This window comes from Sporolactobacillus sp. KGMB 08714 (assembly GCF_036598985.1).
Taxonomy (GTDB): domain Bacteria; phylum Bacillota; class Bacilli; order Bacillales; family Sporolactobacillaceae; genus Sporolactobacillus.
The window spans coordinates 1-56,586 of sequence record NZ_JAUUBW010000016.1 but is presented as its reverse complement, the minus strand read 5'-3'; the positions used below and the strand labels follow the sequence as shown (position 1 = coordinate 56,586).

The following is a 56,586-nucleotide window of genomic DNA, read 5'->3' as shown; positions in this document are numbered from 1 at the left end:
GGCGACTTTCTCCTGTTTCGTGGCGAGTTCCGATCAATTTGGTGCGACTTCCTCCTGTTTCGGGGCGACTGTAAACGGATTCGGAGCGACTTTCCCCTGTTTTGGTGCGACTGTAGCTGGATTGGGGGCGACTTTTCTCTATTTCGGTGCGAATTCTGACCAATTCGGGGCGACCTCGAAATTTCGGTGCGACTGTAGCCGGATTCGGGGCGAGTTCCGATCGATTCGGGGCGACCTCGAATTTTTGGTGCGACTGTAGCTGGATTGGGGGCGGCTTTCTCCTGTTTTGGGGCGAGTTCCGATCAATTTGGTGCGACCTCGAATTTTCGGTGCGACTGTAGCCGGATTCGGGGCGACTTTCCCCTGTTTTGGTGCGAGTTCCGATCAATTCGGTGCGACCTCGAATTTTTGGGGCGACTGTAAACGGATTGGGGGCGAGTTCCGATCAATTTGGTGCGACCTCGAATTTTCGGTGCGCGTTTCCAGCGTTTCGGCACGTCTGTAGCCGATTCAGGGCGACCCGCTCACTGAGTTCGGTTTTCTAAACCCGATCGGACGTTGTGCAGGTTCCGTTTATACCGCGCAGTCGTTCATTTCTTTGGTATAGAGTCTTTTTTCATTAAATCCGTGCGTCAATCACGGAACAGCTGTCTGAGTCAGCAATTCTTTTTTTGAATGACTGCTGGCCGCTCCAAGTGAACATCTTATCAAGAGTTTATTTTCAAAGCTGAGCAATAAAAACCGGCGACACATCTGCAAAATCAAAATGTATCGCCGGACTGTTTTTAAAAAGCTGTATCTTTCTGCACAAACGTATTCCCGGAGACGATTGCTCAACCATGAGACCCGGATCAGCATAGATCGATCGCGGAATGGCTTCGCGGATTATCAACTTTAGTTAACTGCCAAAGAAGGGGGATCAATCGGTCCGTCTTCCCTGTTGAGCGAAACCTGAAACCGGTATCGGCTCAGTTTTTATATTTATTCCCCGGGCTTTTCTGTTTTCCGAAGTATTGATGCGGTTCCAGCGCCCGCGGTTTTCCGATGCACACCGCGAAAATAAAAGCTCGGCGAATCCTGCGCCGGTCTCCGGCCCATTGCATTTTTGACTTTCCGGAAGAAACGCCGGCCGGGCTTCTCTCGATCGTACGCCGCCCGGATGGAGCCATTCTTTTTGCTTGGGAGCGGGCCAGCCGATCGCTTGTCTCCTGAAAAAGCGGTCTCTGCTCCGCGGGTTCCGCACCCTGGCTATTTAGCGGCTCCGGATCAGATCCGCTGTTACCGGCCTCTTTTTCCGGGGAGGAACCGGAGCTGCCTTCTTCATGAGACCGATCTTCAGGAACAGCCGTGCGTCGTCCGCTTCTTGCTGCACGCCGCGCGCGCTCCTGTGCATTCTGTTTTTCCACCGATCGGGCAACATAAAACAGCAAAATGATCACGGCAAAGATAATCGAGGCAAACCCCATCCCTTGAACATCTCCTTCCCGCCCGGAATGCGATTACTTATATTCATCCCCCGAAGAATTGTCATCGCTTTCCCCGTTGTTGCCGAATGAATGGCGCATCTCCGTATCGGCCTTGATGTTGTTGTAGTTCATGTAATCCATGACGCCGAGCTTCCCTTCTTTTAGTGCGGTGGCCATCGCAAGCGGTACCTCCGATTCTGCCTCAACGACCTTGGCACGCATTTCCTCTACACGGGCACGCATTTCCTGCTCGCTGGCCACAGCCATCGCTCTGCGCTCTTCCGCTTTTGCCTGAGCAATATTTTTGTCCGCCTCGGCCTGTTCGGTTTGCAGGAAGGCTCCGATGTTCTTGCCGACGTCGACATCGGCAATATCAATGGAAAGGATTTCGAACGCCGTACCGGCATCAAGGCCCTTCTGAAGAACGGTCTTAGAAATGGCGTCCGGATTTTTCAAAACATCCTTGTGCGTATGCGACGCTCCGATGGTACTGACAACGCCTTCGCCGACACGGGCCAGAACGGTTTCTTCTCCGGCACCGCCGACCAGCCGGTCGATGTTTGCGCGAACGGTAATCCTCGCCTTGACCTTGACTTCAATCCCGTTAATCGCGACACCGGCAATGTACGGTGTCTCAATAACTTTGGGATTGACGCTCATCTGGACAGCCTCAAGTACATTCCGCCCGGCCAGATCAATGGCCGCCGCCCGCTCAAAGGTCAGCTCGATATTCGCGCGGTGCGCCGCTATCAGCGCGTTAACGACGCGGTCCACATTGCCTCCGGCCAGATAGTGGCTTTCGAGCTGATTGGTGTGCAGATCGAGGCCGGCTTTGGTTGCTTTGATCAGCGGATCAATGACGCGGCGCGGAATAACTCGTCTCAGACGCATACCAATCAATGTAAAAATGCTGATACGGACTCCGGATGAAAGGGCCGATACCCAAAGCATAATCGGAACAAAGGTGAAAAGAACGACAATTGCGATAATAATCAGTGCGGCAATGATTAAAACGCTTACCGTTGATGTCGACACAGCTTTCAACCCCTATTTATCAATTATTGGTTTTCTCTTTCTTTCCCGAAAAAATTTATTAAGCTCCAATCAGAAATTAAGCTCTGTTTGTCTTTCACTGCAAACAGAGCTTTTGTCTTTAACTTAACTTCTTGCGCACCAGACGATTAATCTGGCTTCCGTCGGCGCGGCCTTTCACTTTCGGCATGACAGCCTTCATGACTTTGCCGATGTCGGCGCTTGACTGGGCGCCGACTTCAGAAATTGCTTTTTCTATAATGAACAGGATCTCATCATCAGACAGCTGTTCAGGCATATAGGATTGAACGATTGCAATTTCATTGCTGACTTCGTCAACAAGATCCTGCCGTCCCGCATTCTCAAACTCTCGGAGGGAGTCTTTCCTCTGTTTAAGTTCTCGGGTCAGAACCGTCAATGCCTCGTCTTCCGATAAAGGTTTACCGTTCTTGATCGACTCATTCTGCAGCGATGTCTTGATCATGCGAATGACGGAAAGCCTGGCTTTATCTTTCGCTTTCATCGCCTGCTTCATGTCTGTTGTCAGACGATCAACAAGGCTCATTTATAAAACCCCTTCTCAGAATCTGCGACGCTTTTTACGCGCAGCCTCAGATTTTTTCTTCCGTTTTACACTTGGTTTCTCATAGTTCCTCCGTTTCTTCACTTCCGCTAAAGTCCCGGATTTAGAAACCGACCGTTTAAAACGTCTCAGAGCATCTTCAATTGATTCATTTTTCCGAACCCTTGTTTCGACCATCTATGTTTCCCTCCCTCCAAAAGCACAACAACTTAAAATGACATCTCTGCATGTCACTAGACATTATATACGATAGACCATAAATGATCAAATTAAAAACGATGAGTTTTGCCCAGTGGAGGACGGGCTTTTTTTTCAGGACGGCTGAAAAAAACACGAAAGGCGCCGGTGCGCCCGCCCTGTCGGGCAGTTTTGGAAACATGTCCTCTTTTTTAAGTCATCGAAAATCCGTCTCTTTAATAGAATAGGACGAGGTGATCAAGGTGAACCATCAGGTCCTCGTCTTTATTTTCTATATTCTTCTTTTTATGCTCGGCATGGGTGTCATGACCGGTGGTATGCATCGACTCGTCGGCGATCGCATGCGCCGCATTCTGGAGCATGCGGCCGACACGCCTATGAAAGGGCTGGCAATCGGCACATTGGCATCCATTTTACTGCAAAGCAGTTCGGCCGTGGCGATCATTACGGTCGGACTGATCGGCGCGAATGCGCTCCGTTTCTCGCAGACCGTGGGCATCATACTCGGGGCCAACATTGGGACAACGCTCACCGGTGAAATTGCCGCACTGCCGATCGGATCGTTCCACTACATATTGCTTGCTGCCGGTCTGGCGATCATGTGCCTCCCCTTCCGTCACAGCCTGTCTATCGGTGCGCTGTTCTTCGGAATCGGCTGTCTTTTCGCATCGATGGCCGGCTTCAGTTCGCTTGCCGAACCGCTTGTTCAATCGCCGTTCATATCCGACCTGCTCGCAGACGCTAACGGCAATTTGTTTTTTTCCGTTGTCGTCGGTACGCTGTTTTCAGCAATTATCCAGTCAAGTTCCGCAGCCACGCTCGTCTGCATGGGATTCCTCGACCACGGCATTCTGTCGCTTCCCCCGGCGATTGCGATCATGCTCGGCGCAAATATCGGAACGTGCGTGACAACCTATATTGCCAGCCTCGGTACGGGCAGAGCCGGCAGATGGACAGCCTATACACATATTCTGTTCAATGTGCTGAGCGTTCTGCTTTTCTTTCCGTTCATTCATCCGATGGCCGATTTGTCGCTGTTTATCGCCGGCAGCGACCGGACAGCACTTGCGCATACATCGGTTCTTTTCAATCTGATTACAGCCCTTCTCGCCGTTCCTCTTGTCGGTCCGTACGGGCGCTGGGTGGAAAAGAACCCGCTCAAATAAGGCAGATTCTCTGTTGCCTCCGCCCGCTGTTTCAGTACGTCGTTGCCGGCTGTTCGCGATCATCGAGAATGCGGACAAAACGGCCCTCGTTGATCGGATAGCCCGTTTCGGTGATCTTGACACGAACCAGTTTTCCGATAATATCGCGGGACGGATAATGGAATTTGACTTTCAGATAATTGTCTGTAAAGCCGACAAAGTACCCGTCTTGTTCATGATGATTAAGCGGTTCTTCAGGAATGACTTCCAGCACGCTGCCTTTGTACTTCGCCGCATATTCTTCCGAAAGCCTGTTAGACAGGCCGATCAAACGCTCCACACGTCGATGCTTCACATCGACGGGCACCTGATCCGCCATTCGGGCGGCAGGCGTGCCGGTTCTCTGAGAATACGGGAACACATGAAGCTCCGAAAATTTCAGTCGGCGAATAAAATCACAGGTTTCTTCAAACTCCTCATCCGTTTCTCCCGGAAAGCCGACGATGACGTCTGAAGTCAGGGCGAAATCCGGAAGAGCCCGGCGCAGGCCGGCAATCTTATCGGCAAAGAAGGCTGTCGTATATTTCCGGTGCATTCTTTTTAAGACGCCGTCCGAGCCGGATTGAAGAGGAATGTGCAGGTGTCTGGCCACGATATGGGAGCGATGAATCACATCGACTACTTCATCGGTAATCTGGCTCGCTTCAATGGAAGAGATACGCAGCCTTTTCAGACCGTCAACATTCCTTTCCAGATCGCGCAGCAACTGTGCGAAACTGTAATTTTCCATATCCTCGCCGTAGCCCGCTGTATGAATCCCGGTCAGGACAATTTCCCGATAGCCCGCGTTCACAAGCTGCTGCGCCTGTTTCAGCACATTCTCCGGCGTCCGGGAACGAAGCAGGCCGCGTGCCCAGGGAATGATGCAGAACGTACAGAAATTATTACAGCCTTCCTGAATCTTCAGGGACGCCCGTGTCCGGTCTGTGAAAACGGGGACATCAAGTTCTTCATAGACTTTCGCTTTCATGATGTCTGAGACACCGTTGATCGGTTCGCGCTCTTTTCGGTACTGATCGACAAAATCGAGCAACCTGCTTCTGTCCTGTGTACCGACGACGATATCCACACCCGGTATCGAAAGCACCTCCGCCGGGGACGTCTGAGCGTAGCAGCCGGTTACACAGATCACAGCGTCCGGATTGCTGCGGATCGCGCGGCGGATCACCTGGCGGCTTTTCTGATCACCGGTATTCGTAACCGTACACGTATTAATGACGTAGACATCGGCGGTTTTTTCAAAATCTCTGCGGTCATATCCCTGTTTCTGAAACAGCTGCCAGATGGCTTCCGTTTCATAATGATTGACTTTACAACCTAATGTATGAAAAGCGACAGAAGGCATTTTTATCGATCCACCTCGCGTTCTAATAATTCAAAAATGATCGGATCCCGGGACAGAAAGTACAGAGCAGCGAGTCATACCCCTCCATGATTCGTGAGACGAAACCGCAGGAAGAGAAGCAGAGCGTTTCGCTGTTCGGTTTCATCGCGAAAGCCCTTTTCCAAATCATCATTGGGCATTCCGGTTCTCACATTGCCCGATAAAAGAAGCAGGGCGGAACAGCCGCTTTTGCCGACCCGGCCGCTCTCCGGAAATGATCACCCGGCAACATTCAAGGCCTCTTCTTAGTGACCAAGGCCACCCAGTCCCCGCTTTCCAGGCTGTCGCAGACATGAAAGCCGGACGCAGCAAGTGCCGCGACAACCTGATCCTTCTTTGTCTTAATGATGCCCGAAGCAATCAGCAATCCATCCGGCCTGATGATGCGGGCTGCGCCGTCTTTGACAAGCCTTATAACAAGTTCTGCCAGCAGATTGCCGACGATCACGTCAAAGCCGGGCTCAATATTATCGGCCAGATTATTCTGCCTGACTTCCACAATATCCTGAACCTTGTTCAATTTCACGTTCAGTCTTGCCGACTGGACGGCTACCCGGTCAAGATCGACGGCCAGGACTTTGCCGGCACCCAGTTTCGCCGCCGCAATCGACAGCACCCCCGTGCCCGTGCCGACATCGAGTACTCTCGCGTCTTCGGGCATGTACCGTTCCAGAGCTTCAATACACAGTACAGTCGTCGGATGCGTCCCCGTACCGAAAGCCATTCCCGGATCCAGTTCAATCAGCTGCCGTTCCGCCGGCTTCTGACGGTAATCAACCCATGTCGGAGTAATCACAAAATGTCTGCCGACCGTGACGGGCTTATAATACTTCTTCCAGCCCGATGCCCATTCTTCTTCATTGCGTTCACTGAACGTCAATCGATTTTCTCCCAGATCGATATCATAGAGAAGCAGGTCGTTCACCGACTGTTTGATTTCCGCGACGGTTTCGCCGAGAAAGCTGTTTACGGGAAAATAGGCTTTCACATTGACCCCCTCTTGCGGATAATCGTCGGGGTCCAGAGAATAAACCTCACCGTTATCCCGTTTCCATTCTTTCTGCAGGTCATTGGAGTCCTCAATGACGACACCGCCCGCACCTGCTTCATAAAGAATGTTTGTAATCGGTTCAATGGCTTCTTCGGTTGTATGAATACAGATTTCCGACCATTTCATCAGTCATAAGCTCCGTTTCCGTCTTAGAGATAGCTCAAATGCCGGAGAAGGCCGAACCCTCCGCTTGTTTCAAAAAAAGCGGAAGCCTGCCGCTTGAAAAGACATTTGCACTGTCTCCGGGTGTCCCTGTTCAGTCGGCCTTAAATACTTTTTTTTTCATTCGGTCAAAGATACTTTCGTTTTCCGGATTCGCTGAACCGCCCGAAAGGCTTGAAAGCTTTCTGAAAAGCATTTTTTCTTCTTCCGACAGATGTTTCGGTGTGATCACTTTAACCGTTACATGTTCATCGCCCTGCCCGTATCCTCTGACATTTTTGATGCCCTTGCCTTTCAGCCGGAATTTCGTCCCGGTCTGTGTTCCCGCCGGGATCCGCAGCTTGACTTTTCCGTAGAGGGTCGGTACTTCGATTTCATCGCCTAAGGCCACCTGAGCAAAGCTGAGCGGGACTTCCAAGAAGACGTTGTCGCCGGAACGGCGATAAAATTTATGCGGTTTAACTGTGAACACGATATAGAGATCTCCCGAAGGACCGCCGTTCACGCCTGCCTCGCCCTGTCCGGACAGGCGGATTTGCTGGCCGTCATCGATTCCCGCCGGTATTTTGACCTCGATTTTCTTGTTGATTTTCACTCTGCCGTTGCCGCCGCACGTATGGCACGGGCTCTTGACAACCTTACCTGTACCGTGGCAATAAGGGCAGACGCGCCGGTTAACAATCCGTCCGAAAGGCGTATTTTGTTCGGTGTTCAGCTGGCCGGTCCCGTGACAGTGCGGGCAGCTCTCCGGTTTTGTGCCCGGCTGGGCTCCGGTCCCGTGACACGTTGTGCATGTTTCTTCCTTCGGAATCCTGATCTCCGTCGTTTTGCCGAAAGCAGCTTCTTCGAAGGTGATCGACATTTCATATTGAAGGTCGGATCCCTGCCTCGGCGCATTCGGGTCGCGCCTTCTCGATCCGCCATTGAAAATCTGATCAAAGATATCGCCGAAGCCGCCGAAATCGGAACCGCCGAAGCCTTGGCCGCCAAAACCCTGACCGCCAAAGCCCTGATTCGGGTCGGCTTCACCGTACTGATCGTAATTTGCCTTTTTTTCCGGATTGCTCAGAACTTCGTAGGCATCTTTAACTTCCTTGAATTTTTCCGCTGCACCCGGACTCTTGTTTACATCGGGATGATACTTTCTCGCCAATTGCCGAAAGGCCTTTTTAATCTCGTCTTTCGAGGCATCCTTGCTCACCCCGAGGATCTCGTAATAATCCCGTTTACTCATCAAATCACTCCCGAAATGACTTTGCATATAGAAAACCTGGCAAGCCGGGCCTCAGGCTGCAGCCCGGCTTAAGTGTCTCTTATTTACTTTCAACCGGTCGTTTTTGCTTTGTAATCGTATAAAATAAATCATACCATTCGGACTGGCGATTAAGCAAGAAAAAGCCAAAGCCAAGACCCGTGCCTGACTTCGACTTTATCCTTCGATCATTCAGCGACCTTGCGTGCCGGTGTTCGTTTACGCTGCATCAGTTTTTCTTGTTCTTGTCGTCATCATTGACTTCTTTATAATCCGCATCGACGACATCGTCATCTTTCTTCTTTCCTTTTGAATCTCCGTTTGCATCTCCGCCGTTTGAAGTCCCGGTGTTCTTGGCGCCCTGGGCATTCTGAGCCGCCTGCTGATAAAGTTTAACGGAAAGCTGCTGAACGATTTCATTCAATTCATCCTTGGCTTTCTTAATCGCTTCGATATCCTTGCCTTCAAGTGCCTTCTTCAGTTTATCCTTGGCATCGTTTGCCTTGGCTTTCTCCGATCCGTCCACCTTATCGCCAAGATCCTTCAGCGTTTTTTCTGTTGAAAAAATCAGCTGATCCGATTCGTTGCGCAGATCGACTTCTTCCCGCCGTTTTTTATCGGCATCGGCATTCGCTTCAGCGTCTTTAACCATTTTGTCGATTTCATTCTCGCTCAGGCCCGACGAAGATTTAATGGTGATCGACTGCTCTTTGTTGGTGCCCTTGTCCTTCGCTTTGACATTGACAATTCCGTTGGCGTCGATCTCGAATGTGACTTCGATCTGAGGAATGCCGCGCGGAGCCGGCGGAATGTCATTAAGCTGGAAACGGCCGAGTGTCTTGTTGTCCGCAGCCATCTGACGTTCACCCTGGAGCACATGAATATCGACAGCCGTCTGATTGTCGGCAGCCGTTGAGAAGACCTGGGATTTGCTTGTCGGAATCGTTGTATTACGGTCGATCAGTTTGGTGAATACTCCGCCCATCGTTTCAATTCCAAGGGACAGCGGAGTCACATCAAGCAGTACGACATCCTTTACATCCCCGGTCAGCACACCCCCCTGAATCGCTGCACCGACGGCAACGACTTCATCGGGATTGACACCCTTGCTCGGTTCTTTGCCGGTCAGATTCTTGATTGCGTTCTGAACCGCGGGAACACGGGTCGATCCGCCGACCAGAATAATTTTGTCGATGTCGTCCATCGTCATATCGGCGTCGGACAGTGCCTGGCGAACCGGACCCATCGTCGATTCAACGAGATCGGCAGTCAATTCGTCGAACTTGGCGCGCGTCAGGTTGACTTCGAGGTGTTTCGGACCGGTTGCGTCCGCTGAAATAAACGGAAGAGAAATCTGAGTCTGAGAAACACCCGACAGCTCCTTTTTGGCTTTTTCAGAGGCATCTTTCAGCCGCTGAAGCGCCATTTTATCACCGGACAAATCAATGCCGTTATCTTTTTTAAACTGAGCGATCAGATAGTCAATGATTCGCTGGTCAAAGTCGTCTCCGCCGAGGCGGTTGTTGCCCGCCGTCGCTTTGACTTCGAAAATGCCGTCCCCAAGTTCGAGAATCGACACATCAAAAGTACCGCCGCCAAGGTCAAAGACAAGAATCGTCTGATCTTCACCCTTATCCAGTCCATAAGCGAGTGATGCCGCCGTCGGTTCATTAATGATACGCAGAACGTCCAGTCCGGCAATCTTGCCGGCGTCCTTTGTTGCCTGGCGCTGCGCGTCATTAAAGTAAGCCGGGACGGTAATGACTGCTTTTTCCACGGATTCCCCGAGATAGGCTTCAGCGTCCGATTTCAGCTTCTGCAGAATGATCGCTGAAATTTCCTGCGGTGTATATTTTTTCCCTTCGATTTCTACTTTGTAATCGGAACCCATGTGGCGTTTGATGGAAAGCACCGTGTTCGGGTTGGTGACGGCCTGCCGTTTGGCTACTTCGCCGACCTGGCGTTCGCCGTTTTTGAAGGCGACGGCAGACGGAGTTGTGCGGCCGCCTTCGGGATTCGGGATGACAACGGGTTCCCCGCCTTCCATAATCGCCACACACGAGTTTGTCGTACCTAAATCGATACCGATGATTTTACTCATTCTCATTTCCCCCTAAATGTATTAGAAACAAAATGTTGAGTCAGTGCCGTAAAATCAGGCACTGACTTTGACCATTGCCGGACGGAGGATCCGTCCGTTCAATGTATAACCTGCCTGAAGCACCTGGATCACTGTACCGCTCTCGTGTTCCTGGCTTTCTTCCTGCATCACGGCCTGATGAAAGTTCGGATCGAATGGTTTTCCGAGGGAGTCAATTTCTTCGACACCTTCCTTTTTAAGCGCCGCTTCGAATCTGTTCAGCACCATTTCCATACCCTTTTTCAGAGCCGCCCCGTCCTCAGACGCGGTCTCGACATCCAGTGCCCGCTTAAAATTATCCAGAATTTCAAGCAAATCCGATGTCAGATCCTGAGCGCGGTATTTTCTTGCATCCGCTTTTTCTTTGTTCGTGCGCTTTCTGTAATTTTCAAAATCAGCCTGCGCACGAAGCAGGCGATTTTTCAGATCCTCTTTCTCCTTTTTCAGAGAGCCGATCTCAGCCGTCAATTCTTCAACCTGTTCGGCAAGCAATTGCGCATCCGGCTGATCGGCAGCCTTTTCATCCGATGCTTCCTCGTGCCGGTCCTGTACCTCACCTTCGGCTTCCGGCACGGCAGCTTCCTTCTTTTTTTCTTCCGTTTTCCTCTCTTCTTCAGGTTTCTTTTCTACCTTCGGCTGATCTGTTTGATCATCAGTATTTCCTGCCACATCTTTTCTTATCTCTTCATTCGTCTGTTTAGCCATAGGCTCACCTCCCGAAAAAATGCAACGGCGCTATGCCATGCTTTTCCTTTCACTTAAACTTTTTGTCAATATTTTGGATAAAACATCAATCAGCGTGACAACACGAGGATAGGCCATACGTGTCGGACCGATCACAGCAACGGTTCCCAGATGCTCGCCGCCGGCCGAATAAGTCGTCGTTATCAGGCTGCAGTCTTTAATCCCGACCAGCTTGTTCTCCCCGCCAATGCGGATTTGCAGGCCTTCGGACGGCATACTCATCAGTTCACGAACAATTTCTTTTCCTTCAAATACATTAAAAAGCGAGATGATTCTATCAACATTCTGAAACTCGGGCTGAGCCAGCATCTTGCTTCTGCCGCTGTAAAAGATCTTTTCCGGATCGCTGATCGTCAGACCTTCGCTCAGAAGATCCATCACACGCTCGTAGCTGCTGACATTCTGCTTCAGCACGTCTCTGATCTCTGTATCGAGACGGCTTTGCAGCTGATACAACGGAACCATATTCAGCTTTTCGTTCAAAATGTTAACGATTTTCTCAATATCCTCCGTGTTGACTCCTTCCGGAAAAGACACAAGTTTGTTTTCAACATGTCCGGTGTCGGTCACGATGATAATCACACCCTGCTCTTCCGACAGTTTGATCAGCTCAATGTGCCTCAGCTTCGTCTCAAGCAATTCAGGCCCCAGCATAATCGCCGTATAATTCGTGAATTCGGAAAGCAGCCTGGCAGTCACCCGGATCAATTGTTCAGTCTCGGTAAACTGCTGATGGTACACCCTGCGAATATCGGACATTTCCTTATCGGTCAGCATAATGGGTGAAAGCAAATGATCCACATAGAAGCGGTAGCCCTTCTCCGAAGGCACCCGCCCGGAAGACATATGTGTCTTTTCGAGATAACCCATCTCCTCCAAATCCGCCAGCTCATTCCGGATCGTCGCCGGACTGTAATGAACGTCGTCACGCTTTGCTATCGAACGGGACCCCACGGGTTCGGCAGAGAGAATATAGTCATTAACAAGAAGCTGCAGCAAAAACAACTGGCGTTCTGTTAACATCCTTATCACCTCTGTTAGCACTCTCTTTATCCGAGTGCTAATTCTACATTAAAATTTAACAACTTCCCGCTCATTTGTCAATGTTTTAAGAGATTTCATCTGATAAAAAACATGAATAATTAACGTTGATCATTATACATTAATTCATTGATTTTATAAAAAGTATTACCAACAATAATCGCAGCGGCCGATTGTAATCTTACGGTCGGAATGAAGCAAAAAGATTGGAAAAGAACATACATAATCCGGAATTCACATAAAAAGGGGCCCATCTTGCTCGGCCCTTTAAGCGTTCGTCCCGTGAATACTGTTTTTCACAACAAAAAAGGAGCCCGTCTTTCCGGCCCCTTTTTATTTTCTTAACCGATCGGCCCGCTTTTGATTTTCTTTCATGCGCCTTTGTTCGATGATCAGATCTATTCTTTCCAGCGTTTCTTTGTCTCCCAATATTTCGGATCTATTTGTTCTCACCAGTTGAATATACGACGGCCTTCTTTTCATCCCGATCATCCTTTCTGTTTTTCTAACGTTGTTTATTATAAACGTACAGCATTAATAAAGAATTAAAATTTTGTAAAAATAGAGTCTTATTATCGAATGAAAACGTCCCGTTCTAATCCGAAAGTCCATGAATATAGATTACCGTTTCATCAATCTTTCTTTTAAAAGGAAGTCTGTTAAATGAAAATGCCGATTTACGGATTCATGTATTCTTCAGACGATTCAGATCCGCTTCATGCGCATCAGCTTTTTATAACAAGCTGGGACAGCGGGCCGGTTCATGTCCATCCGTTTCGCGGTGTCACTTCCTTTGATGCCGGGCACGCCCACGGATATGCCGGAACGACCGAACCTGCTCCAAGCGGAGTCCCGCATACGCACCGTTATTTCACGTTTACATCGTTTGACGACGGGCATCATCATGAGATATCAAGCATTACAGGCCCTGCCATTTCTCTTCCGGACGGCAGGCACTATCATGAGTTCAAAGGCACGACTACTGTAAACGGAGCAACCCCGCATTCTCATCGTTACGCCGGCAAAACAGGCTCATAATTTATCAAAATGCCGTGCCGCCCGGGGCTCCCTTTACTATTTCTTCGTTCAGTCCGACCGGCCGCTGCGGCCCGCGCGTAAAATCATTATTTCTTAACCCGGCATTAAACTGTTTTTAATGTACGTGATTTAAAATAAAGTTAGAGTGGATGGTACATGTGGCCGTCACAAGTATTGGCGATGGAGGAGCCAATGCTATTTTTTTAACTGGATGACTCCGTTTGTTCATGCGCCGATCATCCAGTTGCTGTCCGCGCAGCCGGTAAACGGTCAATGGGAAAGTTCCTCATCGGTAAAGTTCCTCATTGCCCGGGCCCAGAGACGGCTGCGCCAGGATACGGAAGCATCATTTTCCGAATTTGCGCCGTTTAATGTCTAAACGCGGTGCCATAGTAAAAATGACCTCTTACCCTTCAGGAAGGTCACTGCCGTCAGCCGTTTCATGAGCATTTGTTCGATTCCCGCACCATTTTTTATTTGCAAAAAATTGATTGCCGGACAGGAAATATTTACCAGGACGAATGACGCTGCACATAAGCATCGGACGGTGCATAAAATCGACAAACAGGGCCGTTAACGTTTCGGTGCGAGTTCTGCCTGATTCGGTGCGGCATTCCAGCGATTCGGTGCAAGTTCTGCCCGATTCGGTGCGACTTTCTCCTATTTCGGTGCGAGTTCTGACCAATTCGGTGCGTCTGCCCTTATTCGGTGCGACATTCCGACGTTTCGGTGCAGCTTTTTTGCATTTCGGTGCGAGTTCTGCCTGATTCGGTGCGACATTCCAGCGATTCGGTGTGGCTTCAAATTTCGGTGCGTCCTTTCTGCATTTCGGTGCGGCTCTTTCCTATTTCGGTGCGAGTTCTGCCTGATTCGGTGCGGCTGCTCAGATTCGGTGCAAGTTCTGCCCGATTCGGTGCGGCTTATTCAGGATTCGGTGCAACTTTCTCCTATTTCGGTGCGAGTTCTGACCAATTCGGTGCGTCTGCCCTTATTTGGTGCGACATTCCGGTGTTTCGGTGCAGCTTTTCCACGTTTCGGTGCGACATTCCAGCGATTCGGTGTGGCTTCAAATTTCGGTGCAAGTTCTAACCGATTCGGTGCAGCTTATTCGGGATTCGGTGCAACTTTCTCCTATTTCGGTGCGAGTTCTGCCTGATTCGGTGCGGCTGCTCAGATTCGGTGCAAGTTCTGCCCGATTCGGTGCAGCTTATTCGGGATTCGGTGCAGCTTTCCCACGTTTCGGTGCGACTCCCCCAGCATTTCGGTGCGACCTGTCCATTGAGAAATCCGATCGGACTGTTGCGCAGTCAGTATCCGTCTGCCGCGCAGTCGTTCTTACGAAGCAGTAAAGGGCTTCATCAAATCAATGATCAATCGTGGAATGGCTGCCTGGCAAACAGCCTTTTTTGAATGACCGCTGATTTTATTTAATGGGAGACTGCTGATTCGTGTCCTTCCGCATAAACAATTTCATTTGTATTTATCGGCGTGGCGCTTAAGACAGCAAAAAGGCCTCAAAGACGTTGTTCCCCAGAAAAACGCCCCTTCTTGTCAGAGCTACCCGTTCTCCGTTTTCCTTCAACAATCCCTGTGCTTTCAGGCGCTCGATCGGTTCACTGTAGATACTTTCGATCGGTCGGCCTGTTTTTTCCCGGAATTGTTTTTTACTGACGCCTTTCAGAAGGCGAAGGCCGAGGAACATTTCTTCCTCCATTTTTTCACGGCTTGTGACCTCATGAGACAAGGCTTCCGAATAACCGCGTTCAGCAACCGAAGCGATATATTTTTTAATCGGTCCGGCGTTGGCGTACCTTCTGCCGTCAATGTAACCATGGGCGCCCGCCCCGATTCCGTAATACTCTTCGTTATGCCAGTAGAGCGAATTATGCACGCCTTCAAACCCGGGCTTTGCAAAATTACTGATCTCATATTGATGCAGGCCGTGCTTTTCGAGCTCAAAAATAATCCGGCCGTACATGTCTGCTTCGATGTCTTCGCCGGGAAGTCTTAATTTGCCGCTTCTCATCCGATTGAAAAAGATTGTTTTCGGCTCGATCTGCAGTGAATAAATCGAAACGTGCGGCGTTCCGAGCGCGACTGCGGCCTCAAGCGATTCTTGCAGCGAGGTTTCTGTCTGCCCGGGAAGTGCGAACATGAGATCTAGAGTCACGTTATGAAAACCGGAGTTTAAAGCCTGCCCGACCGCTTCTTTGGCATCTTCCGATCCGTGAGCGCGGCCAATCGTTCTCAGAAGCCGGTCATCAAAAGACTGGACACCGATGCTCAGGCGCGTCACTCCGTATTTTTTCATCAGGCGCAGTTTCGCATGGTTCAGGCTCTCCGGATTGGCCTCTACAGTAAATTCCTCAATTTCCGGGTGCATGAAATGCCTGCTCACGCTGTCCAGCATGCGCTCAAATTGTGCATCACTCAGCGCCGTAGGAGTCCCGCCCCCGATGTAGATTGTTTTTGCCGGACCCATCGATGCATAATAGGCCATTTCCCGATCCAGCGCCAGAAGATACTCGTCAACAGGCTGGTTTTTAATAAATACCTTGTTAAAATCACAATAGAAACAGATGTGATCGCAAAAGGGAATGTGGATATATGCGCCTCGTGCCACCTGCATGCCCCCCTTAATCATCCTGGCTCATTTTGAACACCGCCATGAACGCTTCCTGAGGCACCTCGACGTTTCCGACTGCCTTCATCCGCTTTTTGCCTTCTTTCTGCTTCTCCAGCAATTTGCGTTTTCTGGAAACGTCGCCGCCGTAACATTTGGCCAGCACATTCTTGCGGAGCGCTTTTATCGTTGAACGGGCGATGACTTTCTGGCCGATCGCCGCCTGAATCGGCACTTCGAATTGCTGGCGCGGAATCAGTTCCTTCAGTTTTTCGACAATTGCCTTACCGCGGTCAAAAGCAAATTCTTTGTGAACAATGACGGAAAGCGCGTCCACTTTTTCCCCGTTCAGAAGAATATCCATTTTGACCAGATCGCCGGACCTGTAACCGTTCATCTCGTAATCAAGCGATGCATAGCCTCTCGTGCTGGATTTCAGTGAGTCGAAAAAATCATACATAATCTCGGAAAGCGGCAAGTCGTAAATGACATTGGTACGGTTCTCATCCAGATATTCCATATTCTTAAATTCGCCGCGTTTTTTCTGACACAGTTCCATGATGGCGCCGACGTAATCATTCGGTGTCATGATTGTCGCCCGGACGAAAGGTTCTTTCACTTCAGCGATGAATTTCCGTTCGGGCATTTCCGATGGATTGCCGACGCGGACCGTCGATCCGTCGGTCAGCACGACCTGATAGATTACGCTGGGAGCGGTAGCGATCAGATCGATATTAAATTCCCGTTCGAGACGCTCCTGAACAATATCCATGTGAAGCAATCCGAGAAAACCGCAGCGGAACCCGAAGCCGAGCGCCTCGGATGTTTCCGGTTCATACTGAAGCGCCGCATCATTCAGCTCGAGGCGTCCGAGCGCCTCGCGGAGGTCGTTGTATCGCGCGGTATCGATCGGATAGAGTCCGCAGTAGACCATCGGGTTCATCCGCCGGTAGCCCGGAAGCGGTTTGGTGGCCGGGCGTTCCGCATCGGTGACCGTGTCGCCCACACGCGTATCGTGAACCGATTTGATCGAAGCCGTCAGAAAGCCGACATCCCCGACCGACAGCTGATCCCTTGTCTCGATTTTCGGCGTGGACACGCCCACCTCGGTGACTTCGAACGTTTTTCCGTTCGCCATCATCCGGATTCTGTCGCCGACTTTGACTGTTCCGTCCACAATCCGGACATAAACAACGACGCCTCTATAGGAATCGTATAACGAATCGAAAACAAGCGCACGGAGACGAGCGTCCGGATCTCCCTGCGGCGCCGGAATTTTTTCGATAATCTGTTTCAGAACCGCGTCGGTGCCGATGCCCGTCTTCGCCGAAGCCAGAACTGCTTCCGAGGCATCAAGACCGATGACATCTTCAATTTCCTTTTTTACCCGGCCGGGATCGGCATTTGGCAAATCAATCTTATTTATGACCGGAATAATTTCGAGATTATTTTCCAAAGCCAGATAAACATTCGCCAGCGTCTGAGCCTGAACGCCCTGGGCGGCATCAACGACAAGCAGGGCGCCTTCGCACGCCGCCAGACTCCGGGAGACTTCATAAGAAAAATCGACGTGCCCCGGCGTGTCGATCAGGTGAAAAATATAGGTTTCGCCGTTCGGCGCTTTATAAGTCAGTTCAACGGCATTCAGCTTGATTGTAATTCCGCGTTCTCTTTCCAGGTCCATCGCGTCCAGCGTCTGCTCCTTCATCTCCCGTTGGGTCAGCGCCTGTGTCGCTTCCAGTATCCGGTCGGCAAGCGTCGACTTGCCGTGATCGATATGGGCGATGATTGAAAAATTACGGATGTGTGACTGCCGGCTGTTTCTATTTTCTGCCATCTGCGTTCCTCCTGCTCCAAAACACCTTGCTTACGTTCGATTATAGCAATCGGACCAGACCGTTTCAACGCGGAAAAAGCCGGAACGAAGAGATTCCGGTTCGATCCATCTGTTTAAATGCCGGCAATAAAGGGAAAGAACAGGCGTGGAAGGAATCGATCTGCGGAGAAATTCAGCCGGAACCTTGAATCACTCCCCTGACCATTCCGGCTACCTGGCCCACGCCCCAGAGAAAAAGTCGGGAAACTTTATTTGAAAAAGCTTCACCCGTATTTTTTACCGCTGCCGATCCGGAACGAGGCGATTTAATAGACGTATTTTGTCCAGCCGTTGTCTGAGCCATCCCGCCGGCTGCCGCCGGATGCAATCCGGAGGAAGAACTGGCGCCCGGCTGAGCGGCCGTGCTTCGGCTGTTTCCCGTTTGAACGTTTGTTTGCGTATTGATGCTTTGCGCATCTCTGACTGTGACCGCTCCGTAGAGGACGCAGAGCATCAGGACTGAGAAAATAACCAGCATTTCGATGACGATCCGTTTCACACTCATCGCTCTCCTCTGCCCGTCGATAAGGCTTGTCCGCCTGTCGCCTTGTTTATACAGAATTTTATGCGTCCCAATTAATTCTATGACGCTTAGTGTGTGAAATGCCCGAAATTCTCCTGGTTCACTTGCCTGTGCAGGGCGGCATTCAGACCACCGGCCAGAACATTGCCCATTTTCTCAATAAAAAAGTCGACTTCCTTCGGCGTGACCATCAGCTGGGTTCCGGAGGCACCCAGTGCTTCCTCGATCAGCTGAGCTTTCTCATCTTCATCCAGCGTGCCGACCAGGCCGAGAAACGCCGCCCTTTTTTCCTTGCTTGGAAGCGCCAGTTTTGTGTAATCCACTTTTTCACCGAACGGGAGCCACGAAGGGACGAGCGCGCTTGAAGGCTCCGTTTCGCCCATCTCATGTCCGAGATGCCTGAGCAGAAGATCGAGAACATCGCTCGTGATCGTTACCGCGTCGACTACGGTCGGCACACCGACCGCAATCACCGGAATCCCCAGCGTTTTTCTGCTGAGTTCTTTCCGGTTGTTGCCAATGCCCGATCCCGGATGAATGCCGCTGTCCGAAACCTGGATGGTCGTATTGACCCTTTCTATCGACCGTGAAGCGAGCGCATCGACGGCAATCAGAAAATCAGGTTTCGACCGGTCGATCACGCCCAGAATGATATCGCTTGTCTCAATACCGGTCAGACCCATAACACCCGGCGTAATCGCGCTTACCGGACGATAGCCTTTCTGAACGTTTTCAGGCTGCAGATTGAACAGATGTTTCGTGACCAGGATGTTCCCGACGACGCTTGGTCCCAGTGAATCCGGCGTTACCTTCCAGTTGCCCAGTCCGACAACCAGGCATTCGGCTTCTTCAGAGATATTCAGATCCTTGAGAAACTGCGCGAAATACCCGGCAAATAGTTTTTCTGTTTTTTCCTCTATTTCCGTGTCCCCAGTACGGAGCGCTTTGGCTTCAAAAGTCAGATAGGCACCCGGCTTCTTATTCATTCTCGCCGCCGCCTCCTGCTTTATCGTCATTTTTGTGACTTTAATTCCGTCCTCGTCTTTTTCTTCAACCGTGACGCCGTGATTGATCAGCGATTTTTTGCCGTCGGCCTCAATCGCCAGGTCGGTGCGAACACCGTAGGCGTGCAGATCCAATTTTTCCATATAACATTCCTCCGTCACTCCGTGTGGATGCTTCTATTTAAAAAGGATGGCCGATCACGGCATTTTTCATTCATCGTTGCAAAAGCGGTGCGGCTTTGATACAATACACTTTGTCAGAAATAATCTCAGCGAAACATGGATGCAGATTTCGTTTCAGCACTGTTTCTGCAGCCATTTGATTATGATTGACCGGAAATCCAGGCTTTGGAGGTGAACGCGATGCCAAATATTAAATCAGCCATTAAGCGCGTTAAGAAGAGCGAAGCCAATCGTCAGCACAATATGCAGTTTAAATCCGCCATGCGGACGGCGATCAAGTCGTTTAACGCAAAAGCAGAAGAAAAAGATGTTGAATCGGCAAAAGAAGCTTTTATTGCCGCTACTAAAAAGGTCGACAAGGCGGCTTCGAAGGGCTTGATTCACAAAAACAAAGCAGCTCATGAAAAATCGAGACTGTCCAAGAAACTGAATGAACTGAACGCCTGAATTTAAAAAGAAGGGGCCGCGAAATCGCGGCCCCATTTTTTTATAAAAAAATAATCAGAAATAAACGGTATCGGGAACAGAGAGAAGCCGGCATTCTTTACGCAGAAGCTGCCGACGCGATACGGTGGATCAGCAGTTCCAGGGCAAGCAGTTTGTCCATGCCCCCTGTTTTGATCCGGTAATCGGCCTCCGCACACTTCTCGAGAGCCGTTTTCAGCATGTCGGCACTGTATAGGCGCGACTGATCAGCGGCAAGCTTTACCGCATAGGGGTGCACCCCGATTTTTCCGGCAATATTCTTCTGAGTATATCCGGCATCGCGGTAGCAGGCCACTTGATAGACGATGCGGAACTGCCGTTCGAGCAGAGCGAGCAGTTTGAGCGGTTCTTCTTTCATACTCACCAGCTCGTGGAGCAGGTGAAGCGCATCCGCCGTTTTTTTCTGCATCACTTTATTGACCAACAGAAAAACATTGGTTTCAAGCGAACGCGAACCGATTTCCAGCACGGCGTCGCGATCGATCGTCCTGTTTTCACCGCAATACAGGGCACATTTTTCAACTTCATTCGCCAGTTGTGTCAGATGCGGGCCGACTGACGAGAGCAGCTGTTCATGCCCTTCTTTTGTATAAACAGATCCGTGCCGGGCCGCAATTTTTTCCAGAAGCGCATAAAGTGTCGCATCCGAAAGTCTGGACAGCTCGTATACATGGGCCGTTTTTTCCAGAGTTTTGACCAGTTTCTTGCGTTTGTCCAGTTTCTCATAATGGGCTTCAATCAGCAGAACCGTATCGGGAGAAGGCTTTTCAATATACTGCTCAAACCGTCGCAGATTGTGGTCGACTTTTGTTCTCGCTCTTTCTGCGGTCAGAAAAAACGGATTCTCGATCAGCACGACTCTTTTTTCGCCCATGAACGGAACGGTCTCCGCATCTTCGAGAGCGGATTCGACCGGAACTTCCAGCATATCATAACTGGAAAAATTAAAATCGCGCGATTCAGCGGGCAATGCTTCCCGGATAATATTTCTTTTGACCAGCCGGAGCAGATAATCCTGGGTTCCGTAAAGCAGGTAGACGGGCGCCAGCGGTTTCCGGACCGACAAATCCATTTGTTTGATCTGTGCCAGTTTCTTTCGCCCCCCTTATACCGTTTACTTTACAGTCCGAAAAGACGGTTGACAAGAGAAAAGAGACCGGCTTTTGCGGCCGATCCCTGATTTATATATGAACGTTTGTCTCGCAGAGCCTAGGACAGCGCGGGACAGACGATGTTCTGTTTCTCTCTCTATGTTATCCTATGTGCAGGCAAAGTATGGGTGACAACACTTGTCAGCACCCGCAAAATGCTGGAAAAAATATGCCTCTGATCACTCCTGAACGACAGCCATTCGAATCCGGACAATCCGCGATTTGGTAAACAGAAACTGGAGCGCACCCGAACGGTCCGTTCTCATCGCCGCTATACGATGCGCCTGCAGGCGGTCCAGCACTTCCTGGTGAGGATGGCCGTAACGGTTATTTTTGCCGGCGGAAATAATAGCTATGGACGGATTTAATTGGTTCAGCCAGTTTTCGGAACTCGAGGTCCGGCTGCCGTGATGGCCGAGTTTCAGCACATCCGCCCGAACGGCCGGATAGTGGGCAATCAGTCTTCGTTCGCCGTCGCTTCCCAGATCTCCCGTAAAAATCCAGCTTTTCCCTCCGAGCGTCGACTGAAGCACAAGCGAATCGTCATTTCTGTTCAAACGTCCGGCCGGCGAAAGCACATAAAAGACAGTACCTCCGATGTTCAGCCTGTCCCCTGATTTTAATTCATCGATTTCACTTCCGGTACCGGCGGCTTTCCTGAACAGCTCGATATCCGCCGGATCCGGGTCGAAATACGGGCTGATGACAAGCCTTTTAATCGGCAGCTGACCGACGATGCTTTTCATACCGCCGATGTGATCATAATCGCTGTGCGTCATGACAACAGCATCCAGCGATCCGACCCCCATCGCCCTCAATTCATGAAGAACAACGTCTCTGCCTACCTCAAAAGGTCTTCTCCGCTTCTCCCAGTTTTTCTGAAAATAGGGCAGCGAGCCGCCGCTGTCAATCAGTATATTCCCCTGCCGATGCGGCAGCCGGATCAGAATGCTGTCTCCCTGGCCGACATCGAGGAACGTAACCGAACCGTAGGGGCTGAGCCAGTCGGATAAGACAACGAGCGCGTAAATCAGAAAAAACGGGGCAATGAGAAGCGGCAGCGTCCATGAGGCGCTGAACCGCTCCCAGATCAGAAGAACAGTAAAAATAATCACAATAGCTGACGAAAGAAGCCAGGGAGACAGCGCACCGTAATTCAGCTGCAGGACCGGATGCCTGTACAGAAACAGAAGCGCCTGATGCGGAAAAGTGAGGAACGAATCGATAACAAAGGACATAAAATCCGCTGAAAAGGGAGAGAGAATGCCGACGAGGTAAGCGCCTGCCGAGAGAGGAAGAATGACAAACGTCAGAAAAGGGACAAAAAACATGCTGAGGAAAAAGTTAATCAGAGGAAGCTGATAAAAGCTGAAAATAACCATCGGAAAAACGGCAAGCTCACTGACAATCGATAAAACGGCGATTCGGATCAGCGGTGACCGGTACCTTTCCAGAATCTGCGGTCCGGTAATCAAAATCGCAAATGTTGCGGCAAAGGATAATTGAAAACCAAGATCAAAGACAACATTCGGATCCCCGACAACCATGATCAGGCAGGCGCCGCCGATTACATCGGCAGCCTTCAGCCGGCGCTTCTTAAAAAGATCAGACAGGAAAAACAGACAGGCCGTCAGCCCGGAGCGAACGATCGACGGCTCGGCCCCGGTTAAGATAACATACACCGGGACAAGCAGCAGAAACAGGATGACGATATGCTCCCTGATCATGCCGAGACGCCGGGCAATGAAAAAGAGGCAGCCGAAAATGACGGCTACGTGCATGCCGGAAACGACCAGCAGGTGGACAAGACCGAAAAGCCGGTATGCATCGGCAAGTTCCGGATTAAAACCGCTGTCGTCACCGAAAACGAGTGCATCGATCATTTCAGCGCTCGCAGGGGAGAACAGAGCATTGACCCGGTCGATCTGATCCTGGCGGAAACGTTTCAGACGATTGACCGGAGAAACAGGCCCGTCCCGGCAGAGCGGGGGTCCGTTGGCTTTAAGTATCCAATAGACATGGCGAAACGCAAGATATCGGCGATTGTCGAAGGCATGAAAATTCGAAGGCGCCGCGGGGCGTTCAAGCCGGCCGGACAGCCGGCACCTCGCTCCCGGCCGGATCGATCGTTTCAGTTTATTCTTCACTTCTTCCGAAGGCAGCTTCACAAAGGTCTGCACCACTTCGCCCGAAGACGTCTTCAGCATGAAGCTTAACTGATTCCCATCAAAAACAGGACTGTTTTCCACTGTCCCTTCAAAGACTGACTGTTTCTCCGATAAAACGGTCCGGTCTGTCCGGAAAAAGAAAACATCGGCACCGATAATCAGAAACAGCACCGCAAAAGCCGCCAGCATCCGGAACTGTCTCCCGAAAATCAGATAAATCCCGTATGCAACGAGCAGGAGAAGCGGGACGGCGGACCGCTCCGCTGCCGCCCAGGCCGAAAGACAGGCGCACAGCGCAAGAAGATGCCATTTTCCTGCGAACGGCATTACATACCGCGGGCAAACAGCTGCTCCGCCTGATCATACAAACGATGCAGCTCTTCTTTTTCCATGCCGGACTCTTCCAGCTTTTTAAAAAGCGATGCAATATAGGCCAGCTGCTTTCCGGAAATGTCCTGCTCTCTTCCGTCAAAAATATTGTCAAAAGGAACTTTTTTGACGGCTACTTTCGCCGTTTTAAAGAGTTCTTCCGCATAGGGATGATTCTTGTAGTCATTCGCATAATAAACACTCCGGATCCCTGCCTGAATGATTGCTTTCGTGCACTGGATGCAGGGAAAATGTGTGATGTAAATCTCTGCGCCCTCAGTCGGTTCGCCGAACTTCGCACATTGCAGGATGGCGTTCATCTCGGCATGTATCGTTCTGACGCAGTGGCCGTCAATCACGTAGCATCCTTCATCGGTACAGTGCACGCCTCCCGATATTGAACCATTGTACCCGCCCGCAATAATGCGTTTGTCGCGGACGATCGTCGCACCGACGACCAGGCGCGTGCATGTGCTGCGCGACGCCAGCAGATGGCTCTGCGCCATAAAGTATTGATCCCAGGATAATCGTTTCATCTTTTGTCCTCCCTAAAAAAGTAAAAGTGTCCTGTCCCCATTGTATCAGAACCTGCAGCCGGAGAAAGATTAATTTACCGTTGCCGAGGGTTTGATTTTCTCCAAAGATTTTTCGCCGATGCCCGAGACATTGGTCAGTTCATCAACCGTTTTAAAAGGACCGTGCTCATTTCGGTACGCGACAATCGCCTTCGCTTTTGCCGGACCGATGCCCGGGAGATCCTGCATACCCTGTTCATCTGCAGTATTAATATTCACCGTCTTTTCCCGGTCCGACCCGCCCGAAGCTGCGGCAGCGGAATCGGCGGCGGGCGGGCCCGCTAAAATCGGGCTCTCTTTTTCCCCTTTTTCCGGCACATAAACGACCATCTCATCCGCAACCTTCCGGGCAAGATTGATTTGGCTGCCGTCTGCCTTTTCAGTGAGGCCGCCCGCGCTGCGTATGGCATCAACCACGCGGTCGGAAGCATTCATCCGGTAAATTCCGGGCGCCCTGACCGCACCTTTCACATCGACGACAGCGGCGGCGGACGATTGCTTTTTTTCAGTTTGCGCCGTTCCGGACAGTTGTTCGGCCGTTTTTTTCTGATCGGTTTTTGAAAACATGGATTCTGTTTTCGCCGTTTCGGAAGCTGACTTCGCCGTATAATACCGGTACATGACCAGAAGCGAAAGACTGGCGGCGGCAAGCAGTGCGAACAGCACGATTTTGTGCTTTCGCCATAATTTCTCCATAGATCCACTTCCATTCACTTAGAATCGTGTTCTGTGCCGCCCGCCGGGGACATATGATGTTTCACCCGGGCATACAATCCAGGGGATACCGGCAGATCGAGGTGAGGCAATCATGAAGATCGGCGTGATCGGAACCGGAAACATGGGCTCGCTGATCGTTGACGTCCTGATAAAAAGTAAAGCGGTCAAGGCGAAAAGCATCTCTGTAATGAACCGGACGGAGAAAAAGGCGCTGAACCTGACTGAAAAGTATCCGGGGCTGACAGTCCATCATTCCGCGGCCGAAGTGATCCGGCATTCAGCCCTTATTTTTCTCTGTGTCCGGCCGCCTCAGTTTTTCCCCTTGCTGCAGTCCGTCCGCGGCGTCTGGAACGCCGATCAGACAGCCGTTTCGATAACAAGCCCGCTTGCGGTCGGACAGCTTGAAACAATGATTGACTGCCCGGTTGCAAGGGTCGTCCCGAGTATTGTCAATCGGGCTCTTTCCGGAAGCACGCTTGTCACGTTCGGTGCAGGCATGAATGACCGTATGAAGAATAGACTGTGGGATCTTCTTGAACGTTTTTCGCATCCGATCGAGATCGCGGAAGAGAATATCCGTGCCGCCTCGGACATCTCAAGCTGCGGTCCGGCCTTTCTCTCTTTTTTGCTTGAAAAAATGGTGGACGGCGCTGTCCGATCCACGCATATTCCCCAAAAAGAAGCCGCGGAATTAACCACTGAAATGGTTATCGGATTGGGAAAACTGCTCGAGCAAAAGACGTACACACTGGAACAATTAAGAAAAAAAGTTACGGTTAAAGGCGGGGTAACAGGGGTTGGCCTGGACGTGCTCAGTCACGGATGCGGCACTGTTTTTGAGCATCTTTTTGAAGAAACGCAGAAGAAATTCCTGGAAGATCATCTCGCCGTGGATCCGTTTTTCAGTAAGACAGACTGAATGCGGCGGCAAAATAAAAACAGAACACACTTTCTCTATTCTTCCCGGCAAACACGGAATCCTCCCCACAAATGTGACAAAATGAAGAAATCGTCAGCCGTAAAGATCGAAGGACATTTATCCGGAGAAAGGCCGGATGTGGCGCAGATATTTTTAAAGCCGCTTCAGAGCGGCTTTTTTTCCAATGTATAAAGCGGAGCGTCGCCCCACAATTTTTCCAGCTGGTAGTAATCGCGCTCGTCTTTATGGAAAACATGCACGATCACGTCACCAAGATCAACAAGTACCCAGCGCGCCTGATCGTAACCCTCAAGCCTGCGCACGGCGAGCCCTTTTTCTTCTGCTGCCTTTTTCAGTGCCATCGAGATAGCCTGTACTTGTTTTTCCGAATTGCCGTGACAGATGATAAAATAATCGGCCACAATTGAAATGCCTTTCATTTTCAGCATGACAATATCCTGAGCTTTTTTATCATCCGCTACTTCGGCAAAATATTTTACCCATTCCTCACTGTTCATTAAGTCACCTCATTGTATTTTTCATACTTTCTGTCAGGCAAGATCATTATATGCTTCGAATGTTTTCGGATAGACACGCTGCCGCTTATCAAGAAGATGAATAATCGTTCTCTGCAGTTCCTGATAAACCGCTTCATCCAGGCTGTGCCGGGCAGCTGCGCGCACCTCGTCGACTCCGGGAAAATCGCGGCCCGGCTCAATATAATCCGCGAGAAAAATGATTTTTTCGAGATCCGTCATGCCCTTCCTGCCTGTTGTATGATAGATGATAGCGTTCAGAACTTCACGGTCATCAATTCCGTAATGTTCCTGGACATAAGCCGCACCGGCGGGAGCGTGCCACAGCTTGGCCGAATAGTTGAGATAATCATCTGAGATGTCGCTCCGGCCCAGAATGATCTTTTTTAACTGATCATCCGGAAAATATTTAACGATATCATGGAGCATGCCGGCCAGTTTGGCCTTATCCGTGTCCGCTCCGTATACCTCCGCAAGTTTCCCAGCCGTTCTTGAAACACCCAGTGAATGGGCAAAGCGTTTTTCCGGCAGAATGTTTCTGATTGCCTGTTCCGCTTCCTCAATCTTCATAAAGTCCTCTCTCCTCAATATATGTTTTGACCGCATCCGGCAAAAAATACCGGCATGACAGCCCGGCCTTCAGCCGTTCACGAAGAAAACTGGACGAAATGTCCACCTGAGGCATATCTATATAAATAATGTCGGCATTTGCCGGGTGCCCGGCCCGATAGCCCGGCCGCCGGAACCCGATAAATGTTGTCAGCCTGCAAAGCTCGTCAATGCCGTTCCACGTCGGCAGATCATTGACCATATCAGCGCCGAGGATAAAGAAAAAACGGTCATCCGGATAGGTTCCTGTCAGCTCTTTTAAAGTGTCGACTGTATAAGAACGGCCGCCTCTGTTCACTTCTACTAATGACAATCTGAAACGGTTATTGTCCTGAATCGCCCGCTTCACCATTTCCACCCGGAACCCGGCATCCGTGTGTGCGATCTTCCCCTGTTTATGCGGCGGAATGTAACTCGGCATGAACCAGACCTGATCGAGTTCGCATCTCTCCAAAGCTTCCTGCGCGATCAGCAGATGCGCAAGATGGGGCGGATCAAAAGTGCCCCCTAACAATCCGATTCTTCTCATGAAATGGGTCTTCCTTATCCTTTCGGACATTCAATCCGTTTATGTTCTTTCGATTCCCTGTATAAAATCAGTGTATGACCGATGATCTGCACAAGTTCGGCATGCGTTTTTTCTGCAATCCGCCTGCCCGCTTCTCCGGCATTCTCGGTCGTATTCTGCAGCAGCGAAACTTTAATAAGTTCGCGTTTCTCAAGAACGTCGTCCAATTCACTGAAAACCGCTTCGTGCAGACCCGCTTTTCCGATTTGAAAAACCGGCTTCAACGAATGGGCCTTTTTTTCTAGAAATTTTCTTTGCCTGCTGTTAAGCATTCGTCCGATCCTTCCGTCTTAAATTGCCGGATCCGAAGGCGTGCGGTCCGTCCGGCCTCACGCTTCGATCCGATTGATCATTTTAAAAACAGTCCCTGAAGCAGTTTCTCTGCCCCCGGAACGTCCGGCATGAAGCCCGTCCACTTCTTAAAGGCATAGGCTCCCTGGCAAATAAGCATGGGCAGGCCGTTCAGCACCGGATTGCCCATTCTCTCCGCCCGCCTGAGCAATGCTGTCCGGAACGGTTTGTAGATCAAATCCGCAAACAGCGTATCCCGCTTCGCAGCGCCGATATCAATCACCGGCGCGTCCGTATCCGGATTCAGGCCGACAGACGTACAATTGATCACCATATCGTATCGTCTGAGCCGCTTCTCGGCTTCAGAGGGTCCAAAAGCCTCGGACAGGCAAAATTTCCCGCATGTCTCGCTCAGAACGGCCGCCTTTGCCAGCGTACGATTGCAGACGTCGACTCTTCCGGCCATATCTTTCGCCAGCGTCACGGCTACCGCCTTTGCCGCTCCGCCGGCACCCAGAATCAAAGCGGACGGCTTTCCGGTACAGAGCTGAGGGAAGCGTGTTTCCACGCTTTTTAAAAAACCGATTCCGTCGGTATTATAGCCGATCAGCCGGCCGTCTGCCCGGACGACCGTGTTGACGGCCCCGATGATCCGTGCGTCTTTGTCCGTTTCGTCCAGAAACGGAATGATCGCCGATTTATGCGGAACGGTCACATTGAATCCGCCGGCACCCAGCGCTTTCAGGCCGGCGACCGCACGGGCAAGATTATCTTTTGTGACATGAAAAGCTTCATAGTGGACATCAAGGCCCGCACGGCCGAACCAGAACTCCTGCATGAGCGGCGATAAAGACTGTTCGATCGGGTCTCCGATGACACCATACCATTTTCTCATCGTTTCTACCCCTTGATAATTGAAGAACGGACGGACACGCCGATGCCTTCGGGAGCAAATGCCGACAGCCGCGCCCCTCTTCCTTTGATTGTCACCCAGCCGAGCCCTGAAAAAACAATGTCCGTGTTCAGGTCCCCGGTCCGGAAGTCAAAACGTTTCATAACCGGGAGCTGATCACGGCGGCTGGGGGGGGCCAGCAGATGCCCGTATTGCCGTTTGAACAGATCCTCGGCATTCTCCAGCTTGGTCCGATGAATAACAAGCGCATTTGAGGCGTAAACAATTAATGAACGCCTCCCGGCTCCCAGATAATCCACACGGGCAAGCCCGGCAAGAAAAAGAGTCTGGCCTTCATTCAATTGGAAGACTTTCGGCTTGATTTCTTTATTCGGCATGACCTGCCGGTAGTCCCCGGCATCAACAAAATGAATCATCTGCCTGAGATTCACCACACCCGGCGTGTCATACAGCGTGCAGCCGTCGCTCAGCGGAATTCCGATGAAGTTCAGCGTCGTCCCGGGAAAGCGGGATGTAGTGATCGCACTGTCTCCGCCGCCCGGCTCCCCAATCAGATGATTGATAAACGTCGATTTACCGACATTTGTCGATCCGACAATGTAAACATCTCTTCCGTCTCTATAAAAGTCCATGTTTTGCCGGACTGTATCAATGCCGTGATTTTTTTCGGCACTCATCAGCAGAATATCGACAGGTTTCAAGCCGAGTTCCTTGGCAGAACGCCTCATCCAGCTCTTCAGCCTGTTGGCGTTTGTCGATTTCGGCAGCAGATCCTGCTTATTTCCGACAAGCAGAACCGGATTTTTCCCGACAAAGCGCTGAATCCCGGGGACCCAGCTGCCGGAAAAATCAAAAATGTCGACCAGATAAACAACTAAAGCGTCGACTTCAGCAATCTGCGAGAGCATTTTCAGAAAATCGTCGCCGGCGATCGGAACAGACTGCACTTCGTTATAGTGCTTCAGCCGGAAACAGCGTCGGCAGACAACCGGATCGTTCCTCAGTGCGGCGGGCGGCGCATAGCCGAGAGCCGTCTCATCTTCCGTCTGGATTTTTACGCCGCATCCTGCGCAATAGATGTCACTCATATCCTCTAGTCCTCCCATTTCAGCCAGCCCCGCCGGCGCATCAGTGAAAGGATGAGCCGCTCCATCTGCCGGCTGAACTTTGTCGCCCAGCCGTCGCTTGAAGTAACCGGAACAACCAGAATGGTGTGGGCTCCGATCCGGTTTCCGCCCCAGACATCGGTCATAATCTGGTCGCCGGCCACGACCAGTTCGTCCTCTCTCAGATTCATCTCTTTCATGGCGCGTCTGAAAGCACTGGCAAACGGTTTTCGTGCCCGAAAAATGTAAGGGACCTGCGCAGGTTCGGAAAAAGTCCTGACGCGTTTCTCATTGTTATTCGACAGAATCATGACAGAAATGCCCGCTTTTTTAAAAGATGCGAACCACTTGACCAGTTCCGGCGTCATATGCGATTCATTCCAGGCAACAAGCGTATTGTCCAGATCGGTAATCAGCCCGCGCACTCCCCTCTTTTTCAGTTCCTCGGGCCGAATAGCCAATATACTTTCTACATGTTCATCCGGCAGGAATTTTTTTAACAATAGATCAGCACCTCATATTCTTACTTTATTCTCCCACATGTCGCCGGTTTTACCAAGTCCCGGAGCAAATTTTGCTTTTAATCTTTTCAGCGCCTGAAAAAAAGCGAAAGTATATGTTCCGTTTTTAAAAACGACATCCGCCGGGAAACGGATACCGGGCTTTTAAATTTTTTTCATACTATAAGAAGAAGAAGAAGCATAGAATTTCAGCGGGCTATAGTACAAGCGGCCGAATATAAGCGCCGCGTTCCGTAACCTGTTCGGCACCCGACCGTCCGCGGCCGCTGAGCCCCCGGCTCCGCCTGAAGGCCTGCTGCTCGCTAAATTATCTTTATCATAAAACATCTATTGACTTTAAGAGTACAACGTGACTAGTCAAGAATCAATATTAGTTTTTTCTGCCGTTAAGATGACTGCAGCCAAAAGAGAAGCGAAATATTTCGACAAAACATGACACCTCATTTTTTTGTGGATAACCTTGTCCACATCGCTTATTGATAAACCTCAGCAATTTTTTGAATTATAAACACTCCGTGCACAGTTTATCCACCCTATTATGTGGATAAGTTGGCTGATTGTCCCCCATGAATGTTCATGATAGAGTGAATATGAAAAAGATGCACTTCAGAAAATCAGGAGGTGGCCACCGGAAACGGGCAAAAATGGAAAACCTGTCGGATGATCTGCTGATCGAGTCTTATGTTAAGGCCATGAAATATCATTTAAGCAGTGAATTTATACAGTTGATCGAGCAGGAGGTGGAACGAAGAAAACTGACGAAACGCCTGCATCAAATGAATGGCGGCGCCGGATCCCGTCAGTGATTCAACCGGGCTTTCATCAATAGCCGGACCGGTCCAGAATCGGCAGACAGTCTTGTTAAATTCCGAACGCCTGCTCCGTAAAAAAGGTTTCATGAAGCGGGCACTCTTCCTGATCATTCCGGACGAATAAAATACCGCTTCGGCAATCAGCCGGACGGCGCTTTAGGCAGAGGCCGGCTCGCGCCGAACGGACGTCTCTTTTTATTCTATGCTCATACCTGTCCAGGGCATACCGCTCTCTGCCGCATCAGAGAGATATTTTTTTGCATACACGCATGGGTCCGGACGGGGAGGACAGGCACAGGACAGGGCGAAAGCCCATAGACTAAAAGACAGCAAAGAAAATCCATGCTTCGCTTGAGGAGTGAGAAGCCATGCTGTCGATTTTGGGCGGGTTCGCCTTTTTATTTAAACAAATATGGCTGCTTGTGTCCTACGTAAAAAACAATGCCTTTCCCCAGCCGCTGTCGGAGGAACAGGAAAAACAATGTCTGGAACAGATGGCAAACGGCGATCAGACGGCACGCAACAAACTGATCGAACACAATCTGAGACTCGTTGCCCATATCGTCAAAAAGTTTGAGAACACCAAGGAGGACACGGACGATCTGATTTCTATCGGCACAATCGGTTTGATTAAAGCGATTGAGAGCTATTCCGTCGGCAAAGGGACAAAACTGGCCACCTATGCGGCAAGATGCATTGAAAACGAGATACTGATGCACCTCAGAGGATTAAAAAAGACAAGAAAAGACGTCTCGCTGAATGACCCGATCGGGCAGGACAAAGAGGGCAACACCATTTCGCTGATCGATATTTTAAAATCTCAAAACAAGGACATCGTTGATGAAATTTCACTGAGCCTGGAATCCAGAAAAATTTACGGATCGCTGCATGTTCTTGATGCCCGCGAAAAAGAAGTGATCATTGACCGATTCGGGCTGGATAACCATCAGGAGCTGACTCAGAGAGAAATTGCGGAAAAACTGTCGATTTCCAGGAGTTATGTTTCCCGTATTGAAAAACGGGCATTGATGAAACTTTTCAACGAAATCTACAGGAGACCCAGTCATTGAACTGGGGACGTGCTGTCTGTTTTTTTTAATCCGACCGCTTCTCAGAGACATTTTTATGAGCATTCTCATTCTCCGTTCCGCGATCCAATGGTACACTCTAATTATAGACAACAAGGTGCAAAGCGGAGGAATGAGACATGGCTGAATCTGCAAATAAAAAATGTGTTCATCTGATGGTTGAGGGAGCGGTACAGGGCGTCGGTTTCCGTTATTTTACATGGCAGAAAGCCAGTGAACTGCACATCGCCGGCTGGGTGCGGAATCGCATGGACGGCAACGTGGAAATTGTTGCAGAGGGCTCTGAAACGGCTATTGAGCGATTTACCGCAGCCATTAAGAAAGGCAGTCCCTTTTCACACGTGGAAAACGTGGACGTGTACGTATATGACCATTCCAAGCATTTTACAACCTTTGATGTCGTCAGTTCGCTATGATAGGAATAGGACCTGGGGACGCGGGGGTTTCAGCAGGCAATCAACCCGTTTTTTTTTGATAGGTTCTGTGATACTTACTAAAAAATCAATCCGAATGGAGGCAATGAATGATGTACGATGTAGCCATTATCGGCGGCGGCCCGGCCGGACAGAGCGCTGCGCTGTTCACGGGCAGAGCGGGTTTAAAGACACTGCTTCTCGATAACGAGAAGGGGCTGACGAAAAGAGCGCTGGTCAAAAATCATTACGGTGTCGAAGAGATTACCGGATCGGATCTTGTTGCGGCCGGAAGAAGACAGGTCGAAAGCTTCGGAGCGGAAATACTTAAAGCGCAGGTGACCCTCGTAAGCAAGGAAGCAGACGGATTCAGGATCGAGACGGAAAGCGGAGAAACCTTCGAAGCGAAGCAAGTCATCCTGGCAACCGGTTCTAATCAGAAACTTGCCCAGACGATCGGTCTTAAAACGAAAGACGGCCGGGAAAAATACGTTAAGACGGTTATTGAGGCCGATCCGGCCGGACACACGAGCATCGACGGAATCTGGGCGGCAGGTGTCGCTGCCGGGGTCAGCGTCCACACGATCGTCACAAGCGGCGACGGTGCGAAGACGGCGATCAACCTGGTCAGTGAGCTGAGGGGCGAACGTTTTATCAGCCATGACGCGGTTCCCGCAAAATAATAAGCCGTTCCGATTTTAAAAGCGGCGGCGCAGAGCTGTACTTTTTAAGAAAAACGGACAGAAATCGCCTTTGTATAATGAAAACCCGTCAATTTTCATTATATGGGGCGATTTTTTAATTTTGATAAAGATTATAAAAAACGGGAGGATCGTCCAATAGCTCCCGATTTATTTGCAGAAACAGCCTTTCTTTTTGAACACAGAGACAGAATTAATAAAGCGGGACCGATCCAGAAATCGGTGCTGCGCAGTTTGTTGATTAAAAAAACAGCGTGCCGTTTGCGAAAATCTTATCGGCCTCCCGCTGTCCTTCACTATACGCCACAGCCGACAGTTTCTCTGCCGGACCATCATGCCGGATGACCGGCATCCGTAAACAGGCCTCTTCCGATCTTTCAGCACCGCCCGTCTTCAACCACGGCTCGCCAGAGGCAGCCCGGCTTTATCTAAGTGCCCCGCCGCATACGCTGAAATCAAATGCTTCGTACGAGTCCGCCGTCAACAAGCAGCGACTCTCCGGTTACATAGGAACAGGCATCCGACGCCAGAAAAGCGGCAGCACGGGCGAATTCTTCCGGCCGGCCGTACCGGCCGAGCGGAATTTCCGCTTCTGATTGCGCCCGGACATCCTGAACGGCGACGCCCGTCCGTTCGCTTGTCCGCCGGTCGAGCTCCGCGACCCGGTCCGTTGCAATCCGTCCCGGCGCAAGCGTATTAACCAATATGTTTTTATCGGCAAGTTCTCCCGCCAGCGTTTTGGTCAGGCCGACAATTCCCAGACGAAATGTATTGGATAAGACGAGGCCGTCAATCGGTTTTTTGATCGATGAAGAAGCAATATTAATGATGCGGCCGCCTCCCGACTTCTCCATAAGCGGAACGGCAAAGCGGATCGTTCGAATATAACTGAGCAGATTCAGCTCAAATGCCTTCTGCCAGTCTTCATCAGTCAAAGACAGGAAAGCCCCGCTCGGCGGACCGCCTGCGTTGTTGACCAGGATGTCCAGCCTGCCGAAATGCAGTCCGGCAAACTCACTAAGCGCATCCAGGTCATCCTTCTTCGAGACATCCGCAGGAAAATAAGTGACCGACGCCCCTTCGGAGAGCCGGTTCAATTCTTCTGCCGTTTTTTTTAAATGATCCGCGCTCCTGCTTGAAAGGATGACTTCCGCTCCCTCACTCACCAGCTGTCCGGCGATCGCCCGCCCAAGGCCCTTGCTTGACGCCAGAATCAGAGCGCGTTTTCCTTTTAGTCCTAAATCCATCTTTTGCTCCTCCCTGTCAATCCGCCCGGTCAGCACTCCGACGGCAGCGGATGCAGCGCCGGCACGCAGCGAACCGGGTCCGGATGTGATCTATTTTATTGATCCAGCTTATCTTTCAGTTTAGACATCCTCCAATAGAAAAAGAAAGTCAGAAGCAGAAATGCGAGACTTGATCCTGAAAGAATACTTAATTTCCAGCCTGCCTCCGCATATTGAGGCATCATTGTTCCCGTATATAGAAATGCACTCAGAAACAGGCAAAGCATGCCGATCCTGCGGCAGTCGATAATTTTTTCGTGAATGATTTTCTGATAATCTTTCATCTGCGATCCCTCCGTCAATCCCTACTTTAACATGTTCCCCGGAAAAATTGGAAAGGTAGTTTCTGACAGAAAAAAACGCCCGACCATCGAAGGGCACTGAAAAATTCGGAACAAGAGGAAGGTGCAAGCCGTTTTTTCGATACAGACGGCTTCCTTTACCTCTGTTTTCTCTGATCTGATGAAGGTTCCCAGAACGCTTCACCTTTCAGTGGCCAACTATTCGGACGTTATTTTTTTAAATTTGATCAAGAGCCTGCCGCAAGTCTTCAATCAGATCGTCTCCGTCTTCGATTCCGACGGAGAGACGGATCAGCCCGTCCGTAATGCCCAGTGCCTCGCGGCGCGGTTTCGGTATGGAAGCATGCGTCATTCTCGCCGGAACGGAGATCAGGCTCTCAACCGCACCCAGGCTCTCGGCAAGCGTAAAGTAGCGAACGCGTGCGAGCAGCCGATCGGCGTTTTCTCCGCTGCCCACGTCAAAAGAAAGCATGCCGCCGAACCCGCCGGACTGCCTCTTTGCCAGTTCATGTCCCGGGTGACTCACAAGTCCCGGATAGTAAACCTTGGCCACTTTCGGATGAGCATCAAGAAATTCCGCAATTCTGCGTGCATTCTTCTCAATCTGCTCCATGCGCAGGGCAAGCGTTTTGGCGCCTCTGATCAGCAGCCAGGCATCCTGGGGGCCCGGCACCGCGCCGACAGAATTTTGAATAAATCCGATCCGCTCAGCCAGTTCTTCTGAATTGACGGCAACGAGCCCGGCCACCACATCGCTGTGCCCGCCGATGTATTTTGTCGCACTGTGAAGGACAACATCCGCACCGAGATCGAGAGGATGCTGCCAGTACGGCGTTGCAAACGTGTTATCCACGATAAGCAGCAGATGTTGTTCATGGGCAAGAAGCGCTGTTTCCCGAATATCGGTAATTTTCAGCAGAGGGTTTGTCGGCGTCTCAAGGTAAATAGCCCGCGTTTTTTCAGTAATAGCTGCCCTGATCCTCCCGGGATCGCTCGTATCCACGAAAGTGGCTGCAATGCCGAGACGCTTGAATACCTTGTCGACGACTCTGAATGTTCCTCCGTACACATCATCGGTAATAATCAGATGATCGCCGCTGTTCAGCAGCATCAGGACAGAGGAAATGGCGGCCATGCCCGATCCGAAAGCAAAACCCGCCTTGCCGTTTTCCAGATCTTTAATCAGTACTTCAAGTGCATGGCGCGTTGGATTGGCTGTCCGCGAATAATCGTAACCCTTGGTCTTTCCGACTGCCTCCTGCTTATAAGTGCTCGTCTGGTAGATCGGTACGCTGACGCTGCCTGTATGCTCATCGCCGAAAATTCCGGCATGGATCACTTTTGTCTTTGGTTTCAAAACAATTTCTCTCCCTTTTTAACCGACTCATCTTATTCAATCGTAGATCTTTTCGCTTAAATAGCGCTCGCTGGAATCCGGGAAAATGATAACGATATTGCTTCCCGGCCCGGCATTTTCCGCTTCGAGCAGCGCGGCATGCAGCGCGGCACCCGATGAACTGCCGATCAGCAGTCCCTCTTTGGAGGCAGCCTCCTTCAATCGCCGGAATGCATCGTCATCGCTTACTGTATAAATGGCATCAAAATATTTGGTTTCAACGAAGGCGGGGATAAACTCCATGCCGATGCCCTCTGTACGATGAGGGGCCGGCTTCCCGCCATTTAGAATGGATCCGACCGGCTCGACGACCGCCGTCTTGATTCCCGGGTTCTTGCTTTTCAGAAACGCTGCCGTGCCCGTAAATGTTCCGCCGGTCCCGGCTCCGGCAACAAAGACATCCACCTTTCCGTTCAAATCATCCCATATTTCCGGGCCGAGCGTCTCGATATACGCCCTTGGATTTTCCGGATTGGCAAACTGGTTTGGGCAGTAACTGCCGGGAATCTCTTCGACAAGCTGCTTGGCTTTGGCCAGCGCGCCCGACATCCCTTCCTCCGTCGGCGTGTTAACGATTTTCGCGCCAAGCGCCTTCATCAGCGTCTGTTTTTCAATGCTGAATTTCTCCGGCACGCAAAAGATGACGTGAATGTCCTTGCCGACCGCTGCCACAGCGATGCCGATTCCTGTGTTTCCTGCCGTCGGCTCAATGACCGTCCCGCCCGGTTTCAGTTTTCCGGAAGCCAGCGCTTCTTGAATAAAATGTTCGCCTAATCGATCCTTGACGCTTCCCCCGGGATTAAAATACTCACACTTCGCGTACAGATGCACACCTTCCGGAATAGGAAAGGCATGCAGCTCGACAAGCGGAGTTCCGCCTACCAAATCGTGTACACTTCTGAATACTGTCACAACAGTCACCCCATTTTTTGCCGGTCTTCGTGCCGGTGCTGCGCATAGATCGCTTTCCACTCAGCCCTGCGATCCGGCATTTTTGCGGCAATTTTTTCCGCACCTTCAGGATTGTGCCTTGCCGCCCGGCCGCACTGACAACAGTCCGCAGCCGGCACTTCTGCTGCGTCCGCCACACTATGGAGAGTGTTAGCGGGAGCAGCGGGCATTTCATTATAACTGCCGGTATCGGCAATCGATGTTAAAATGCCGGTCCGGCATCCCATCGGGCCCGCGACAAATATACAGCCGATGTGACGGCAAATCTTTTCCGCCGGCAAGTGTTCACGCAAATGAAGCGTCAGCATTTGTTCGTTGTTCCGCCGGCAGAAGCGGACAATTGTATCGCCCTGTATCTCTTCCGCAACGCCGGCAAACCGTATGTATGGCGCCCTTGCTTCCGTATGATCCGGATAAAAGCTTTCAGCGTCTGTTTTTTTCTGTTCCGGCATTTGAATCAATCTCCCTCAGCAAGGATAGTATAAATTCTGCAGAATGTTTTGCCGCGGTTTCTAAAAATTGATCAAACGACACGTTCGACTCTTTACCGGCAATATCGGAAAGCGACCGGACAATCAAAAAGGGCACGCCGAATTGATAACAGACCTGAGCAATTGCCGCGGCCTCCATTTCGACTGCCTTCATTTCCGGGAAGAGAGATTTAAGTTTTCCAATACGCCCGGGATCGGACATAAAAGAATCGCCCGTCGCAATCAGGCCTCTTACCGTCCGATGCCCCCCGAACATTCCGGACGCCGCCTTTTCCGCCAGGGCAACAAGTTTTCGGTCGGGCAAAAAAGAAGCGGGCATCTGCGGAACCTGACCCGGCTGATAACCAAAGGCTGTCGCGTCAACATCGTGATGAATCACTGCAGATGAAATCACGACATCTCCGATCTCAAGGTCCGGATCGGTTCCCCCTGCAGATCCTGTGTTAATGATGATATCCGGCTGAAAACGATCGATCAGCAGCGTCGTCCCCATTGCGGCATTGACTTTTCCTATCCCGGACTGCAGCAGCACGGCATCGAAACCGGCCAGCCTGCCGCTGTAGAAACGGCAGCGGGCCTTCTCCGTTTCCGTGACGTCTTTCATCGCCGCTCTAAGTATCCGATCTTCCTCTTCCATTGCACCGATCAATCCGATTCTCATTTCCGACTTCCTCTCACAGTTCGTCCGTTTTCTCAGCGATCATCAGCCAGACAAATTTGTTAAGCTGTCTGAAATTAGCGGCAAAATGCCGTTCCCGAAGCACCTGATCAAGAACGGGCAAAAGCGAATAATATTCCGTCTGCAGGTCTTTAAGCAGGTCGGCAAATCCCTGAGTGCCGGCCCAGTGCCAGATCTGGCGTTTGGCTACCTCATTCTCAAACAACGTATCGGCAAACACTATTTTACCATGTACGGGAAGGAGGCGGTTATATTTCGTAATAGCATCCCCCTTCTCTTCATCGGTAAGATGGTGGAAAGCGTATGAGCTGACGATGGTATCGACCGGCCGATCCGGTACGGGAAAATCAAGAAAATCTCCGTCGAACAGTTTCAGATCCGGCAATTTATCGTGAGCCTTCGACCGCATCTTCTCAGATGGTTCCACGCCGAATACGGTCAGCCCGGCATCCAGCAGCTTCGTACTCAAATTGCCTGTACCCGTGCCGAACTCAAGAACCGTCCCTTCGGCCTGCTTCGCTACTTCCTCCAGAATGGAATCGTAGTCTCTGAACACCTCACGATATTCGGGACTTCCCCCGTGAACTGAACGATCGTAATGGTCCGCCCAGCGTTCAAATGTCTCAATAAATTCTCGACCCATTGTATACACTCCAAAATTTATAGTTTAAAGTATTCACATAATATTTGTATGATTAATTAGCCTAAACGTAACACATTTCCATTCGAAATTCAATAATTATCTTTTGCCGGACTTTTCCGCGGCCGTTGTAATAACAATCATCTAAATGCCGCAGTACCCCGTCCGGAGCCTGTCCGAACGGGGTACTGTTTTCATACATATAAGAAAAAGTCATGGATCGAATCATTACGGTTTTTGTACTTGATCGGCCTGCCATTTTCCGTTCTGATAGATAAGATGAACAACATAAACGGAACTCTGAGCGCTCTTCGATGCCACACGGGCGAGCGAACTGTTGGAAGAACCGCCGTTCCCCAGCCAGAGAATGACCATATTGCCCTGGTCGATTCCGGTGGCACCGGCAATCGCCTTGACCTGTGCGTTCCAGTCGGCAGAACCCATATCATAGGATGCCTGATGGCTTTCATCCGCACTCTGAGAGGCAGCGCTTGAAGCACTCGATGAAGCGGCCGTCCCGCTTGCCGACGAAGACGCCGATTCACTGTTGGAAACCTGATCCGATCCCGTTCCGCCCGAACTGGCGGACGTGCTGTTATTTGATGTTCCGCTATTTGTTCCGGATTGAACACTTGAATGATTGCTTTGTGAAGCAGTCTTATCAGCCGATGAGGTACTGAACACTGAAATGAGAATGATACAGCCGACCGCCAAAATTAAAATGGAAACGATGCCGACGGTCCAGTTCAGCCAGCGGTTCGTCTTGTTTTTGCGCATTTCGACCCGCGACGAGAACCCATTCCCTCTTGTGTTTCTCATACAGGCATCCTCCTTTGTTAAACAGCAGCTATAATAAACAGACAACATTATCTTAGCATGTTTGCAGCTTTCTGTGTCAACAGGCTCTTAAAATCCAATCGGCAAATGGATCGTTGACTGCGTTTACATAATTATCCTTAAATTCGTTCGCATAAAACTACTTGTCCTGTCGGTTCCGATAAAATGATCATCCAACTGTAACAATACACGCCTCTGCCATTCGAAGTTAAAAAATGCAGCCCGGGCGCCGGATAAAGAACAAACATCCGGGTACGGGACGGACTGCATCTGTCTCTGCATTAGATCCAAAAACCGATGTCAGCCTTCTTACTATTATGCTTATTCAACCTTCAATATCTTTACGCGTATGTCGCCGCCGGGTGTGTTAACATTGACTTCTTCACCCACGGACAGTCCGATCAGCCCCTTGGCCATCGGTGAATCGTTTGAAATTTTTCCTTCAAACGGGTTGGATTCGGCGCTTCCGACGATTTGATACGTTTCTTCCTCGCCGTCCGGCAGTTCTTTAAAAGTCACGGATTTTCCGATTTTGACCACATCGGTCGTTTCGTCGTCCTCAATGATGACCGAATTCCGGATCATCTGTTCAAGCTGCTGAATGCGTGCTTCGACAAACGCCTGCTCATCCTTTGCCGCGTCATATTCAGAGTTTTCGGAGAGGTCGCCGAATCCCCGGGCAATTTTTATTCGCTCAACAACTTCCTTGCGCTTTTCGGTTTTCAGGTATTCCAGCTCTCGTTCAAGTTTATTTTTGCCTTCAGCCGTCATATAGTGAAGCTTTTCCGCCATCAAAATCACACTCCTAACTAAAATTATCCTTATGTCTATCTGTTTATGCGCTTGCCTTCGGAAAGCCGTCATTCCGAATCCTTCAATTGTATGATTTCAATCAACCGGCGATGCGTCCGCTCCATTGAGCACAGCACGTATTTTTGTCGCCATCAAGTCGATCGCGACCGTATTTCTGCCGCCCTCGGGGATAATGATATCCGCATAGCGTTTTGTCGGTTCTACAAACTGCAGATGCATCGGGCGGACCACAGTCAGATATTGGTTAATCACCGATTCCACACTTCTGCCCCGTTCCTCTGTGTCGCGAAGCAGACGGCGGATGATTCGCAGATCGGAATCGGTATCGACGAAAACCTTGATGTCCATCAGATCGCGGAGCCGCTTGTCTTCAAGAATCAGAATGCCTTCCATGATAATGACATCTTTTGGTTCGACGGGTACAATTTTATCAGATCTTGTATGCACTGTATAGTCATACACCGGTTTTTTTATCGGGTGGAATCGCAGAAGTTCCCGGATATGCGCGATCAGAAGATCCGTGTCGAAGGCCAGCGGATGATCATAATTGGTCAGCAGGCGTTCTTCAAACGGTTTATCGTCCTGTGCCTTATAATAAGCATCCTGCTGGATGACCGCAATCGATTGGTCCGGGAATCTTCGGTAGATTTCACGGGTTACAGTCGTTTTGCCCGAACCGGATCCTCCGGCAACACCGATGACAATCGGTTTTTTCCTGCCCATCCCGTACTCTCTCCCTTCCATGATGATGGGTATCGTGCCGGCTATTTTTTCGTGCTGACGGCAAGGCCGTCGCCTACCGTCAGAAAAATTGTATCAAATTCGCTTCTTTCCGCTAGAAAGCGATTGTAGCTGTCGACCTTGCCGACCAGTCTGTGAAGCGGTTTTTTCTTCACCCCGTCAATATCGCAGACCAGTCCGTGAAAAAAGACGTTATCCGTTACGATGATGCCGGCGGGTGCCAGATACCGGGCATACTTCAAAAAAAGCTTTTCATACTGTGCTTTCGCAGCATCGATTAAAATCAGATCGAAAGGAACCGCATCTCGGACGGCAGGCAGATCCTCCGTCGCGTCTCCTTCAACGATGTGAATCCATGCCGTCAGGCCCTGCTCTTTTATGTTCCGCTCCGCTTCACGGATCATCTCTTTTTCGCGTTCAATCGTTATGATTTCAGCATCCTGCCCTGCCGCGAGGCACATCCTGATCGCCGAATATCCGATTGCCGTTCCGAGTTCCAGAATACGTCTTGCTTTCTTCCATTTGATCAACTGCTGCAGAAAAGCGATCGCCGACGGATGCATGATCGGAATATAAATTTGTTTTGCTTTTTTCTCCATCTGACGGAGCATGCTGTTTTCCGGTTTGACAAACGCGGCCGCATACTCCGACAATTTGTCAAAGTCTGTCAATCGTTCTTCTCCCTTTCCTCATTAAAAAAGATGCCGCCCAGCCTGCCGACGGCCGTCCGCACCCGGTCCTTTTAGGACTTTTTTGCCCACTCATGACTATATTTAGCAACAATGGCCTGATGTTCCGCATAAGTTTTCGAATAGAAGATCTGTCCGTTGGGACGCGCATAGAAATAATAATCATTCGAACGGATCGGCTCAAGCACGGCCTGAACCGCGTCAGGCGCCGGACTGCCGATCGGACCGACGATCAGGCCTGCCCTTGTATATGTATTGTAAGGCGTATCCGTCGTCAGTTCGTTCATTGTGTATTGCCCGATCCTTTTCTGCTGTCCGTAAGCGACCGACGGATCGGTCTGAAGTTTCATCTTTTTTGTCAGCCGGTTGTAGAAAACGCCGGCAATCTTCTGCCGGTCTTTGGCATCGGGCGCCTCCTGTTCAACGAGCGACGCCATCGTCAAAATACTGTGAAGCGAACCGAGCGAGTTCGTTTTTATCTCCTTTGAAAAGCGCGTGACCGTCTGCCCCGTCTTATCCAGCATCCGATCGACCATCTGATCAAGCGTCGGAGGATTTTTCCCTCTGACAAACTGGTAGACGCCAGGAGCCAGATAACCTTCCAGCGGATAGTATATGCCCTTTGTAAAGATCCGGTCCGTCAGAAACGGATACCGCTTCATATAGTGGGCCTTTATATAGGATGGATCTTTAAGTTTGTTGAGAATGTCCTGCGTGCTGAGACCTGAAGCCTTGGACATCTGGCCGGCGGTTTCACTCAGCCACATTCCCTGACGGACATCAACGATAAAAACGAGACGATTATAATTTCCCTTGCCCAGATCGTTTATCAGCCTGTCGACGGACATTGTCCGATTAAAAGTATAAGTCCCGGACCGATACTGGTTTAAATGTTTCCATCTCGCATAAAATTCAAAAGCCCATGCCTTGCGGATCAGGCCGTTCTTCTCAAGAGTCTGCCCGACCTCTTTCAGCGATGATCCGGCCGGTATGGTGACTGTCACAGCCTGATTATTCTTCGGGTTGACAGGTTTCAGCAGACCGGCATAATAATCGGACAGCCCCCACGCAAAGATAATCAGTAAAATAACGGCGCCGCCGACGATCATGGCAAACAGACGCCGCCTGCTGGTTCGCAGCTTCAAAATGAGCCTCTCCCTTCCAAGAGCACCCTATACATTCTATACCTGGTTTATTGAAAATCTTTCAAGTATTCGACAGAATTACGGTCATTTTGCGTGTCAAGTGAAAAATAAAGAAGCGCCCCGGATGCCGGACCCGGAGCCTAGAGTCTTCCGGAAGAGCAGACACATTTTTCCTTCCTTATACTTCAATCAAAGCACCCAAAACCGCCGCTTCCTCAGGAACATTGAAAAAATTGAAGATAAAAAGGAATGAAGCAACCCGCCGTTCTCATACAGGCGATTCGCTTCACCCGGTTTCCTGTATTGATGAAAATCCCCTCAGCCTTTAGAACGCTTTATTTCCCCGGGGACCCGTTTTTTTACCCTTCTTCGCTGAACGTGTTAATCATTTCTTCAACCATGTCCCACTCTTCATCCGTTTCGATCGGGAACAATTTGAAATCGTCATTTTCATCCTCATACCTGAAAGCAAAAACCTCTTCTTCCTCATCATCGCCTGCCTCTTCCTCAACAGGAACGACAATGACGTAGGACTTGTCTGTTTCCGGCACATCAAAATAAAAAAGGACGTCAAACAAATTTTCATCGCCGTTTTCATCGGGAATCACGATTCTGTCCTGTTCTTCATCATGATTCGGTACAAAAATCGGGTAATGATTATGTTCACTCATCTCTTTTTTGCTCCATTCTTTTTTTGTCAAGATAGCTTTGCAAAATCAGTACAGCCGCTTCCTTGTCGATAACTTTTTTCCTTTTGCCGCGGCTGACATCCGCAGCGAGCAGAATCCGTTCGGCGGCCATCGTCGTCAGACGTTCATCCCAAAGATCGACAGAGAGATGAAATCTGCGGCGCAGGCTCTTCGCAAAAGACCTTGATGCCGCCGCGCGTTTGCTTTCCGTTCCGATCAGATCTTTCGGCAGCCCGACAACGATCGACTGTATCTGATACTGTTCGATCAGCTCGCCCAGGCGTTCAAAGATCACGTTCTTCTTATGTTCGACATAACGGATCGTTTCAATACCTTGTGCCGTCAGTCCGAGCGGATCGCTGACCGACACGCCTACTGTCGCCGTTCCGAAGTCGAGGCCCATGATTCTCATTCTTTATCCCATTTCTTTTTAAGATAATAAGTGACAAGCTCTTCAATCAGTTCGTCCCGTTCAATCCTCCGTATTAGTTTTCGGGCATCTTTATGCCGGGGAATGTAGGCCGGATCACCGGAGAGTAAGTACCCGACAATTTGATTGATCGGATTGTAGCCTTTTTCTTCCAGGGCATCATAAACTTTAAACAGAACTTCGCGTGTATTGTGCCTGTCCTGTTCACCAAAGTTGAATTTCATCGTCTTATCCAAATTCTTCATCCCCTATTAAGAAAACTTGGAGAAGCCTGGCCCCTTGCTCTAAAATCAGGCGATCCGTCTTTTTCCCGTTTATCCTACAGCCGTTTTTTCAATGAGGCCGGCCACAGTCTGCAGAGCTTCCGCCACTTTCTCAGGACGGCGTCCGCCCGCCTGTGCCATATCCGGACGTCCGCCTCCGCCCCCGCCGCAAAGAGCGGCTACATGCTTGATTATCTTCCCGGCATGATATCCTTTCGCAACGAGATCTTTGGTGACCCCGGACACCAGATATACCTTGCCGCCTTCAACAGAAGCGAGGACAACGATCAGTGAATGAAAATGACTCTTCAGATGATCGGCCATCGTTCTGAGCTGATTCATATCCATCGAATCCACTTGCGCGGCAATAAAGGAAACAGCACCCATTTGCTTGACCGACTGTTCCAGTTCATTTGCTTTTGCATTGCCCAGCTTTGACATGATCGCCGCATTTTCCTTCTCCAGATCCCGCATCTGCTGCTGCAGAACATCGAGACGCTCCGGAATCTGATCCGGCGAGACTTTCAGCAGACGGCCGATGTTTTTCAGTTCCAGTTTATCCTGCTTCATTTTTTCATAGGCACTTTTGCCTGTCAGCGCTTCAATTCGCCGGGTACCCGCGCCGATTCCGCTTTCCGAAACGATTGTGAACAGGCCCAGCTCAGCCGTGTTTTTCACATGACAGCCGCCGCAAAGTTCGAGGCTGTAATCGCCGCTCTTGACAACCCGCACAATCTTCCCGTATTTCTCGCCGAAAAGAGCCATCGCTCCGAGAGCCTTTGCTTCATCAAGCGGCATCTGGGACGTCGTCACCGGCAGCTGTTCCCAGATTTTTTCATTGACGATCCGTTCAACCTGTTCCAGTTCGTCCTCCGTAACCTGTCCGAAATGGGAAAAATCGAAGCGCAGCCTGTCCGGCGAAACATAGGATCCGGCCTGATTGACATGCCTGCCCAGCGTATCTTTCAAAGCCTGATGCAGCAAGTGTGTCGCCGTGTGGTTTTTTTGCGCCGACAGCCGCATCCCGGTATCGACGGCTGCTTTTACCGTCTCCCCCGCATGAATCCGGCCCTTCTCAATGACACATGTATGGAGATTCTGTCCGTTCGGCGCTTTCTGAACATCCTTGACAAAAAGAACGGCTGTTTCGCCCGTGATCCGCCCCGTATCGGAAACTTCGCCGCCGCTTTCCGCATAAAAAGGCGTGCGGTCGAGAATGATTTTAACCGTTTCTCCTTCGGAGGCATCGTCCACTCTCTCATTTTCCCTGATGATCACAAGCACTTTCGCGTCTTCAACCGTCAGCTGCTCGTATCCGACAAACTCGCTGCGATCGGTAACATTGCGCAACGTATCGTCCTGAACCTGCATGGATTTCTGATTGTGCCGGGCGGATCTTGCCCGCTCCCGCTGCCTGCCGAGCTCTTGTTCAAAACCTTCACGGTCAATGCCAAGTCCCTCTGCCCTGGCATACTCCTCCGTCAGTTCCGCAGGAAAGCCGAACGTATCGTACAGCTTGAAAACATCACTGCCGGCAATCTGCGGCGTATTTTGCGCTTTTGCTTCGGCAATCTTTTCCTTCAGAATCGACACGCCCTCATGAATCGTTTCATGAAAGCGTTCTTCCTCACTTCGGACCACCTTCTGGACAAATGCCGTTTTTTCTAGGACCTCTTTATAATAGTCCTTCATGATGTCGGCGACAATCGGCACCAGCTCGTATAGGAACGGCTTATTGATGCCGAGATCCATCGCGTAGCGAACCGCACGGCGGATCAGGCGGCGCAGCACATAACCGCGCCCCTCATTGGACGGCAAAGCCCCGTCCGCAATCGCAAACGAAACGGCGCGGATGTGGTCGGCAATCACCTTAAACGGTGTGTTTTTCTGCCCTTTTTTGTAGACGATTCCGGAAATTTCTTCGGTTTTATGGATAATCGGCAGAAACAGGTCGGTATCGAAGTTCGTTTCCCCATTCTGAATCACACTGACCATCCGCTCGAGGCCCATGCCGGTATCAATGTTCTTCTTCGGAAGCGGCGTGTGGCTGCCGTCGGGATTGTGATTGTACTGCGAGAACACGAGATTCCAGACTTCCAGATACCGATCATTCTCACCGCCGGGATAAAGTTCCGGATCGTCCGGATCGTTGCCGAACGCCTCGCCGCGGTCATAAAAAATCTCCGTATTCGGTCCGCTCGGTCCCTCGCCGATATCCCAGAAATTATGTTCAAGTTTAATAATCCGTTCCTCAGGGATTCCGATTTTTTCATGCCACAACCGGTACGCTTCGTCATCATCCGGATAAATGGTGACCGACAATTTATCCGGATCGAAAGCAATCCACTCCGGGCTTGTTAAAAATTCCCATGCCCAGGTAATCGCTTCCTCCTTAAAATAATCGCCGATCGAGAAGTTGCCGAGCATCTCGAAAAAAGTATGATGGCGCGCCGTATAGCCGACGTTTTCGATGTCGTTTGTCCGGATCGCTTTCTGGGCGCTGCAGATGCGCGGATTCCGGGGCACAACCCGCCCGTCGAAATATTTTTTAAGAGTAGCGACGCCGCTGTTAATCCAGAGCAGCGACGGATCGTCGATCGGAATAAGCGAAGCGCTCGGCTCAACGGTATGGCCCTTTCCTTTGAAAAAATCTAAAAACATTTGTCTGACCTCAGATGAACTGAGTTGTTTCATCGCAAGAACCCCCAAGTTACTCATTATTAAAAACCGAACCCAACAGACCTTCCGGGCGGCAGCGGACAAAAAAAGCTTCCATCCTATCACCGTGAAAGGACGAAAGCTTCTTTCTTAAACATGACTTTCGCGCAGCAAAATAAAAAGAAAGGCCTCTGCAGCTTTGCATCCGGCTGCCGGGATTCCCTCAAAACCGCCGCTCTTTCGTGCAAAACAGAAAAGCCGGGTTTCCGCACCAAAAAGAACCGGCGGCAAAACGTCTGCATGCACTGCTGCTATTCTTTTCGTCTCGGTTTCATTATTCTGCCGCTATTATAGTTGAGTTTCCCCTTATTTGTCAATTGTACGATATCGGTCCCTCAAATGGCGGAAACAGGTGCGAATCACAATGAAGCACGGGATCGCCAGCAGCATCCCGACAATGCCCGCCAGTTCACCGCCGATGCCGAGCGAGAGCATGATATACAGCGGATGAATATCGACGCTCCGCCCGACAATCAGAGGTTCAATGACGTTTCCCTCAAGAAACTGGATCAGCAGAATCAGCAGAATCACGCCGAAGACCGTATAGACCGATTGCGTCGCCGCAATCAGAATGGCAGGGGCTGCGCCGATCAGCGGACCAAAATAGGGGATGAGGTCGGTTGCTCCGATAAAGATGCCGAAGACAAAGGGATAGGGTACTCTGAGCAGCCATAAACCGATCGAGGCCATTGCCGCCAGAACCGCACAGACGGTCAGCTGACCGCGGATATAATTGCCGATCGAACGATCCATTTCCGAGAAAATGTCCGCCGTTTGCTTCCGCCATTTTCTCGGAATGAGATGCAGCGCCCCCCTTTTCATACGATCCGCATCCTTCAGGAAATAGAAGGCGAGAAACGGAATGATGAACAGTGTAAACATCGATTGCACCAATCCGGAACACCAGTCGATGATTCTGTCCGCCCATGATGCGGTCCCCCTGCGGATTCTTTCCAGAGCTTTATTGACGTGATCATGGACGGCTTCCGGCGTCGATCCGTAAACATGATCAATATTCGACTGATAAAGCGCCTCATATTTTGAAAACTCCTTATCCAGCCCTTTCAATTCGTGCATGAAAACGGGTCCGCCTTTATAAAGCAGAAAACCGATGCCCCCGAAAAAAACGGCATAGATAGCGAGTATGGCGATCGTTTTCGGAATCCCCGCCTGATGGCAGCGCTTGACAAGCGGAAGCAGCAGATAGGCGATAATTCCCGCTGCCGCAAAGGGAAATGCTACTTTCAGAAAAAAATGCATCAGGACGTTAAGCAGCGGAAGCAGCCGGTAGAACAAATAGCCGTTCAAAAAAAGAAGCAACAGGATTGATAACACTTTTATCCACTGCAGTGCGGGCCACTTCCACATGATCATCCCTCCACGCATAGTTATGCCCACTGCATGAAAAATCATGACCGGCGGAAGGAAAAAGTTGCCGCAGTATACAGGCGAGATCCGTCTTAAAAACCGTTCGCTTTTGCTTCACGTTGCTCTTTTTCAAATAGATCGTCAAGCGTGGTTAGGCTGCCGTCCTCCTCAACCTGGCTCAAGGACAATATGCCGTCCTCCAATGTCAGCTCGATAAAACAATCCCAGCAATAATACTGATTGGCACTGAGTTTCCCGATACTCTTTCCCTGGCAATTCGGACATTTCATTTGTTTTCACCTCAAATTCATTCAGTCTTTTGGGTTACTCGCATCCATGCCCAAAAACAAATGAAAATATACTTTTTTTGAAAAAAGTTTCTGTACCGAGGCCTCCTGCCGTTTCACCCGCCGGAATATCCGCTTCTGCTGTCGGCAAAGGCATTTTATCAATCGGCCCCGGCGGTTTATTGATCGACGTGCGTGAATGACCGGCCATATACGCAGCTTATCGACTAATCGCTCGCAGTTTTTCTCGCTCATGGCAATCTATCGGTCGGGATGCGTGGGGTTTCGGTCGCGGCGTGCAGGGTTTCGGTCAGCTCAGGCCAGGTTTCGGTCGCGACTTGCAGGGTTTCGGTCTTCCCAGGCCGGGTTTCGGTCGGCGCTCACGATTTATCGGTCATGCCTGATTTTTTCGGCCGTTAGAGGGCCGGAGCCCGGAACAGCAATTTGCCGATTGCTGCAGACCGTGCGGCTACTCGAAAACGGCCGCTCCCCGATGGAGAAGCATCGCTCCGGACTCAGAAACAATCGGCCTGCCGCTTTTGTAAATAAAGACACTTTCATTCTGAGAGTCTAGAAATCCGCATGGGTTGAGGGATATATCAAAGTTTTTCAAACGAAACTTATGTTAAGTGAGGGGTTCCTCCCGGCATTGTGTGCAGCCGCTCCCGTAATTTTTCAGCCAGATTCGAATGGCGGCTGTCGATATCGTTGCGGACGATCGCCTGTTTGAAGGCTTCTTCGTCGCCGCACAGCATGAGATATTCTTTGCTGCGTGCGACGGCCGTATAGATCAGATTGCGCTTCAGCATCCGGTGATAGCCTTTTACAATCGGCAGAATCACAATCGGGAATTCACTGCCCTGCGCCTTATGAATCGAGCAGCAGTACGCGAGAGTCAGCTGATTAAGGTCATGTTTCAGATATTTTACCTCAACATTATCAAAAGAAACGACGACGGTGTCTTCATGATCGGTCGTCTCCTTGGCCCTCAGAATGGCGACGACTTCGCCGATATCTCCGTTGAAGACCTGCTCATCCGGGTTATTGACCAGCTGCAGCACTTTGTCATGGACCCGGAACACATGGTCTCCGTACGTCAGGGAGCGTTTCTGGTCCGAAGCGGGGTTAAACAGTTCCTGCAAGGCTTCGTTCATCTTTTCTATACCGGCGTTGCCGCGGTAAATCGGGGCCAGCACCTGAATATCCTTCGGCTGATAGCCCTTTTTCTCGGCTCCCTTTGCGATCTGGCAAACCGCATCCACAACCTGAGCCTGATGGCAATGGATAAAACGGCGGTCCGCCTTGGGAACTGTGATATCCGGGATTAACCCCTGCCTGATTTCGTGAGCCAGCTCAATGATCGATGAACCCCGTGCCTGACGGAAAATATCGGTCAGCCGGATGATGGGAATCGCTCCGGACTGTACCAGATCGCTGAGTACCTGGCCGGGCCCCACAGAGGGCAGTTGATCCTCGTCTCCGACGATGACGACTTTAATATCGTCGGGAAGCGATCTGAGCAGCTGGTTGGCGAGCCATATGTCCACCATTGACATTTCATCGACGATCAGCAGTTTTCCTTCAATCGGATCGTCCTCGCCATGTGTGTAGACCGAGCCGCCGTTCCAGCCGAGCAGGCGGTGGATCGTCACCGCCGGGAGACCGGTCGATTCCTTCATCCTTTTTGCCGCCCGGCCTGTCGGCGCGGCCAGCAGTACAGGATACGGATGCTCGCTGTCATAGTCTTTCGGGTTAAGAGAAAGCCCGTTTAATTCCGCATAAACATCGACAATTCCACGAATAACCGTCGTCTTTCCCGTACCCGGCCCGCCGGTCAGAATCATTAACGGAGACTGGATTGCTTTTCTGATGGCAGCCTGCTGGCTCTCCGCATACTGCATAGAGAGCTTTTCTTCCACCTTTCCGAGTGCCTCGAGAAACTCGCTTTCGGAAAATTCATCCGGATCGCCACTCCGTTCCATCAGTTTCTGTATACCGGTGACAACGCCTTTTTCCGCATAGTAAAGTTCAGGAAGATAGATATCGTCGTCTTCACGGACCAGCCTGCCGTCTTCTTCAAGAGCATCGATCTCGCGCACAACGGCATCCTGATCGACATCCGGCTCCGGATTCGAAAGCAGCTTTTCAGCGGCCTGAACGGTCTCATCATAAGGCATGAACACGTGGCCGTCGTTCATTGCCCGTTCGTTCAGCCAGTAGAGAACGGCTGCCTGAATGCGTTCCGGATGATTCCCGGTAATGCCCAGCAGCGCCGCCAGTTCGTCCGCCCGCTGAAAGCCGATGCCCTCGACGTCCCGGATCAGCTGATAAGGATTCTCTTTGATCATTTCCAGCGCCGCGTCACCGTAAGTCTGATAGATTTTCATGGCCAGCTGGGAGCCGAACCCATAATCCGAGAGGCCGATCAGAATTTTTTCCAGTCCCTCATTTTTCAAAAGAGTTTCCGCAATAAAATCGGATTTTTTCTTCTCCAGCTTGGGTACTTCTTGCAGGCAGGAGGGATCGTTCAGAATTTTTGTGATCGCGTTGTCTCCGATTGCATCGATAATCGATTCGGCCGTCTTCTTTCCAATTCCCGGGAAGAGATCGCCGGACAGGTACTGCACCATGCCGGTCCGGGACTGCGGAAGCAGCTTGCGGTAGCGCTCGGCCTCGTATTGCTGCCCATATTTGGGATGAGTCTTCAGTCTGCCGATGAACTGATACGTCTCATGAAGGTGGACGGCGGGAAAGTAGCCGACAATCGTCATTTCTTTACCCTGCACGGGTTCATCGGTTTCGTTAATTTTCACAATCATTACCGTGTAGCCATTTTCTTTATTATGAAAAACGATGCGGACCGGTTCGCCCTTGATTGACGGATGCCGATCCGAAAATAAATCCAACGCCGCCTGTTCCATAATTCCCGCCGTCCTTTCTTTTATAAAAATTTTCTGAGGCATAGAAGCGTCTGTCAAAAATTAGCAGGGCAGCAGCGCCCGCCAGGAGAAAATCCTGCTTTTTACTCTTTCCCGTGCGGGTCCGGCTCTCCGATTTTTTTCAGTCTCTCAAGGCCATGTGCCGCAAGCATGTGACGGGGATTCAGAGTCAGCGCCTTCGAAAAACAGTTTTCTGCGTCGCCGTTCTTATCCCGGTACATGGCAATGACACCGAGATTATAGAAAGCGTCCGCATGTTGCTGATTCTCCGAAATGACCCTTAGAAACTGTTTTTCCGCCGCATCCAGCCGGCCGAACTGTGCCAGCAGAAGCCCATACTGAAATCTTGCTTCCGTATCCGAACCGTTCAGTTCGACCGCACGCTGAAAGGCCGCCAGACCCTGACCGGGATGGCCAAGCTGAAGCGCGCACCGGCCGATCATATAGAATACATCGCCTTCATTCAATCCGTTTTCCCGGGCCTGTTCAAACCGGGCCAGTGCGTCTTTGTATTTTTTCACTTCAAAAAGAGCATTTCCGTAGCCGAAAGAAGCGGACGCGAAGGCCGGATTGAGAGAGAGCGCTTTTTTAAAAAAAGCCGGGGCACGTTCGGGCTGTCCGGCTGCAATCAGCAGGTTCCCGAAATTCGTATAGCCCACAGGATTGTCCGGCTCTTCGGAAATCGCCTGATCAAGAGCCTGCGCCGCATGGGCATAATCTTTTTCCCTGATCAGCCGCAGAGCTTTTTCTGTTTTACTTTCCAAAGCAGTCAACTTCCCTTCTCCGGATAATCAATTTCAGAAACGAAGCGGCAGCCGGATCCGGCCGCAGGTTTCAGACGGCATTTTACCGGCAGCCCGGCCCTTTTGCATGGAAAAAGACCCAGCCCTCATAAAGGTACCGAGTCTACAAAATCTATGGCCGCATCCGTTCCCTGGTTCAGAACGGTGGCAATAGTCGCTCCTCCGAGACAGATCTCATTCTGATAGAAAACAACGGCCTGGCCCGGAGTGATCGCCCATTCCGGATGATCGAAGACAACTTCCAGACGGCTATCCGGCCGAACATGAACGGTAACGGGACGATCCTTCTGGCGATAACGGAATTTCGCCGTGCAGTGAAAACTTTTCTTTTCAGGAGCGCCGCTGATCCAGTTGGCCCCTTCCGCGATGAGTCCCTGAGAATAGAGAGCCGGATGATCTGCGCCCGGTGCGATATAGAGAATGTTTCGTTTCACGTCTTTGCCGCAGACAAACCACGGGCCGCCCGGGCCGCCGATCCCCAGTCCCTGCCGCTGTCCGTTTGTATAATACATCAGACCGTCGTGATAGCCCTTCAGTTCGCCGTCGATCGTGCGGATTTCGCCGCGGCAGGCCGGCAGATAATGGCTGAGAAACTGCTTGAAATTGCGCTCGCCGATGAAGCAGATCCCGGTGCTGTCCTTTTTATCGGCGGTCGCCAGATGATGGTCGCGCGCGATGGCCCGCACCTGCGGTTTTTCCAGATCTCCAAGCGGAAACATCACTTTTGAGAGCTGCTCTTGTGACAGCTGATTCAGGAAATAGGTCTGATCCTTATTCTGATCGGCCGCCCGAATCATGAGTGTTTTACTGTCCTGCTGCCCGGTCTGCGCATAGTGGCCCGTTGCGACATAATCCGCACCGAGTGCCAGCGCATGATCGAGAAACGCCTTGAACTTGATTTCTTTATTGCACATGACATCGGGATTCGGGGTGCGCCCCGCTTTATATTCCGCAAGAAAATAAGAAAAAACACGGTCCCAATATTGTTTTTCAAAGTTTACGGCATAATAGGGAATGCCGATCTGACCGGCGACACGGACAACGTCCTCATAATCCTCGGTTGCCGTGCAGACCCCGTTCTCATCGGTATCATCCCAATTTTTCATGAAAATGCCGATCACGTCATATCCCTTTTGTTTCAATAAAAGGGCGGCAACAGAAGAATCCACGCCGCCCGACATGCCAACGACGACCCTCGTATCGCCTGGGGATTTCGCCAAAATGATTCACCCGCCTTTTCAGAGTTCAGTCCTGCCCGACTCCGATAAGTTCCCGGACGGACCGGGCAATGACATGTCCCGCTTCTTTAATTTGTTCCGGATTCAGCCCGCTTCCGAAGCTGATCCGGACAGAACTCCGCGTTTCCGGAGCGTCCGGGCCGAACATCGCAGTCAGCACATGCGAAGGCTCCACCGATCCCGCAGTACATGCCGACCCGCTCGACACGGCAACACCCGACAGATCCAGTCGGGTAAGCAGTGTTTCAATATTTGTTCCCGGAAAATATAAATTTAAAATTTGCGGCAGAAAGTGTTCCGGATTCCCGTTGATCCGATAAGCAACATGTTCAGCGTCAAGAGTTTCAAGCAAAGCGCGGCGCTCTTTCAAATATCTTTCGATCCGTTCCGACCGGCGGGCGCGTACAAGTTCAACCGCCCGCCCCAGTCCGGCAATGGCGGGGACGTTCTGCGTACCTGCGCGGTGCTTTCGTTCCTGATCGCCTCCGTGAGTGATCGAGGCGAGCGACACTCCGTCGCGTATATAGAGAAAACCGATTCCTTTCGGTCCGCCGATTTTATGCCCCGTCATTGACAGAAGATCGATCGGCATTTCTTTTACATTCATATTTTCCGTCCCGAACGCCTGAACCGTATCCGTGTGGAAAAGCGCCCGATGCGGTGCCAGAAGATGCGCAATTTCGCGGATCGGCTGAACGGTGCCGACCTCGTTGTTGCCGTACATGATCGAAACAAGGATGGTATCGTCACGCAACTGCTCTTTTAATTCAGCAACGGAAATCCGGCCGCTCCTGTCGACATCCAGATAATCGACGACAAAACCGAGAGACTCCAGATATTCGCACGTTCTGAACACGCCGTGATGCTCCACTTTGGTTGTAATGATATGCTTCCCGAACTGCCTGTTCGCCAGTGCGGCGCCGATGATAGCCATATTATCGCCTTCGGTTCCGCCGCCCGTAAAGACAATCTCCCGGCTTTTCGCACCGATATAATCGGCGATCGTATCCCGCGCATCGTCAATGACTTTCCGTGCCTGCCTGCCGAAAGAATGGATGCTTGACGGATTGCCGATCACGCGCTTATAGGTCTCCGTCATGACCTCCAGTACTTCAGGATCAATCGGCGTCGTTGCGGCATGATCGAGATAAATCGGATCCATGCCCAATCACTCCTTTAATATCTGTTAAATATAAAACATGTCTGGATCCTGAACCTGCGGATCGGAATCAAAATGAATCAGGTCGTCCAGAGTTGTGCCCTGAAGCACGTCCTTAACGGCATCCCGGATCTTCACCCAGAGCTCGCGCTTAGCCGGATCGTCGTCTTCCATCACTTCGACCGGCTGAATCGGGCCTTCCAGAACGCGAATCACATCGGCCGCCGTAATTTCGCTCGGGAGCTTGGACAGCACATACCCTCCGTATGCTCCGCGAATGCTGTTCACTAACCCGGCGTTGCGGAGCGGAGCGATCAATTGTTCCAGGTAATGCTCCGACAAATTGTGTTCATTGGCAATCGCCTTAAGCGAGAGCGGGCCCCTGCCTTTATTTTTCGCAAGAGCCATCATGATCGTCAGCCCGTAGCGCCCTTTGGTCGATATTTTCATTATGAACCACCTCTTCCTCTGTCAAAATCAGCTGTATTATCCATTTATGATTAAATGAAATTTTCTGCTGCACGTAATAAAAAAAGAACGAGCGGTTTCCGGACCGTCTGAGCATCCGGCACAAAACAGACGAAGGATCCGAAAGCCGTTTTTGCTATCCGATCCGCGAAGTATGGTAAAATATGATCAGACTCTAAACTATTATAGACGAAAACTGCTTTTCTTGCACGTTTTCAAGCCGGGAAAAGGCATTGCCGGCGGATCCCCATGCCCGGACGGGACGGCCGATCGCTCCGGTCCAGTGCCGCTTGATTCAGCCGTCAAGAACCCTATAGAGACAGGCAGGATATGCCAGATCAAATTTGAGAGGATGATCGGGGTGGACCTATTTGATTTTCCATCCGATGACAATAAAACAGCAGAAAGTGCGCGCCCCCTTGCCGACCGAATGCGCCCGCGGACGCTCGACGAATTTGTCGGCCAGGAACAGATTGTCGGCAAGGGCCGCCTGCTGCGCCGGGCGATTCAGGCAGACAGGCTGACGCCGATGATCTTTTTCGGGCCTCCCGGGACGGGCAAAACAACGCTCGCTCATATTATTGCCCGGTCGACATCGGCCTATTTCGAACAGCTGAACGCGGTGACGGCCGGAGTCGGCGATTTGAGAAAAATCATAGCCGGCGCGGAAGAACGGCTGAAGTTCGACCGGCAGCGAACGATCCTTTTCATTGATGAAATTCATCGTTTCAATCAAAACCACCCTTCAAAGGGTGGTTTGCTCTAAGGCTATAAGCCTTGGATTACCGACCAGCGTCTCAAGGCGC

Annotated in this window: 58 protein-coding genes; 9 read left to right on the top strand and 49 right to left on the bottom strand. The window is 50.8% G+C overall.

Translation table 11 applies throughout. The features are described from left to right. Positions 1-968 precede the first annotated feature (968 nt). The 4 genes from Q6A92_RS09050 to rpsU form a co-directional block, all read right to left on the bottom strand. On the bottom strand, positions 969-1,466 hold the full coding sequence (locus Q6A92_RS09050) for a hypothetical protein (protein ID WP_274397989.1): 498 nt from the start codon (positions 1,464-1,466) through the stop codon (positions 969-971). 33 nt (positions 1,467-1,499) lie between these two features. Beyond that, a complete protein-coding gene (gene floA, locus Q6A92_RS09045; protein WP_274397990.1) occupies positions 1,500-2,501 on the bottom strand; it encodes a flotillin-like protein FloA in 1,002 nt (333 codons plus the stop codon). Positions 2,502-2,619: 118 nt separating this feature from the next. Next, entirely contained in the window at positions 2,620-3,063 is a 444-nt protein-coding gene (locus Q6A92_RS09040) for a GatB/YqeY domain-containing protein (protein ID WP_274397992.1), read from the bottom strand. A 15-nt stretch (positions 3,064-3,078) separates the two neighbouring features. Then, a complete protein-coding gene (gene rpsU, locus Q6A92_RS09035) occupies positions 3,079-3,258 on the bottom strand; it encodes a 30S ribosomal protein S21 (protein WP_093669959.1) in 180 nt (59 codons plus the stop codon). A 263-nt stretch (positions 3,259-3,521) separates the two neighbouring features. On the opposite strand from rpsU, the gene Q6A92_RS09030 reads away from it, so the two are divergent. Next, positions 3,522-4,445: a Na/Pi symporter gene (locus tag Q6A92_RS09030; RefSeq protein ID WP_332237808.1), complete on the top strand. Its 924-nt coding sequence runs from the start codon at positions 3,522-3,524 to the stop codon at positions 4,443-4,445. Positions 4,446-4,476: 31 nt separating this feature from the next. Here the strand turns inward: Q6A92_RS09030 and mtaB are convergent, their stop codons facing one another. From mtaB to Q6A92_RS20285, 7 genes are all read right to left on the bottom strand, one after another. Further along, positions 4,477-5,829, bottom strand: coding sequence for a tRNA (N(6)-L-threonylcarbamoyladenosine(37)-C(2))-methylthiotransferase MtaB (gene mtaB, locus Q6A92_RS09025; protein ID WP_274397994.1), 1,353 nt, complete (start codon positions 5,827-5,829; stop codon positions 4,477-4,479). A gap of 271 nt (positions 5,830-6,100) precedes the next feature. Continuing rightward, complete coding sequence (prmA, locus tag Q6A92_RS09020; protein ID WP_274397995.1) at positions 6,101-7,045, bottom strand: 50S ribosomal protein L11 methyltransferase; 945 nt, start codon at positions 7,043-7,045, stop codon at positions 6,101-6,103. Between the two features lie 130 nt (positions 7,046-7,175). Further along, on the bottom strand, positions 7,176-8,315 hold the full coding sequence (gene dnaJ / locus Q6A92_RS09015) for a molecular chaperone DnaJ (protein WP_332237807.1): 1,140 nt from the start codon (positions 8,313-8,315) through the stop codon (positions 7,176-7,178). 247 nt (positions 8,316-8,562) lie between these two features. Further along, the gene (dnaK, locus tag Q6A92_RS09010) at positions 8,563-10,434 is read right to left on the bottom strand and encodes a molecular chaperone DnaK (protein WP_332237806.1); all 1,872 of its coding nucleotides are present in this window, start codon (positions 10,432-10,434) and stop codon (positions 8,563-8,565) included. A gap of 54 nt (positions 10,435-10,488) precedes the next feature. Next, complete coding sequence (gene grpE, locus Q6A92_RS09005) at positions 10,489-11,178, bottom strand: nucleotide exchange factor GrpE (RefSeq protein ID WP_274397998.1); 690 nt, start codon at positions 11,176-11,178, stop codon at positions 10,489-10,491. A 30-nt stretch (positions 11,179-11,208) separates the two neighbouring features. After that, positions 11,209-12,240: a heat-inducible transcriptional repressor HrcA gene (gene hrcA, locus Q6A92_RS09000; RefSeq protein ID WP_274397999.1), complete on the bottom strand. Its 1,032-nt coding sequence runs from the start codon at positions 12,238-12,240 to the stop codon at positions 11,209-11,211. A 351-nt stretch (positions 12,241-12,591) separates the two neighbouring features. Next, on the bottom strand, positions 12,592-12,741 hold the full coding sequence (locus Q6A92_RS20285) for an FbpB family small basic protein (protein ID WP_443029711.1): 150 nt from the start codon (positions 12,739-12,741) through the stop codon (positions 12,592-12,594). A gap of 180 nt (positions 12,742-12,921) precedes the next feature. Here Q6A92_RS20285 and Q6A92_RS08995 point away from each other — a divergent pair, with 180 nt between their 5' ends. Continuing rightward, complete coding sequence (locus Q6A92_RS08995) at positions 12,922-13,296, top strand: YmaF family protein (protein WP_332237803.1); 375 nt, start codon at positions 12,922-12,924, stop codon at positions 13,294-13,296. Between the two features lie 1,495 nt (positions 13,297-14,791). Here the strand turns inward: Q6A92_RS08995 and hemW are convergent. From hemW to gpr, 4 genes are all read right to left on the bottom strand, one after another. Beyond that, positions 14,792-15,919, bottom strand: a complete 1,128-nt coding sequence (gene hemW / locus Q6A92_RS08990) for a radical SAM family heme chaperone HemW (RefSeq protein ID WP_332237801.1) — start codon at positions 15,917-15,919, stop codon at positions 14,792-14,794. A gap of 13 nt (positions 15,920-15,932) precedes the next feature. After that, positions 15,933-17,756 carry a translation elongation factor 4 gene (gene lepA, locus Q6A92_RS08985; RefSeq protein WP_274398004.1) on the bottom strand — a complete coding sequence of 608 codons (1,824 nt, stop codon included), beginning with the start codon at positions 17,754-17,756 and terminating at the stop codon, positions 15,933-15,935. A 172-nt stretch (positions 17,757-17,928) separates the two neighbouring features. Continuing rightward, positions 17,929-18,300 carry a hypothetical protein gene (locus tag Q6A92_RS08980; protein WP_332237799.1) on the bottom strand — a complete coding sequence of 124 codons (372 nt, stop codon included), beginning with the start codon at positions 18,298-18,300 and terminating at the stop codon, positions 17,929-17,931. 86 nt (positions 18,301-18,386) lie between these two features. Further along, positions 18,387-19,466, bottom strand: a complete 1,080-nt coding sequence (gene gpr / locus Q6A92_RS08975; RefSeq protein ID WP_332237797.1) for a GPR endopeptidase — start codon at positions 19,464-19,466, stop codon at positions 18,387-18,389. Positions 19,467-19,685: 219 nt separating this feature from the next. Here gpr and rpsT point away from each other — a divergent pair, with 219 nt between their 5' ends. Then, positions 19,686-19,952 (top strand): 30S ribosomal protein S20, encoded by a 267-nt coding sequence (gene rpsT / locus Q6A92_RS08970; RefSeq protein ID WP_274398008.1) that lies wholly within the window; start codon positions 19,686-19,688, stop codon positions 19,950-19,952. Positions 19,953-20,049: 97 nt separating this feature from the next. On the opposite strand, the gene holA is transcribed toward rpsT, so the two are convergent. The 4 genes from holA to Q6A92_RS08950 all read right to left on the bottom strand — a co-directional run bounded on the left by holA (position 20,050) and on the right by Q6A92_RS08950 (position 24,950). Continuing rightward, the gene (gene holA, locus Q6A92_RS08965; protein ID WP_332237795.1) at positions 20,050-21,063 is read right to left on the bottom strand and encodes a DNA polymerase III subunit delta; all 1,014 of its coding nucleotides are present in this window, start codon (positions 21,061-21,063) and stop codon (positions 20,050-20,052) included. Between the two features lie 258 nt (positions 21,064-21,321). Then, positions 21,322-23,637 carry a DNA internalization-related competence protein ComEC/Rec2 gene (locus tag Q6A92_RS08960; protein WP_332237794.1) on the bottom strand — a complete coding sequence of 772 codons (2,316 nt, stop codon included), beginning with the start codon at positions 23,635-23,637 and terminating at the stop codon, positions 21,322-21,324. Next, entirely contained in the window at positions 23,637-24,215 is a 579-nt protein-coding gene (locus Q6A92_RS08955) for a ComE operon protein 2 (protein ID WP_274398011.1), read from the bottom strand. The genes Q6A92_RS08960 and Q6A92_RS08955 overlap by 1 nt, the downstream gene beginning before the upstream one ends. Before the next feature lie 69 nt (positions 24,216-24,284). Next, complete coding sequence (locus tag Q6A92_RS08950; protein ID WP_274398013.1) at positions 24,285-24,950, bottom strand: helix-hairpin-helix domain-containing protein; 666 nt, start codon at positions 24,948-24,950, stop codon at positions 24,285-24,287. Positions 24,951-25,062: 112 nt separating this feature from the next. On the opposite strand from Q6A92_RS08950, the gene comER reads away from it, so the two are divergent. Then, positions 25,063-25,890 (top strand): late competence protein ComER, encoded by an 828-nt coding sequence (gene comER, locus Q6A92_RS08945; RefSeq protein WP_274398015.1) that lies wholly within the window; start codon positions 25,063-25,065, stop codon positions 25,888-25,890. A gap of 164 nt (positions 25,891-26,054) precedes the next feature. On the opposite strand, the gene rsfS is transcribed toward comER, so the two are convergent. From rsfS to Q6A92_RS08910, 7 genes are all read right to left on the bottom strand, one after another. Next, positions 26,055-26,408 carry a ribosome silencing factor gene (rsfS, locus tag Q6A92_RS08940; protein WP_274398016.1) on the bottom strand — a complete coding sequence of 118 codons (354 nt, stop codon included), beginning with the start codon at positions 26,406-26,408 and terminating at the stop codon, positions 26,055-26,057. A 33-nt stretch (positions 26,409-26,441) separates the two neighbouring features. Next, entirely contained in the window at positions 26,442-26,996 is a 555-nt protein-coding gene (yqeK, locus tag Q6A92_RS08935) for a bis(5'-nucleosyl)-tetraphosphatase (symmetrical) YqeK (RefSeq protein ID WP_332237791.1), read from the bottom strand. Continuing rightward, positions 26,986-27,564 (bottom strand): nicotinate-nucleotide adenylyltransferase, encoded by a 579-nt coding sequence (locus Q6A92_RS08930; protein ID WP_274398019.1) that lies wholly within the window; start codon positions 27,562-27,564, stop codon positions 26,986-26,988. The genes yqeK and Q6A92_RS08930 overlap by 11 nt, the downstream gene beginning before the upstream one ends. Positions 27,565-27,578: 14 nt before the next feature. After that, a complete protein-coding gene (yhbY, locus tag Q6A92_RS08925) occupies positions 27,579-27,875 on the bottom strand; it encodes a ribosome assembly RNA-binding protein YhbY (RefSeq protein ID WP_274398021.1) in 297 nt (98 codons plus the stop codon). A gap of 77 nt (positions 27,876-27,952) precedes the next feature. Then, positions 27,953-28,789, bottom strand: coding sequence for a shikimate dehydrogenase (gene aroE, locus Q6A92_RS08920; RefSeq protein WP_274398023.1), 837 nt, complete (start codon positions 28,787-28,789; stop codon positions 27,953-27,955). A 5-nt stretch (positions 28,790-28,794) separates the two neighbouring features. Beyond that, positions 28,795-29,895 carry a ribosome biogenesis GTPase YqeH gene (gene yqeH, locus Q6A92_RS08915; protein WP_332237789.1) on the bottom strand — a complete coding sequence of 367 codons (1,101 nt, stop codon included), beginning with the start codon at positions 29,893-29,895 and terminating at the stop codon, positions 28,795-28,797. A gap of 5 nt (positions 29,896-29,900) precedes the next feature. Continuing rightward, positions 29,901-30,416 carry a YqeG family HAD IIIA-type phosphatase gene (locus tag Q6A92_RS08910; RefSeq protein WP_274398025.1) on the bottom strand — a complete coding sequence of 172 codons (516 nt, stop codon included), beginning with the start codon at positions 30,414-30,416 and terminating at the stop codon, positions 29,901-29,903. A 662-nt stretch (positions 30,417-31,078) separates the two neighbouring features. On the opposite strand from Q6A92_RS08910, the gene Q6A92_RS08905 reads away from it, so the two are divergent. The 4 genes from Q6A92_RS08905 (at position 31,079) to Q6A92_RS08890 (ending at position 33,430) form a co-directional block, all read left to right on the top strand. After that, positions 31,079-31,240, top strand: coding sequence for a sporulation histidine kinase inhibitor Sda (locus Q6A92_RS08905; protein WP_274398297.1), 162 nt, complete (start codon positions 31,079-31,081; stop codon positions 31,238-31,240). Positions 31,241-31,614: 374 nt separating this feature from the next. Then, positions 31,615-32,316: an RNA polymerase sporulation sigma factor SigK gene (gene sigK / locus Q6A92_RS08900; RefSeq protein WP_274398026.1), complete on the top strand. Its 702-nt coding sequence runs from the start codon at positions 31,615-31,617 to the stop codon at positions 32,314-32,316. Between the two features lie 137 nt (positions 32,317-32,453). After that, positions 32,454-32,750 (top strand): acylphosphatase, encoded by a 297-nt coding sequence (locus tag Q6A92_RS08895; RefSeq protein WP_274398027.1) that lies wholly within the window; start codon positions 32,454-32,456, stop codon positions 32,748-32,750. Positions 32,751-32,860: 110 nt separating this feature from the next. Further along, positions 32,861-33,430 (top strand): NAD(P)/FAD-dependent oxidoreductase, encoded by a 570-nt coding sequence (locus Q6A92_RS08890; protein WP_274398298.1) that lies wholly within the window; start codon positions 32,861-32,863, stop codon positions 33,428-33,430. Positions 33,431-33,903: 473 nt separating this feature from the next. On the opposite strand, the gene Q6A92_RS08885 is transcribed toward Q6A92_RS08890, so the two are convergent. From Q6A92_RS08885 to cymR, 23 genes are all read right to left on the bottom strand, one after another. Further along, positions 33,904-34,695, bottom strand: coding sequence for an SDR family oxidoreductase (locus Q6A92_RS08885; RefSeq protein ID WP_332237787.1), 792 nt, complete (start codon positions 34,693-34,695; stop codon positions 33,904-33,906). Between the two features lie 95 nt (positions 34,696-34,790). After that, positions 34,791-35,018, bottom strand: a complete 228-nt coding sequence (locus Q6A92_RS08880; protein ID WP_274398029.1) for a YrhC family protein — start codon at positions 35,016-35,018, stop codon at positions 34,791-34,793. A 235-nt stretch (positions 35,019-35,253) separates the two neighbouring features. Beyond that, positions 35,254-36,393, bottom strand: coding sequence for a bifunctional cystathionine gamma-lyase/homocysteine desulfhydrase (locus Q6A92_RS08875; RefSeq protein WP_274398030.1), 1,140 nt, complete (start codon positions 36,391-36,393; stop codon positions 35,254-35,256). Positions 36,394-36,429: 36 nt separating this feature from the next. Further along, on the bottom strand, positions 36,430-37,344 hold the full coding sequence (locus Q6A92_RS08870; protein WP_332237785.1) for a PLP-dependent cysteine synthase family protein: 915 nt from the start codon (positions 37,342-37,344) through the stop codon (positions 36,430-36,432). A 5-nt stretch (positions 37,345-37,349) separates the two neighbouring features. Then, entirely contained in the window at positions 37,350-37,835 is a 486-nt protein-coding gene (locus Q6A92_RS08865) for an S-ribosylhomocysteine lyase (protein WP_332237783.1), read from the bottom strand. After that, positions 37,807-38,535 carry a 5'-methylthioadenosine/S-adenosylhomocysteine nucleosidase gene (gene mtnN / locus Q6A92_RS08860; protein ID WP_332237782.1) on the bottom strand — a complete coding sequence of 243 codons (729 nt, stop codon included), beginning with the start codon at positions 38,533-38,535 and terminating at the stop codon, positions 37,807-37,809. Before mtnN ends, Q6A92_RS08865 begins: the two co-directional genes overlap by 29 nt. 13 nt (positions 38,536-38,548) lie before the next feature. After that, a complete protein-coding gene (locus Q6A92_RS08855; protein ID WP_332237780.1) occupies positions 38,549-39,196 on the bottom strand; it encodes a class I SAM-dependent methyltransferase in 648 nt (215 codons plus the stop codon). Positions 39,197-39,421: 225 nt separating this feature from the next. Further along, positions 39,422-40,012 (bottom strand): YrrS family protein, encoded by a 591-nt coding sequence (locus Q6A92_RS08850; RefSeq protein ID WP_274398035.1) that lies wholly within the window; start codon positions 40,010-40,012, stop codon positions 39,422-39,424. A 339-nt stretch (positions 40,013-40,351) separates the two neighbouring features. Next, positions 40,352-40,822 (bottom strand): transcription elongation factor GreA, encoded by a 471-nt coding sequence (greA, locus tag Q6A92_RS08845; protein ID WP_443029710.1) that lies wholly within the window; start codon positions 40,820-40,822, stop codon positions 40,352-40,354. A 96-nt stretch (positions 40,823-40,918) separates the two neighbouring features. Further along, positions 40,919-41,566, bottom strand: coding sequence for a uridine kinase (gene udk, locus Q6A92_RS08840; RefSeq protein WP_274398037.1), 648 nt, complete (start codon positions 41,564-41,566; stop codon positions 40,919-40,921). A gap of 41 nt (positions 41,567-41,607) precedes the next feature. Continuing rightward, a complete protein-coding gene (locus tag Q6A92_RS08835) occupies positions 41,608-42,255 on the bottom strand; it encodes an O-methyltransferase (RefSeq protein WP_332237778.1) in 648 nt (215 codons plus the stop codon). Between the two features lie 71 nt (positions 42,256-42,326). After that, positions 42,327-43,418, bottom strand: a complete 1,092-nt coding sequence (gene mltG / locus Q6A92_RS08830) for an endolytic transglycosylase MltG (RefSeq protein WP_332237776.1) — start codon at positions 43,416-43,418, stop codon at positions 42,327-42,329. 359 nt (positions 43,419-43,777) lie between these two features. Beyond that, positions 43,778-44,089 carry a DUF1292 domain-containing protein gene (locus tag Q6A92_RS08825; protein WP_274398040.1) on the bottom strand — a complete coding sequence of 104 codons (312 nt, stop codon included), beginning with the start codon at positions 44,087-44,089 and terminating at the stop codon, positions 43,778-43,780. Then, entirely contained in the window at positions 44,082-44,519 is a 438-nt protein-coding gene (gene ruvX / locus Q6A92_RS08820) for a Holliday junction resolvase RuvX (RefSeq protein WP_274398041.1), read from the bottom strand. Before ruvX ends, Q6A92_RS08825 begins: the two co-directional genes overlap by 8 nt. Further along, positions 44,516-44,782 (bottom strand): IreB family regulatory phosphoprotein, encoded by a 267-nt coding sequence (locus Q6A92_RS08815; protein WP_274398042.1) that lies wholly within the window; start codon positions 44,780-44,782, stop codon positions 44,516-44,518. The genes ruvX and Q6A92_RS08815 overlap by 4 nt, the downstream gene beginning before the upstream one ends. A 69-nt stretch (positions 44,783-44,851) precedes the next feature. Next, positions 44,852-47,494 (bottom strand): alanine--tRNA ligase, encoded by a 2,643-nt coding sequence (gene alaS / locus Q6A92_RS08810; protein WP_332237774.1) that lies wholly within the window; start codon positions 47,492-47,494, stop codon positions 44,852-44,854. Positions 47,495-47,824: 330 nt separating this feature from the next. Then, positions 47,825-48,886 carry an AI-2E family transporter gene (locus tag Q6A92_RS08805; RefSeq protein WP_332237772.1) on the bottom strand — a complete coding sequence of 354 codons (1,062 nt, stop codon included), beginning with the start codon at positions 48,884-48,886 and terminating at the stop codon, positions 47,825-47,827. A gap of 92 nt (positions 48,887-48,978) precedes the next feature. Then, positions 48,979-49,176 (bottom strand): hypothetical protein, encoded by a 198-nt coding sequence (locus tag Q6A92_RS08800; RefSeq protein WP_274398045.1) that lies wholly within the window; start codon positions 49,174-49,176, stop codon positions 48,979-48,981. Between the two features lie 617 nt (positions 49,177-49,793). After that, the gene (recD2, locus tag Q6A92_RS08795; protein ID WP_332237771.1) at positions 49,794-52,136 is read right to left on the bottom strand and encodes an SF1B family DNA helicase RecD2; all 2,343 of its coding nucleotides are present in this window, start codon (positions 52,134-52,136) and stop codon (positions 49,794-49,796) included. A gap of 59 nt (positions 52,137-52,195) precedes the next feature. Further along, positions 52,196-52,885 carry a tetratricopeptide repeat protein gene (locus Q6A92_RS08790; RefSeq protein WP_274398047.1) on the bottom strand — a complete coding sequence of 230 codons (690 nt, stop codon included), beginning with the start codon at positions 52,883-52,885 and terminating at the stop codon, positions 52,196-52,198. A 116-nt stretch (positions 52,886-53,001) separates the two neighbouring features. Next, complete coding sequence (gene mnmA / locus Q6A92_RS08785) at positions 53,002-54,135, bottom strand: tRNA 2-thiouridine(34) synthase MnmA (protein ID WP_274398048.1); 1,134 nt, start codon at positions 54,133-54,135, stop codon at positions 53,002-53,004. A gap of 25 nt (positions 54,136-54,160) precedes the next feature. After that, a complete protein-coding gene (locus tag Q6A92_RS08780) occupies positions 54,161-55,315 on the bottom strand; it encodes a cysteine desulfurase family protein (RefSeq protein ID WP_332237770.1) in 1,155 nt (384 codons plus the stop codon). 24 nt (positions 55,316-55,339) lie between these two features. Next, the gene (gene cymR / locus Q6A92_RS08775) at positions 55,340-55,762 is read right to left on the bottom strand and encodes a cysteine metabolism transcriptional regulator CymR (protein WP_274398050.1); all 423 of its coding nucleotides are present in this window, start codon (positions 55,760-55,762) and stop codon (positions 55,340-55,342) included. A gap of 379 nt (positions 55,763-56,141) precedes the next feature. Between cymR and Q6A92_RS08770 the strand changes: the two genes are divergently transcribed. After that, positions 56,142-56,546 carry an AAA family ATPase gene (locus tag Q6A92_RS08770; RefSeq protein ID WP_443029709.1) on the top strand — a complete coding sequence of 135 codons (405 nt, stop codon included), beginning with the start codon at positions 56,142-56,144 and terminating at the stop codon, positions 56,544-56,546. Positions 56,547-56,586: the final 40 nt, after the last annotated feature.

Excerpts from the sequence above, each read along its gene's own strand:
- dnaJ (WP_332237807.1), bottom strand. The coding sequence starts at position 8,315 with ATGAGTAAACGGGATTATTACGAGATCCTCGGGGTGAGCAAGGATGCC.
- mtnN (WP_332237782.1), bottom strand. The coding sequence starts at position 38,535 with ATGAGAATCGGATTGATCGGTGCAATGGAAGAGGAAGATCGGATACTT.
- prmA (WP_274397995.1), bottom strand. The coding sequence starts at position 7,045 with ATGAAATGGTCGGAAATCTGTATTCATACAACCGAAGAAGCCATTGAA.
- alaS (WP_332237774.1), bottom strand. The coding sequence starts at position 47,494 with ATGAAACAACTCAGTTCATCTGAGGTCAGACAAATGTTTTTAGATTTT.
- Q6A92_RS08880 (WP_274398029.1), bottom strand. The coding sequence starts at position 35,018 with ATGAAAGATTATCAGAAAATCATTCACGAAAAAATTATCGACTGCCGC.
- holA (WP_332237795.1), bottom strand. The coding sequence starts at position 21,063 with ATGGATTTGTCGGTCCGGAAACCGCTGGCGCCCGTCTACCTGCTTTAC.
- grpE (WP_274397998.1), bottom strand. The coding sequence starts at position 11,178 with ATGGCTAAACAGACGAATGAAGAGATAAGAAAAGATGTGGCAGGAAAT.
- Q6A92_RS08805 (WP_332237772.1), bottom strand. The coding sequence starts at position 48,886 with ATGTGGAAGTGGCCCGCACTGCAGTGGATAAAAGTGTTATCAATCCTG.
- Q6A92_RS08930 (WP_274398019.1), bottom strand. The coding sequence starts at position 27,564 with ATGAGAAGAATCGGATTGTTAGGGGGCACTTTTGATCCGCCCCATCTT.
- Q6A92_RS08780 (WP_332237770.1), bottom strand. The coding sequence starts at position 55,315 with ATGGATCCGATTTATCTCGATCATGCCGCAACGACGCCGATTGATCCT.
- mtaB (WP_274397994.1), bottom strand. The coding sequence starts at position 5,829 with ATGCCTTCTGTCGCTTTTCATACATTAGGTTGTAAAGTCAATCATTAT.
- Q6A92_RS08995 (WP_332237803.1), top strand. The coding sequence starts at position 12,922 with ATGAAAATGCCGATTTACGGATTCATGTATTCTTCAGACGATTCAGAT.
- Q6A92_RS09040 (WP_274397992.1), bottom strand. The coding sequence starts at position 3,063 with ATGAGCCTTGTTGATCGTCTGACAACAGACATGAAGCAGGCGATGAAA.
- Q6A92_RS08980 (WP_332237799.1), bottom strand. The coding sequence starts at position 18,300 with ATGAGTGTGAAACGGATCGTCATCGAAATGCTGGTTATTTTCTCAGTC.
- rpsU (WP_093669959.1), bottom strand. The coding sequence starts at position 3,258 with ATGGTCGAAACAAGGGTTCGGAAAAATGAATCAATTGAAGATGCTCTG.
- Q6A92_RS08885 (WP_332237787.1), bottom strand. The coding sequence starts at position 34,695 with ATGGATTTAGGACTAAAAGGAAAACGCGCTCTGATTCTGGCGTCAAGC.
- aroE (WP_274398023.1), bottom strand. The coding sequence starts at position 28,789 with ATGAGAAAATGGTATGGTGTCATCGGAGACCCGATCGAACAGTCTTTA.
- rpsT (WP_274398008.1), top strand. The coding sequence starts at position 19,686 with ATGCCAAATATTAAATCAGCCATTAAGCGCGTTAAGAAGAGCGAAGCC.
- dnaK (WP_332237806.1), bottom strand. The coding sequence starts at position 10,434 with ATGAGTAAAATCATCGGTATCGATTTAGGTACGACAAACTCGTGTGTG.
- Q6A92_RS08800 (WP_274398045.1), bottom strand. The coding sequence starts at position 49,176 with ATGAAATGTCCGAATTGCCAGGGAAAGAGTATCGGGAAACTCAGTGCC.
- comER (WP_274398015.1), top strand. The coding sequence starts at position 25,063 with ATGAAGATCGGCGTGATCGGAACCGGAAACATGGGCTCGCTGATCGTT.
- Q6A92_RS08855 (WP_332237780.1), bottom strand. The coding sequence starts at position 39,196 with ATGGGTCGAGAATTTATTGAGACATTTGAACGCTGGGCGGACCATTAC.
- recD2 (WP_332237771.1), bottom strand. The coding sequence starts at position 52,136 with ATGCCTCAGAAAATTTTTATAAAAGAAAGGACGGCGGGAATTATGGAA.
- yhbY (WP_274398021.1), bottom strand. The coding sequence starts at position 27,875 with ATGCTTAACAGCAGGCAAAGAAAATTTCTAGAAAAAAAGGCCCATTCG.
- ruvX (WP_274398041.1), bottom strand. The coding sequence starts at position 44,519 with ATGAGAATCATGGGCCTCGACTTCGGAACGGCGACAGTAGGCGTGTCG.
- Q6A92_RS08815 (WP_274398042.1), bottom strand. The coding sequence starts at position 44,782 with ATGAAGAATTTGGATAAGACGATGAAATTCAACTTTGGTGAACAGGAC.
- sigK (WP_274398026.1), top strand. The coding sequence starts at position 31,615 with ATGCTGTCGATTTTGGGCGGGTTCGCCTTTTTATTTAAACAAATATGG.
- Q6A92_RS08955 (WP_274398011.1), bottom strand. The coding sequence starts at position 24,215 with ATGAAACGATTATCCTGGGATCAATACTTTATGGCGCAGAGCCATCTG.
- yqeH (WP_332237789.1), bottom strand. The coding sequence starts at position 29,895 with ATGAGTGACATCTATTGCGCAGGATGCGGCGTAAAAATCCAGACGGAA.
- Q6A92_RS08905 (WP_274398297.1), top strand. The coding sequence starts at position 31,079 with ATGGAAAACCTGTCGGATGATCTGCTGATCGAGTCTTATGTTAAGGCC.
- Q6A92_RS08960 (WP_332237794.1), bottom strand. The coding sequence starts at position 23,637 with ATGCCGTTCGCAGGAAAATGGCATCTTCTTGCGCTGTGCGCCTGTCTT.
- Q6A92_RS08865 (WP_332237783.1), bottom strand. The coding sequence starts at position 37,835 with ATGCCGGAACAGAAAAAAACAGACGCTGAAAGCTTTTATCCGGATCAT.
- greA (WP_443029710.1), bottom strand. The coding sequence starts at position 40,822 with ATGGCGGAAAAGCTTCACTATATGACGGCTGAAGGCAAAAATAAACTT.
- rsfS (WP_274398016.1), bottom strand. The coding sequence starts at position 26,408 with ATGAACAGTGAGGAATGGGTAAAATATTTTGCCGAAGTAGCGGATGAT.
- Q6A92_RS08950 (WP_274398013.1), bottom strand. The coding sequence starts at position 24,950 with ATGGAGAAATTATGGCGAAAGCACAAAATCGTGCTGTTCGCACTGCTT.
- Q6A92_RS09050 (WP_274397989.1), bottom strand. The coding sequence starts at position 1,466 with ATGGGGTTTGCCTCGATTATCTTTGCCGTGATCATTTTGCTGTTTTAT.
- Q6A92_RS20285 (WP_443029711.1), bottom strand. The coding sequence starts at position 12,741 with ATGAAAAGAAGGCCGTCGTATATTCAACTGGTGAGAACAAATAGATCC.
- lepA (WP_274398004.1), bottom strand. The coding sequence starts at position 17,756 with ATGGCAGAAAATAGAAACAGCCGGCAGTCACACATCCGTAATTTTTCA.
- Q6A92_RS08850 (WP_274398035.1), bottom strand. The coding sequence starts at position 40,012 with ATGAGAAACACAAGAGGGAATGGGTTCTCGTCGCGGGTCGAAATGCGC.
- yqeK (WP_332237791.1), bottom strand. The coding sequence starts at position 26,996 with ATGAAGATTGAGGAAGCGGAACAGGCAATCAGAAACATTCTGCCGGAA.
- Q6A92_RS08890 (WP_274398298.1), top strand. The coding sequence starts at position 32,861 with ATGTACGATGTAGCCATTATCGGCGGCGGCCCGGCCGGACAGAGCGCT.
- udk (WP_274398037.1), bottom strand. The coding sequence starts at position 41,566 with ATGGGCAGGAAAAAACCGATTGTCATCGGTGTTGCCGGAGGATCCGGT.
- Q6A92_RS08825 (WP_274398040.1), bottom strand. The coding sequence starts at position 44,089 with ATGAGTGAACATAATCATTACCCGATTTTTGTACCGAATCATGATGAA.
- hrcA (WP_274397999.1), bottom strand. The coding sequence starts at position 12,240 with ATGTTAACAGAACGCCAGTTGTTTTTGCTGCAGCTTCTTGTTAATGAC.
- Q6A92_RS08895 (WP_274398027.1), top strand. The coding sequence starts at position 32,454 with ATGGCTGAATCTGCAAATAAAAAATGTGTTCATCTGATGGTTGAGGGA.
- cymR (WP_274398050.1), bottom strand. The coding sequence starts at position 55,762 with ATGAAAATATCGACCAAAGGGCGCTACGGGCTGACGATCATGATGGCT.
- gpr (WP_332237797.1), bottom strand. The coding sequence starts at position 19,466 with ATGGAAAAATTGGATCTGCACGCCTACGGTGTTCGCACCGACCTGGCG.